Below are 56,396 nucleotides of genomic sequence, written 5' to 3'. Positions count from 1 at the left end.
GACGCTCGAGACCTTCCTGAAGGCATTCTTCGAGCGCGACGACATCGTGCTGCGGCTGCGCCCGAGCTACTTCCCCTTCACCGAGCCGTCGGCGGAGGTCGATGTCGGTTACTCCATGGTCAACGGCAAGCGCGTGATCGGCGGGTCGGGCGGCGGCAATGGCGGCGGCTGGATGGAAGTGCTCGGCAGCGGGATGGTCCACCGCAAGGTGATCGCGGCGGGTGGCTACGACCCCGACGAATGGCAGGGCTTCGCGTTCGGCTGCGGGATCGATCGCCTCGCGATGCTCAAATACGGGATGGACGATCTGCGCGCATTCTTCGACGGCGATGTGCGCTGGCTCAAGCATTACGGCTTTTCGGGGCTCGACGTACCCACGCTCAGCGGGGGAGTGGGCGCATGAAGTTCACGCTCGGCTGGCTCAAGGAGCATCTCGACACCTCGGCCGACCTCGACGCGGTGACCGAGGCGCTGACGCGCATCGGCCTCGAGGTCGAAGGCGTCGAGAATCCGGGCGAGCGGCTCGCCGGGTTCAAGGTCGCGCGTGTGCTGACCGCCGAACGCCATCCGCAGGCCGATAAGCTGCAGGTGCTGACCGTCGATGCCGGCGACGGCCAGCCGTTGCAGGTCGTGTGCGGTGCGCCCAATGCGCGTGCTGGGATGATCGGTGTGCTTGGCACACCCGGTGCGATCGTTCCGGCCAACGGCATGGAACTCAAGGTTTCGGCGATCCGCGGGGTCGAATCGAACGGGATGATGTGCTCGACGCGCGAGCTGGAACTGGGCGAGGACCATGATGGCATCGTCGAGCTTCCCGCCGATGCGGTCATCGGCACGCCGTTCGCCGACTATGCCGGGCTGAATGACCCGGTGATCGACGTCGCGATCACCCCCAATCGCCAGGATTGCATGGGCGTGCGCGGTATCGCGCGCGATCTCGCGGCGGCGGGGCTGGGCAGCCTCAAACCGCTGGCGCAGGTCTATCGCAGCGACACGATCGCGCCCATCGCGGGCGAAGGCCCCGGGCCCGCCGTGCGCACCGACGATCCCGCGGGCTGCCCCGCGTTCTACGCGCAGGAAGTGCGCGGCGTGACCAACAAGGCCGCGCCGGAGTGGATGCAGCGGATGCTCACCGCGATCGGGCAAAAGCCGATCTCGGCGCTGGTCGACATTACCAATTTCATCTCGGTCGATCTCGGCCGGCCGCTGCACGTCTACGACAAGGCCAAGCTCACGGGCGGGCTGGCGGCGCGCAAGGCGAAGGACGGCGAGCAAGTGCTCGCGCTGAACGGCAAGACCTACATGCTCGACAGCTCGATGACGGTGATCGCCGACGACGTGGCGGTCCACGATATCGGCGGCGTGATGGGCGGCGAGCATTCGGGCGTGTCTGATTCGACCGCCGACGTGATCATCGAATGCGCCTATTTCGACCCCGACCATATCGCGCGCACCGGCCAGAAGCTGCAACTGACCAGCGACGCGCGCCAGCGGTTCGAGCGCGGGGTCGACCCGGCGTTCCTCGACGACGGGCTGGCGATCGCGACGAAACTGGTGCTCGACCATTGCGGTGGCACCGCGAGCGGCGTGACGCGCGCCGGCAGCCCGCCGCTCGCGCCGCGCGCCGTTCGGTACGATACGAAGCTCGCCGAAACGCTTGGAGGCCTTGCGGTTGCCGAGGATCGCCAGCGCGACATCCTGACCCGGCTCGGGTTCGCGGTCGGCCCAGGGTCAAGCCCGGGGCAGGCTTGGACCGTCACGATTCCGACCTGGCGCCGCGACATCGACGGCCCCGCCGATCTGGTCGAGGAAGTCATCCGCATCGAGGGGATCGACAACGTCCCCGCCGTGCCGCTGCCGCGCATTCCCGGCGTCGCCAAGCCGACCGCGACGCCCGAGCAGAAGCTCGAGCGCAAGCTCCGCCGCGTGGCGGCTGCGCGTGGGCTGGACGAGGCGGTGACGTGGAGCTTCATCAGCGACACGCAGGCGCGAGCGTTCGGCGGCGGCGCGTGGAGCCTCGCCAACCCGATCAGCGAAGACCTCAAGGTCATGCGCCCTTCGCTGCTGCCCGGCCTGCTCGCGGCGACGGCGCGCAATGCCAATCGCGGCGCGACCGGCGTTCGGCTGTTCGAACTGGGCCGCCGCTACCTCGCCGATGGCGCCAAATCCAAAGAGCGCCCGACACTCGGCGTGGTGCTGGCAGGCGACAAGCGACAGCGCAGCTGGCAGGCGGGCAAGGCCGTGCCCTACGACGCGTTCGATGCGAAAGCCGAAGCGCTCGCGTTGCTCGCGGCGGCGGGCGCACCCCTCGATAATCTGCAAGTCATGGGCGCGGCGGGCGAGACATGGCACCCCGGCCAGTCGGGCACGCTGCGGCTCGGCCCAAAGACCGTGCTCGCGGCGTTCGGCATGCTCCACCCGCTGACCGCGAAGGCGTTCGACCTCGACAGCCCCGTGGCAGCGGTCGAACTCTATCTCGACGCGATCCCCGGAAAACGTAGCAGCGGCTTCATGCGCCCCGCCTTTGCACCGCCCGCATTGCAGGCGGTCAAGCGCGACTTCGCCTTTACCGTCCCCGCCGATTTGACCGCCGACGCGCTGACCCGCGCGGTCAGGGGCGCCGACAAAGCCGCGATCGCCGCCGCGCGCGTGTTCGACGTGTTCGAGCGCGACGGCGTGCGATCAATGGCGGTCGAGGTTACGCTGCAACCCCGCGACAAGAGCTTCAACGATGCCGAGTTGAAGGCGATAGCCGACCAAGTCGTCTTCGCCATGGCGAAGCTGGGCGCGACGCTGAGGACATAGCGAGCGACACCGTACGGGAGGAAGAGATGGCGCTGACGGGTGCGACGGTACTGCTCCAGGTATTCGACATGAACGCCGCCATCGCCTTTTATCGCGATCAATTGAGCTTCGCATTGGTCGATTCCTCGCCGCCGGTGGAAGCGACGGAAGGGCATTATTCGCATTGGTGCTGGCTGCGCCGTGACGCCGCCGACCTGATGCTCAACACCGCCTATGATGCCGATGAGCGCCCGGCGACGCGCGACGCCGGACGCTGGACCGGGCATCGCGACACCTGTGTCTATTTCGGGTGCGATGATACCGATGCTCTATGGGTGGAATTGAGCGCCAAGGGCATTGCCTGCGCTCGCCCGCATGACACACCTTACGGCATGCGCCAGCTCTATATTACCGATCTCGACGGTTATGGCCTGTGCTTTCAGCATCCGGTGCGCCGTTGATTGCGATCGGCGGCGAGCGGCTGACCGCCGCGATCAACCCGCTCGGCGCGGAACTCACCTCGCTTAAGGACGCCGATGGCCGCGAGCTGATGACCGATGCCGATCCGGCATTCTGGACCGGGCACGCGCCAATCCTGTTTCCGATCGTCGGACGGCTCAACGGCGATGTTTTGCGGCTCGACGGGCGCGAATACGCGATGAAACAGCACGGTTTCGCGCGACGGCAAATGTTCGAGGTCGTCGCGCAGGATGCCGCGAGCGCGACGTTCCGGCTGATCGCCAACGACGAAACGCGCGCGAGCTATCCGTTCGATTTCGTGCTCGATATCGGGTTCGCAATTACCGGCGCGACGCTTGAGATTGCGGTGACGATCGCCAACCGCGGCGTCGCGCCGATGCCGGCGAGTTTCGGCTTCCACCCCGCTTTTGCCTGCCCGCTGCCCTATGGCGAGCCGCGTGCGGATCATCGCATCGCATTTGCCGACGACGAGCCGGGGCCGATCAAGCGGCTCGCCGACGGCTTGATCGCCGGCGACCGACCGTCACCGCTCGACGGGCGCACATTGCATCTCACCGACGCCTTGTTCTCGGACGACGCGCTGATTTGGGATTCGCTGCGTTCGCGCAGCGTCAGCTACAGCGCGCCGAGTGGCCCGAGCCTGCGGATCGCTTTCCCCGACACGCCATACCTCGGCGTCTGGACCAAGCCGGGCGCGCGGTTCGTCTGCATCGAGCCGTGGCACGGCCATGCCGACCCCGTCGGCTTCACCGGCGACTTCCGCGACAAGCCTGGGATATTCACCGTCGCGCCCGGCAGCCAACGGCAGTGTGCAATGGCGATCACGCTCCAGCGCTGACCCTTGCCTCGCGGCAGCGGCGCGCCATATTCTCGCCCAAGGGGATTTTCCGATGATGCTTGGTGCATTGCTAGGATTGTGGCTGGCCCTTTGGGTTGCCTCGGACACACCGATCGGGCGGACGCTGCAGCACTGGATGGTCGAGCGTCCCGCCGCGCGCCTGTCGCGGATTTCGCGCGGGCAAGTCCTCCTGATTCTCACATTGACCGGCGTCGCGGTGGCGCTGATCTGGCTGCTCGAAAACGACGGGCGGATGTTGATCGCGATGGGCTTGCCCGATGTGCTGAGTCTGGCGGTGGCGATCGACGCGGCGTCGCTGCTCGATCTCGCGCTGGTTGCGGTAATCGCTGTCTCGACGATCCGCGTCCGGGCGGTCGTGAACTGGCTCCGTCCCCGCGCCACGCGCCGCCCCCGCGCGCGGAGCATTCGCGTCCGGCGCGCCCGCCCGCCTGCTAATGACGACGAGGAGCGACCGGCGCTGGCCGCCTAGGGTCTGTACTCACTTGCAACGCGGATCGTGATCGCGCTCCTTGCTTCTTGCCTGACACCAAAATCGGCTCCGTCACGCCCGTGTTACAAGTGAATACAGACCCTCAACGCTTGCAATGTTGGGTTTCGCCTGACAGGCGACCCTCGCCGCAACGTCGCATGTGCGATATGGGCGACTTTAGTGAATTTGCAGAACCCATGACCCCATCCGACCGCCGCACCTTCGCGATCATTTCCCACCCCGACGCCGGCAAGACCACGCTGACCGAGAAGCTGCTGTACTTCGGCGGCGCGATCCATCTCGCCGGCGAGGTCAAGGCGCGGGGGCAGAACCGGCGCGCGCGATCGGACTGGATGAAGATCGAACAGCAGCGCGGCATCTCCGTCACCTCATCGGTGATGACGTTCGAGCGCGACGGAATCACCTTCAACCTGCTCGACACGCCGGGGCACGAGGACTTTTCCGAAGACACCTACCGCACGCTGACCGCGGTCGATTCGGCGGTGATGGTGATCGACGCCGCGCGCGGGATCGAGGCGCAGACGCGCAAGCTGTTCGAAGTGTGCCGGCTACGCTCGGTGCCGATCATCACCTTCGTCAACAAGGTCGACCGCGAAGGCCGCAGCGCGTTCGATTTGCTCGACGAAATCGCCGACGTGCTCGCGCTCGACGTGTGTCCGATGAGTTGGCCGGTCGGGATGGGCGGGCAGTTTCAGGGCGTGCTCAACCTGGTCGACAACACGATCGCCCGCCCCGAGGGCGACAGCCGGACGTTCCAGGGCAAGGTCGAGGCGGACCCCGAGCTCCCCGGCGAGATCGCCGACGAAATCGAGTTGGCGCAAGGCGGCTATGCCTCGTTCGATACCAAGGCCTACCGCAACGGCGACCTGACCCCGGTCTATTTCGGGTCGGCGCTCAAGGATTTCGGGGTGGCCGAACTGATCGCAGCGCTCGCCGACTACGCCCCGCCGCCGCGCGCGCAGCCCGCCGAGCCGGCGCCGGTATCGCCCGACAACCCCGAAGTCACCGGCTTCATCTTCAAGGTCCAGGCCAACATGGATCCCAACCATCGCGACCGCATCGCGTTCATGCGGCTGTGCTCGGGCACCTTCAAGCGCGGGATGAAGCTCATCCCGAGCGGGTCGGGCAAGCCGCTCGCCATCCACTCTCCGATCCTGTTCTTCGCGCAGAACCGCGAAGTGGCCGACGAGGCGTTCCCGGGCGATATCATCGGCATCCCCAATCATGGCACCCTGCGCGTCGGCGACACGCTGAGCGAGCGCGCCGACGTGCGCTTCACCGGGCTGCCCAATTTCGCCCCCGAAATCCTGCGGCGGGTTGCCTTGAAAGACCCGACCAAGACCAAGCAGCTTCGCAAGGCACTCGACGACATGGCCGAAGAAGGCGTGACGCAGGTCTTCTATCCCGAAATCGGCGCCAACTGGATCGTCGGCGTGGTCGGGCAGTTGCAGCTCGAAGTGCTGATCAGCCGCCTCGAAGCCGAATATAAGGTCGCCGCGGGCCTGGAGATGGCCCCGTTCGAAACCGCGCGCTGGATCTCCGCCGACGACGCGGCCGACCTCAAGGCGTTCTCCGACCTCAACCGATCGGCGATGGCCAAGGACCGCGACGGCAACCCGGTCTATATGGCGAAGACCGCGTGGGATGTCGGCTACGTCGCCGACCGCTATCCCAAGGTGCGCTTCGCCGCGACACGCGAGCGTTAGGAACCTGTTAGTCGGTCGCCTCGACCCAGCCGCGCTTGAGCGGCTTGATCGCCAGGAATGCGAGCACGGCCGCGACCAGGTACAGGCACACCCCCACCATCGCCGCGATCCCCAGCGACTGATCGCCATATTGCGCTTTCAACGCCACCGACAGCGTGCCCATCAGCAACGGCCCCAGCCCCAGCCCCAGCAGATTGTTGACGAACAGGAACGTCCCCGACGTTCCCGCGCGCATCTCCGACGGTGCGAGGTGCTGAACCGCGGTGATGATCGGCCCCAGCCACAGCGTATTGAGCGCGTTGGGGATCAGCAGGATGAACCAGGCGAGCACCGGGTCGCCGGTGCGGAAGCCGATAATGAACATCGGTGCGGTGATCAGCCAGGCGATGGCGGGCACGCGCGGGTACCAGGCGCGGTCGGTCTTCCCCAGCCGGTCGGACACGACGCCCCCCAGGAAGATACCGACCGATCCGCCGATCAGCAGCAGCCCCCCCATGAACCAGCCGACGTTCGTCAGCTGCGCTGGCGCGGTCCAGCCGAACTGGACGGCAATGATCTTGGGCGCCCACAAGGCGAGGCCGTACCCTGCCATCGAGCTGCACCCCGCGCTGATCGACAGCAGCCAATAAGCCGGCTTCTTCATCAGCAGCGGCACGACGAGGAAAGGCGACGGCGCCCCCTTGATCGCGACGGTGGGGGGATAGCGGTCGCGGACCAGCCACAGGAACACCGGCGCGACCAGAATGCCGGCCACCCCCATGACGATGAACGCCGCCTGCCAGTTGATGTACTTGGCGATATACGCGCCGAGGAGCACGCCCGCCCCCAGCCCGATCGGGATGCCCATCGAATAGATGCCGACGGCCCGCGCGCGCCGCTCGACCGGGAAATAGTCGGCGATCAGCGCGTAGGAGGGCGCGGCACCCCCCGCCTCGCCGACCCCGACACCCAGGCGATAGAGGAACAGCTGCCAGAACCCCGTTGCGGTGCCGCACAGCGCGGTGAACCCGCTCCACACCACCAGCGAGGCGGCAATTACCCGCGTCTTGCCCCAGCGATCGGCGGCTAGCGCCAGCGGGACGCCGAGCACCGAATAGAGGATCGCGAATGCCGTGCCCCCGATCGCGCCGAACTGCGCGTCGTTGAGATTGAGGCTAGCCTGGATCGGCTTGGCCAGAATGCCGAGAATCTGGCGGTCGAGGAAATTGAAGGTGTAGACGAGCAACAGCATCGCCAGCACCAGTCCGCGATAGCCCGGCCGCTCGGTACGCATCCTCGTCCCCTCAAAAAAAGAGGCCGGGCACGCGGTGCGTACCCGGCTCTCTTCCCCCTTATCAGTCGATCAGAATTTGAGCGAGAAGGTTCCGAACACCTGGCGCGGGTTGCCGTAGAACGCGGTGGCGATGCCTTCCTTGCCCAGGGTCGGGGTCACGCCGCCTGCGGGGGTATAGATGATCGCCCCGGTCGCCGCGTTCGCCGCCAGATACTGGTACCCGCCGATCTTGTAATGCACGTCGGTGATGTTCTTGGCGTGCACACCGATCGAGTAGCGGCCGTTCGACCCGAAGCTGTAGGTCAGATTGGCATCCCACAACGTATAGGCCGGCTGGTCGAGGAACGGGCTCGCCACCTCGAACTGGTGCGTCGTCGAGCGGTACGACACCGTGGTCGAGGCATTCACGCTGCCAGGTCCCACCGGCAAGTTGCCGGCGAGCGTTCCGGACAACGTCCATTTCGGGGTATTCTGGAACTGGCGGAACGCCGACACGTCGGTCCCGGTCGGGCCGATATAGCGCTTGTACTTGGGCTCGATATATCCCAGCGCGCCGGAGAAACTGACGTTCGATCCGGCACCCGCGAAACCGCGGGCCAGGACCGCGGTCGTCTCGAGCTCGATACCCTTGATGTCCGCCTTGGCGGCATTGGTGGTGATGCCGCAGAAGCTGGCGACGCCACCGATGATGCAGGCGACCGATCCGGGAATCTGCACGTTCGAGTAATCGGCATAGAAGCCGTCGAGCGCCCAGGTCAGCCGCTTGTCGAGTGCCGAACCCTTCCAGCCGATCTCATAGCTCTTCACCACCTCGGGCTTGAACGCGAGATAGTTGTAGATGTCCTGATAGGTACGGCCCGCCGCAGCATTGCTGATCGGCGCCGACGTGCCCGACCCGCGCGGATCGAACCCGCCGCCCTTGAAGCCTTCCGAATAGGATATGTAGAACAAATGGTCGGCAGTCGGCTTGAACGCCAACGACGCGCGCGGGGTGAAGCGCTTGAAGTTCGCCTCGCCGCGGAAGTTGGTCGATGGTGCGCCGAACGCAATGGGGTTGCCGCCGAAATCTGGCGACGCGCCAAAGTTCGGGCCGCCCAGATAATTCTGCTTGAAGATGAATGACTTGCGCTGATCCCACGTGTAGCGACCGCCGAGCGACAGGCTGAGCTGCGGGATGAAATCATAGGTGAAGTCGGCGAACACCGATGACGTTTCGGTGCGCACGTCACCCTTGGTATTGCCGTTCAGATTGGCGAGCGTCGTGTTGAGCAAGACGTCGAACGTCGTCGATGCCTTGGCGCCCAGATAATAGAAACCGACCAGGCCGTTCAGCTTGGGGCTCGAATAGAGCAGCTGGAATTCCTGGCTGGTCTGCTCGTTGCGATAGACCGCCGGCACGTCGACATCGACCGACGGTGTCGAATCGAAGTCGATCGGGGCAAAACTGCGATCCTTGCGCCATGCGCTGATGCTGCGCAGCGTGAACCCGCCGCCCAGCTTGGCGGTTACCGCCATCGACAGGCCGCCGGCCTGGATGTCCTGCTTGGGGAAATTGAGGCCGGCATTGGTGTCATAGACGTTCGACAACACCGGCGATCCGGTTAGCAGGCCCGCGAACATCCGATGCCCGCTGCGCGGCGCCGACTTGTCGTGGGTGTAATCGCCGGTGATGCGGACGAACAGCCCGCTGTCGGGCGTCTCGAACTCGATCGTGCCGCGCCCGGCCCAGATATTCTTGTTGTAATTGTCGATGCCCAAGGTGCGGTTGCGGCCGAACCCGTCGCGCGTCAGCCGCGCGCCCGACACGCCGACGCGGACCATCGATCCGATCGGCGTCGACAGGCTGACGATGCCGTCGGCTTGATTGTACGAACCATAAGCGCCGCGAACCGACGCCGAGAAATCGTCGGACAACCGCTTGGTCACATACTTGATCGCACCGCCGATCGTGTTGCGGCCATAGAGCGTGCCCTGCGGCCCGCGCAGTACTTCGATCCGCTCGACGTCATAGATATCGAGCACCGCGGCTTGCGGGCGATTGAGATAGACGTCGTCGAGATAGATGCCGATGCCCGCTTCGAACCCTGGAACGGGATCCTGCTGGCCGACGCCGCGGATGAAGGCGGCGAGCGTCGAGTTGGTCCCGCGCGCGTCCTTGATCGTAGTGTTCGGGCTGATCGCCTGAAGGTCGGTCAAATCGACCGCGCCGATTTTTTCCAGCTTGTCGCCGGTGATTGCGGTGACCGCGATCGGCACGTTGAGTAAGGTTTCCTCGCGGCGGCGCGCGGTAATGATGATGTCGCCCGACCCGCTATCGTCCTGCGCCTCGGTCGGCGCCGCTGCAGCGGGGGCGTCCTGTGCATAGGCCGGTGCGGCGAACAACGCGGTCAGTGCCGCGCCGGTATAGAGCGCCGCCTGAAGCTTGCGCGTGCGAGTGCCGATCATTGTAATCTCCCTCCCGAAACCGTTTATCGTCGCGCGGGCCAACGACCCGGTTGAACGCTTGTCGAAGCGGCGTATACTGAAACCTGAACCGGGTTTCAACTTCGGACTGTGGGGGAGGCGAAAAAGATGGTGCAGCGTGGCGCGAAGGCAACGCTTGTCGATGTAATCGGCGAAGCTGACGCGCGCGGCCTCGACGCCACCGCCAGCGCGGGCAAGGCGCCGCGCACCGATCGCGGCCGGCGCACATTGCGCGCGATCTTGGACGCTGCCGCCGAAGAGTTCGGCGAAAAGGGCTTTCATGAAGGGTCGATCAGCGGAATCACCCGCCGGGCGGGGGTCGCGCTCGGCACGTTCTACACGTATTTCGATTCGAAGGACGCAATCTTCCGCGCGCTGGTGCGCGACATGTCCGAACAGGTCCGCGACCGCGTCGCACCCGCATTACGCAACGCGCCCGACCAGATCGCCGCCGAGCGCGCCGGTCTGTCGAGCTTTCTCGACTTCGTGCGCGGCCACAAGGAAATCTACCGCATCATCGACGAGGCCGAGTTCGTCGATCCGGCGAGCTTTCGCGACCATTATGCCACCACCGCCGAGCGTATCGAACAACGCCTGAAGGCGGCCGCCGGGCGTGGCGAAGTGCGCGCCGACGTGTCCGACGTCCACGCATGGGCGATCATGGGGATGAACGTGTTCCTGGGGCTGCGCTACGGCGTGTGGGACGAGGATCGCACCCCCGACGCAGTGGCCGATACGGTGGCCGACATGCTCCGCGACGGGCTGGTCCCGCGTTAGGCCTGGGCGAGTGCTCGCGCCAGCAAGTCGCGGATCGTCCGGAGGTTCGACGATTCGACCGGCGCGCCCGCCACAGGAACAGGTGCGGCCGATTCCGGCACACCCCGCGCTTCGGTCATCAACAGCTTCTGGACACCGCGAACGGTGTAACCCTGTTGATTGAGCAGGTCGTTGATCCGCCGCACCAGGGCGACGTCTTCGGGCCGGTAATAGCGCCGCTTGCCGGCGCGTTGCAGCGGCCGTAGCTGCGGAAACCGCGTTTCCCAATAGCGCAGGATGTGCTGCGGCAGCCCGGTATCCTGCGATACCTCGCCGATCGTACGGAATGCGCCAGCCGCCTTGTCGCCGGCCGCCATGGTATCAATCAGCCCGCGCTGACGATGCGGTCGCGCATCATCTGGCTGGCGCGGAAGGTCAGCACGCGGCGCGGCGCGATCGGCACTTCGACCCCGGTCTTGGGATTGCGTCCGATGCGCTGGCCCTTGTCGCGCAGGACGAACGTCCCGAACCCGGAAATCTTGACGTTTTCGCCGCGCGACAGCGCTTCGCACATATAATGCAGGATTTCCTCGACCAGCTTGGCCGAATCGGCGCGCGACAGCCCGACTTCGCGCTGCAAGGCGTCGGCCAGATCAGCCCGTGTCAACGTACCCATATTCGTCATCTATGCCCCTCCCCAGGTGCCAGAAAATCACCGTAACACAATGATGCCAATCAGGAAAAGCGATAGTTACGTAAACGTTACTGTCTTGTTTCGATCGCAATCAGGTCCGCACCACCGCGGCACCCCAAGTGAAGCCGCCGCCCATCGCTTCGAGCACGACGATCTGTCCCGGTTTGATCCGCCCGTCGCGCGTCGCGACGTCGAGCGCGAGCGGCACCGACGCCGCCGAGGTGTTGGCGTGCTGATCGACGGTGACGACGACCTTTTCGGCGGGCAGCCCGAGCTTGCGCGCGGTCGCGTCGAGGATGCGGGCATTGGCCTGGTGCGGGACCACCCAGTCGACGTCGGCCGCGGTCATGCCCACCGCGCCAAGCGATTCGTTGAGCACGCTGGCCAGGTTGGTGACGGCGTGGCGGAACACCTCGCGCCCCTTCATCCGCACCTTGCCGACCGTGCCGGTGGTCGAGGGGCCGCCATCGACATAGAGCAATTCGTTGTGCCGCCCGTCGGCGTGGAGCTTTGTCGTCAGGATGCCGGGGCCGTCATCGGATACCTCCTGCCCCTCGAGCACCACCGCGCCCGCGCCGTCGCCGAACAGGACGCACGTCGCGCGGTCCTCCCAGTCGAGGATGCGGCTGAACGTCTCCGATCCGATCACCAGCGCGCGATTCGCCGAACCGGTGCGGATCAGGCTGTCGGCGACCTGGATCGCGTAGAGGAAGCCCGAGCAGACCGCGCCGACATCGAACGCGACGCAATCGTTTATCCCCAGCATCGCCTGAATCTTGGTTGCAGTGGCGGGAAAGGTCTGGTCGGGGGTCGCGGTCGCCAGCACGATCAGGTCGATGTCTGCCGCGCGCTTGCCCGCTGCACCCAGCGCCGCACGTGCTGCATCGGCGCCCAGCGTTCCCGTCGTTTCGTCGGGACTGGCGATGTGGCGGAAACGGATACCGGTGCGCTCGACAATCCATTCGTCGCTGGTATCGACGGTCTCGGCCAACTCGGCGTTAGACACGCGCCGCGCGGGCAGCGCCGATCCGGTGCCGATCAGCACCGCGCGCCTCATGCCGCGACCTCGGCCGGCGTCGCTTGCGCGAAATGCTGGAGGTCCTCGGCGATCTTGATCGCGAGGTCGTCGCGCACGCTCTTCACCGCCACCGCGATCGCGGTCGCAACCCCGTTCTCATTGGCGCCGCCATGGCTCTTCACGACCAGCCCGTTGAGCCCGAGAAACACCGCGCCGTTATGGTTGTTGGGGTCGAGCCGGTCGCGCAACAGCTCGGTCGCCGGGCGCGAGATCAGGAAGCCGATCTTGGAACGCACCGAACTGGAGAAGGCGATCCGCAGCAAGTCTGCGACGAACCGCGCGGTGCCCTCAGCCGTCTTGAGCGCAACGTTGCCCGAAAAGCCGTCGCACACGATCACGTCGACGTCGCCGCGCGACAATTTGTCGCCTTCGATGAACCCGGTGAAGGTCAACGGCAGATGCGTCGCCGCGCGCAAAGCCTGCGCCGCTTCGCGGATGATCCCGGTGCCCTTCATGTCCTCGGTGCCGATGTTGAGCAACGCGACGCGCGGGCTTTCGAGGTCGAGCATGGTGCGCGCATAGGCGGCGCCCATGATCGCGAACTCTTCGAGATTGCGCGCATCGCATTCGGTATTCGCGCCGAGGTCGAGCACCACCGTGTCGTGCGAGCCGAGGCTGGGCATCAGCCCGGCGAGTGCTGGGCGGTCGATCCCCTTCATCGTGCGCAGCGATACTTTGGCCATCGCCATCAGCGCCCCGGTATTGCCCGACGACACTGCGGCGGCCGCCCGGCCCTGCTTCACCAGGTCGATCGCGACCCCCATCGAGGTGGTCTTGGCGCGGCGGATCGCCTGGCTGGGCTTCTCGTCGCCCCGGATCACATCGGGGGCGTGGACGATTTCGGAATTGGCAGTGAGGTTGGGGTGCTTCTTGAGCCCCTCCGCGATCGCTTTTTCGTCGCCGACCAGGAAGAAGTGCGTGCCGTCGTACCGGCGTCGCGCTTCCGCGACTCCCGCTAGCATCACCGCCAGCCCCTCGTCACCGCCCATGGCGTCGACGGCGATCCAGGAGCCGGTGGTCACGCTTTATTCCCCTGGGACGTCGATTAGCCTTCGACCGAAACGATCTCGCGGCCGTTATAGTGCCCGCACGACCCGCACAGATTGTGCGGGCGCTTCAGTTCGCCGCAATTCGGGCATTCCTGATACGATTCGACCGAAAGCGAATCGTGCGAGCGGCGCATGCCACGGCGTGAGGGCGAGGTTTTGCGTTTAGGGACGGCCATTGCGGCGATAACCTTCTAATACTGAAAATCGAATTGATCAGGACGATTAGGCCCGGAAAGGCACCTGCGCAACCGAACGGGTCGGATACGCGGCGCAATTCGGCGGGATTGATCGCGAAGAGCGCGCCTATAGCGATTTGGCGCGGCGTTGCAACCCGGCGCGCCCGGTGCCACGGTCGCCCGCGCAACAGGGGAACGACATGATCTTGCCGATAACGCTCGTGATGGCCGCCGCCGCCGGCCTGATCAACATCTGGCTGGCGATCCGCGTGACGCAGGTCCGCTCGAAGGCCAACGTCTGGCTGGGCGACGGCGGGAGCGAACCGCTCGTTGCACGCACACGGGCGCACCTCAATTTCGTCGAATATGCCCCGTTCGTGCTGATCCTGATCGCGCTGATCGAAGCGGCGCGCGGACCGAGCCTGTGGCTGTGGCTGATCGGCGTGGCGTTCATCCTGGCGCGGCTGTGCCACGGGCTCGGCATGGACCCGACGAGTCCACGCATCCTGCGCCGGATCGGTGCGATGACGACCTTGGCCGTACTGCTCGCACTGTCGGTCTGGGCGCTGGCGATCGGCTATCAGGGCGCCGCCGCGCCGCCGGCGCCGAACGGCCAGACGATCTTCGCCGTACCGAGGGCCTAGGGTCCTCTGCGCGTCAGGCGAGCACCGAATCGGCGACGAACGGATTGCTTGCGCGCTCCTGCGCGAAGGTGCTCGGCTGACCGTGGCCGGGGAGGAAGACGGTGTCGTTGCCCATCGGCCACAGCCGCGTGACGATCGAGTTGATCAATTGCTGATGGTCGCCGCGCGGGAAATCGGTGCGGCCGATCGACCCCTGGAACAGCACGTCGCCGACGATCGCCAGCTTCGATTCGGCGTTGTGGAACACGACATGGCCCGGGGTGTGCCCCGGCGTGTGGTGCACCGCAAAGCTGACCTCGCCCACCGTCACGTCGTCGCCCTGGTCGAGCCAGCGCGCGGGGACGAACGATCGGCCCGGGATGCCGTACTTGAATCCATCCTCACCGAGCCGCTCGATCAGCCAATCGTCGTCGGGATGCGGCCCCTCGATCGGCACGCCGAGATCCTCGGCGAGCTGCGCGGCGCCGGCGGCATGGTCGAAATGGCCATGGGTGATCAGGATCTTTTCGATCGCGACATCATGTTTTTCCATCGCCGATTTGAGCAACGGCAAGTCGCCGCCGGGATCGACGAACGCGCCGCGCATCGTCTTCGTGCACCAGACGAGGGTGCAATTCTGCTGGAGCGGGGTGACGGGGATGATCGCCGCGCGCAGCGGCTGGGAGGGATCGGCCATGGTCGCGAGGTAAAGCGCGGTAGAGGTCGCGGCAAGCTTGGGCTTGCCCTTGGGGCATCCTCGGTTGCATCCCGGCAATCGTGATCCGCCGCGACCGCCCCTTCGTGCTGCTCGACGACGCCCGCGAAACCGGCGCGGCGCCTGCGCGGCTGTACCAGGCGCCGGCTGGAATCGTCGAGGCGCGCGCCATCGTCGAGGTGAAGCCCGCGCTCGACCGGCTGCGCGCGGCGCGGCATCGCGGGCTGCATGCCGCGGGGTTCATCGCGTATGAAGCGGCGGCGGCGTTCGAGCCGGTGATCGGCAAGCTCATCGCGGGCGACGCGCCGTTGCTGTGGTTCGGCCTGTTCGAAGGTTATGAAGAGATCGCGCCCGGCGACGTGCCGGACCTGCTGCCCGACCCGGCCTCGGCCTGGGTCGGCACGCCCAGGCCCGATGTCGATCGCGCGGGCTATGCCGAGCGATTCGATCGCGTCCACGCTCTGATCGAGGCGGGCGATATCTATCAGGCCAATCTCAGCTACCGCGCACGCGTGCCCGTCGCGGGCGATCCGCTGGCGATCTACGCGAAGCTCAGGGCAAATGCTCAGGCGGGCTATGGCGCGGTGGTGTCGACCGGGATCGACTGGCTGCTGTCGCTGTCGCCCGAACTGTTCTTTGCACTCGACGGCGTGAAGCTGACGGCCAAGCCGATGAAGGGCACCGCGCGGCGCGGGAGCACCCCCGACGAGGACCGCGCGCTCGCCGCAACCCTCGCTGAGGATCCCAAGCAGCGCGCCGAGAATCTGATGATCGTCGATCTGCTGAGGAACGACCTGTCGCGCGTCGCCATCCCGGCCAGCGTCGCGGTGCCCGATCTGTTCGCGGTCGAGACCTATCCGACGATCCACACGATGACCTCGACCGTCACCGCGACGCTCGCACCCGACCAAGATTCGATCGACGTGCTCGCGGCGCTGTTTCCGTGCGGGTCGATCACCGGCGCGCCCAAGATCCGCGCGATCGAGGCGCTGGCCGAGATCGAGGCGACGAGCGCGCCGCGCGGGGCCTATACCGGCGCGATCGGGCGGCTCGATGCGAGCGGCGGAGCGATGTTCAATGTCGCGATCCGTACGCTGGCGATTGCCGGCGACGACGATCACGCGACGCTGGGCGCGGGTGGCGGGATCGTCGCCGACTCGCGCGAGGCGGAGGAATGGGACGAAGCACTCGCCAAAATGGCGTTCGTGACGGCGGGCGCGCCGACCATCGACCTGATCGAAACGATGGCGTTCGATCCGGTCGAGGGAATCGCGTTGCTCGAACGCCATCTGGCGCGACTGAAGACCAGCGCGAATCTGCTCGGCTTCGCCTTCGACCGCCACGCCGCACGCAACGAGCTCCAGGCGGCGACCTTCCGGTTGCGCGAGCCGAAGCGCATCCGGCTGTTGCTCGCGCGGTCGGGCGCAGTGGCGATCGAGGTCGCATCGCTGCCCGCCTTCCCCACCGATCCGATCATGGTGAAGATTGCCCAGATACCGGTCGGTCGCGCCGACTTCCGCCTTCGCCACAAGACGACCGACCGCGCATTCTACGACGAGGCGCGCGACGGCGCGTTCGAGGTTTTGTTCGAACGCGACGGTCAATTGACCGAAGGCAGCTTCACGTCGCTGTTCGTCGAGCGCGATGGCGTGCTGCTGACTCCGCCCCTCAGGCTCGGGCTGCTTCCGGGCGTGTTGCGTGGCGAGCTGCTCGACGGCGGTCGCGCGGTCGAGGCGGTGCTGACCCGCGCCGATCTTGCGGACGGCTTTTTGCTCGGAAATGCGTTCCGCGGCCTCATGCCTGCATTTGTTGCGGTTGCGAACGCCGACGCGCCGTCGCTATAGCGCCCCGACACAGGGGACCGTTCATGCAGCCTTCCGCCGCGCTCAACCGCATCAAGCCGTCGCCGACGCTGGCGATCACGAGCCGCGTCGCCGAGTTGAAGCGCGAGGGCGTGGACGTGATCGGCCTCGGCGCGGGCGAGCCCGATTTCGACACGCCCGAGTTCATCAAGGAAGCCGGGATCAAGGCGATCCGCGACGGCCAGACCAAATATACCAATGTCGATGGCACGCCCGAGCTCAAGGAAGCGATCCGACTCAAGTTCAAGCGCGACAATGCGCTCGATTACGGCGTCGATCAGATTTCGGTGAATTCGGGCGGCAAGCACACCTTGTTCAACGCGATGGTCGCGACGCTCGATCCCGGCGACGAAGTCGTGATCCCGGCACCCTATTGGGTCAGCTATCCGGATGTCGTGCTGTTCGCAGGCGGGACGCCGGTGTTCGCCGCGGCGGGGGCGAATCAGAATTACAAGCTTAGACCCGAACAGCTCGAAGCGGCGATCACCCCGCGCACCAAATGGCTGATCCTCAACTCACCGTCCAACCCGACCGGCGCCGCCTATAGCGAAGCCGAGCTCAAGGCGCTGGGCGCGGTACTCGAACGCCACCCGCACGTCTGGATCTTCGCCGACGACATGTACGAGCATATCGTGTTCGACGATTTCCAGTTCCGCACGATCGCGCAGGTCTGCCCGTCGCTGTACGACCGCACGCTGACCGCCAATGGCTGTTCGAAAGCCTATGCGATGACCGGCTGGCGGATCGGGTTCGCCGGCGGCGCGCCGTGGCTGATCAAGGCGATGTCGAAGCTGCAATCGCAATCGACCAGCAACCCGTGCTCAATCGCGCAGGCGGCATCGGTCGCCGCGCTGACCGGCGACCAGGCGTTTCTCAAGGACAATGCCGCGCTGTTCCAGTCGCGCCGCGATCTGGTCGTATCGATGCTCAACCAGGCGAGCGGCATCACCTGCCCGCGGCCCGAGGGTGCGTTCTATGTCTATCCCGAATTCTCCGCTTTGATCGGCAAGACCACGCCCAACGGGCGGCTGATTTCGACCGACGAGGATTTCGTCGGCTATTTGCTCGATGACGCGCGCGTCGCCGCGGTGCAGGGCGAGGCGTTCGGGCTCTCGCCGGCGATGCGGATCAGCTACGCGACCAGCGACGATCTGCTGCGCGAAGCGTGCGAGCGAATCCAGACTGCCTGCGCGGCGCTGCGTTAATTGCATCCAGGGATGCGGCCGCAGCGTATCTGATCGCAGCCCAACGTCGAAACCTTCGATGAACGGTCAGGCCAGTTTTTGTTCAGCCCCGGAAACCTATTGTTCACGGATTGGTGGTTGAAGCGGCGCCGCATCGTGCCGATTTCGCCCCCACACAAAGGGACAAGAGTCATGAAGACCATTCTCAAATCCGCGATGCTGTGGCGCTTCCTCGGCGGGTTCGCGCTCGGCGGGCTCGGCGTATTGGCGCTGCATCCGGCAACCGCGCAGACCGCGCCGCACACGCAAGCGACGGTCGCAAACGTTTCGCGCTAAGCCGCATCCTTGGCCGCTCCGCCGCCGTTCCTATATGCAGAACGACACGGAGACACCCAAAATGATCAAGCCATTCCTGATAGTAGCGCTGGCTGGTGCCGCGATGCTTGCGGCTACCCACGCGACCAGCGCCGGCGCCGAGCGCGCGGTCATCATCCCCGCCCCGGCGCGTGACGTCGTTCCCGCCGCGCAACCGCGCGTCGCGGTGTTCGCCGGCGGCTGCTTCTGGGGGATGGAGGCGGTGTTCGAGCGCGTGAAGGGCGTCACCGGCGTCACCGCTGGCTATGCCGGCGGCACTGCGGAATCCGCAACCTATGATCAGGTATCGACGGAGAGCACAGGCCATGCCGAGGCGGTGCGGATCACCTACGACCCGCGCGTCGTCAGCTACGGCACGCTGCTGCGCGTCTATTTCTCGATCGCCACCGACCCGACCTCTCTCAACCAGCAAGGCCCCGATTCAGGCCCAAGTTATCGCACCGCGATCTTCCCGCAGAATGCCGCCCAGCGCGGCGTCGCAGCTGCCTATATCGCGCAGCTCAATGCGGCCAAGGTGTTCAAGCGCCCGATCGTGACGAAGCTGGAAACCGGCCGCTTCTTCGCCGCCGAGGAATATCACCAGCGCTTCTACGACAGGAATCCCAACCACCCGTACATCGTGAATTGGGACAAACCCAAGGTCGCGGCATTCCGCGCAGCCTTCCCGCAACTGGCAAAATAATCAGGCGGCGAGCGGGAAGCGCAATAACCGGTCCGCGATCGGCACCAGCGCCTCGCCGCTGCGTCCCACCGCGCGAACGATCTCCGGGTGTCCCACATCGAGGCCGCCGGTGAGCGCACCGAAAGCCGGCAGGATAAGCTTGATGTCGGTGGCGATGAAACACCGCCGCGACACGAGCCGTCCGCGCACGCGCACGCGGAGCTTGGGGTGGAAATGCCCCGACAGTTCGGGACGCGGATCGCGGGGGTCGGCCTCATGCCGCAACACCAGCCCATCGACTACCGCCTCATCGATCACCGTTCCGCCGCACGGATTGCCGATCGCCGAATCGTGATTGCCGACGATCCACGTCCAGCGATGCACTGCGGTCAGCGCGCACAATCGGGCTTGTTCCGCCGCGGGCAGCCGTTCGCAGCCGCGCGCGTCGTGGAAGCTGTCGCCCAGGCACCAGATTTCGACCGGGTCGGTCGCCGCGACCACCGCTTCGATCGCAGCCAGGGTCGCGGCGCTGTCATACGGCGGCAGCATCTGGCCGAAGCTCGCGAACCAGCTGGCTTTCTCGAAATGTAGATCGGCGACGATCAGCGCGCGCCGCGCCGGCCAATACAGCGCCCCCGCAGGCAGCGCGGCGAGTTGATGATCGGCGAACGAAAAGAGAACCATGCCTCGCAATGCCGCAATCGCGCCGCTGGATCAATCGCTTGCGAAGGCACCGCGAAAGGCGCTTGCATGGCGCGCCAACAAGCGTAAAGCGCGCCGTCCTTCTCGGCAGGCCAACGATTCCATGTCATCCGGTGCCAAAGCGTCCAAGGGCGCGATGCCCCCCAAAATATTGCTGGGCTTGACGATCGGCGCGATCGGCGTCGTGTTCGGCGATATCGGGACGAGCCCGCTCTATGCGTTTCGCGAGGCGCTCGGCCAGGCCGCCGCCGACGGGCTCGAGGCCGACGAGATATTGGGCGTGCTCAGCCTCGCCTTGTGGTCGCTGTTCCTCGTCGTCACGGTCAAATACGTGCTGTTCCTGATGCGCGCGAACAATCGCGGCGAGGGCGGCGTGCTGGCGCTGGCAGCGCTGGCGCGGCGCGCGCTCGGTTGGCGATCGCGCACCGCGATCGTGCTCGGCGCGGCCGGCGCGGCACTGTTCTACGGCGACGCGATGATCACCCCGGCGCTGTCGGTGCTATCCGCGGTCGAGGGGTTACGCACGCTGCCCGGCGCTTCGAATGCGATCGGCGAGGGCGTGATCATGGGGATCACGATCGGCATCCTGATCGGTCTGTTCCTGATCCAGTCGCGTGGCACCGCGCGCGTGTCGGCGCTGTTCGGCCCGGTCTGCATCCTGTGGTTCGTCGTGATCGGCGCGCTCGGGCTGTGGCACATCATGGACGAGCCCGGCATCCTGTGGGCGTTCAACCCGTGGGAGGCGGTCAAATTCCTCGCCACCCACGGCGTGCTCGGGCTGTTCGTGCTCGGTGCGGTGTTCCTGACGGTGACGGGGGTCGAGGCGCTGACCGCCGATATGGGGCATTTCGGTTTGAAGCCGATCCGGCTCGGCTGGTTCGCGTTGGTGTGGCCGGCGCTGGCGCTCAACTATCTCGGCCAAGGGGCCTATGCGCTCAACAAATTGGAGGCGGTCAACGCCGCCGGCCAGCATTTCGCCAATGCCGACTGGTTCTTCCTGATGGCGCCCGAGAATGTGCGGCCGCTGCTGATCGTCCTCGCGATGCTGGCGACGATCATCGCCAGCCAGGCGGTGATCACCGGCGCCTATTCGCTGACCCAGCAGGCGGTCCAGCTCGGGCTGTTGCCGCGCCTGCGGGTCCGCAACACCTCGGCCGATTATGCCGGACAAATCTATCTGCCCTCGATCAACTGGCTGCTGCTGGTCGGCGTGCTGGTGCTGGTGATCCAGTTCCGCACCTCGTCGGCGATGGCGGCGGCATACGGCATCGCGGTGACCGGCACGATGGTAGTCACCACCTGCCTCGCCTACATCGTCGTGCGCCACCGCTGGCGCTGGTCGCGACCTTGGGCACTGGCGGTGATCCTGCCGTTCCTGACGCTCGACCTGATCTTCTTCGGCGCCAACATCTTGCGCGTGGTCGAGGGCGGTTGGGTGCCGCTGGTGATCGCGGCGTGCATCGGCTTCACGATCTTCACCTGGGTGCGCGGCAAGAGCATCGTGCGCACGTTCGAGCAACGCCAGAGCATCCCGCTAGCCGATCTCGCCGCCGCGCTGAATCGCCGCCCGCCCGAACGGGTCGAGGGGACCGCGATCTTCCTGACCGGTAGCCCGGCGGCGGCGCCGGGCGCGCTGCTCCACAATCTGAAGCACAACAAGGTGCTCCACGTGACCAATTTGATCGCGTCGGTCAAGACCAGCGACCAGCCGCAGGTGTCGGCGAACGACCGCTGCGAGATCAAGCGGCTCGACGACAATTTCAGCGTCGTCGTACTGCGCTATGGCTTTATGGAAAGCCCGGACGTGCCGCACGATCTGGCGGTCGCGGCCAAGGCCGGGCTGCTCGACCTCGATCCGATGAAGGCAAGCTATTTCATCGGCCGCAACACGCTGAAACCCGATGCCGAGGTCGGCATGCCGTTATGGCAGGACCGCATCTTCATGTTCCTGCAAAGGAACGCCAGCGACCCCACCGACTTCCTGCGCATCCCGCCGGGCAAGGTGCTCGAACTGGGCGAGCAGGTTACGGTTTAGGCTCACCGCGGCGAAATAGCCGCGCTATTTCGCGTCTATGCGGTGAGCCTGGCTGGCGACGCACCGCGTCGGCCGACGGCGCGAATTCACTTCGCGCCGCTGCTCCCGACCTATCCCGCGTACGCCTTCACCAGATCGAACAGATAATCTCGCCCGGCATAGAGCGACTCCACGCGGATCCGCTCGTTCAGCCCGTGAACCCCGCTGAAATCGCTGTCGATGAAGATGCCCGGCGCACCGTAGACCGGAATACCGATCGCCTCCAGGAAGATGCCGTCGGTCGCGCCGGTCGACATCGACGGCAAGAGCGGCACGCCGGGGAAATATTTGGCCGCAAGCGTCGTCATCGGACCGGTAATCTTGGGGTCGAGCCGGGGCGGAATGCCGATCGGGCGGATCGGCATGTTGGCGGTCACGGTGACCTTCGGCCCGGCCAGTTCCTTCAATTTGGCGAGCGTTTCGTCGACGCTCTCGCCCGGGAAAATCCGGCAATTGATATTGGCGGTCGCCTTTTGCGGCAGCGCGTTTTCGGCATGGCCCGCTTTCAGCAAGGTCGCGACGCACGTTGTACGCAAGGTCGAATGCATCGCCTTATCCATGCTGACGATCTTGTCGGCCGCAGCGTCGTTGGGATTGGCGAGCAGCGTGGTGATCGACTCGCTTACCGGCCTGGGCGTGGTCGGCGCTTTCGCCACCATCCCGAAGAACGCGCGCGTCGTGTCGGTGAACTTGATCGGGAATTCGTAGGTTCGCACGCGATTGATCGCATCGGCCAGCTCGTAGATCGCGTTGTCGGGCACCGGCTGAGAGCTGTGCCCGCCGGGATTGGTGGTGGTGAAGGTGAAGTTCTGCGCCGCCTTCTCGCCCACCTGGATCGCCAGCAATTCGCGCTCGCCCTTGGCGTTGTAGCGCCCGCCGCCACCCTCGTTGAGCGCGAACTCGGCAGCGATCAGATCGGGCTTGTTCTTGGCCAGCCACTCTGCGCCGTTGAACGCGTAGGTGGTTTCCTCGCCGCACGTCAGCGCCAGCTTGATCGTGCGCTTGGGCTTGTAGCCCGATTGCTTGAAGCGGATCATCGCGTCGGCCCAGATCGCCGCCATCGCCTTGTCGTCGACGGTGCCGCGGCCGTAATAATAGCCGCCTTCCTCGATCAGCTTGAATGGATCGCGCACCCAATCCTCGCGCTTCGCGGCGACGACGTCGATATGGCCGAGCAGCAGCATCGGCTTGGCTTTGGCATCGCTCCCCTTGAGCACCGCGACCAGCCCGCCGTCATTGGGATGATCGGGGACCGAAAAGGGCGTAAGTTCCTGATCGGTATAGCCCGCCGCCTTCATCCGCGCCGCGATCTGCGCCGCCGCCTGCGTGCAATTGCCGACATCGACCGCGGTGTTGGTCTCGACCAGTTCCTTGTACAGCGCGAAGAAGGCTTGCTGGTCGGGGCGACGTTCGTCCGCCGCGCTCGCGCCCGCCGATTGCCCGATCAACGCCGCCGCGACGATCCATCCTATGCCACGCATGCCAACCCCCCAAAGACGCTATCGATCGTGACGGGAATAGAGCGGCAAATCGCAGGGCTGGCAACCGGCGGCGCTATTGAAACCGGAACTGCGACTGGACGATCACCGATTTGGGCAGGGTCAGGCGAATCTCGCGGTTGGCGAAGTCGATCTGCACGCGGCGGAATAGCTTCAGCGTGTCCATCCCCAGCATCAGCGCGGGGGTATTGGTCAGCCCGAACCGCTTGAACGGCAACGCATCGGCGAAACCGATCGGCACGCCCGTGAAACTGACCCCGGCGATGCTGAGCGAGTCGATGATGCGGTAATCCGCCTGCAGCATCTGTCCGGTTACCGACATCAGTGAAATCATGCCCAGCGACTTTTCGGTGCGGACTCGCTTCAGCAACGCGAGATTGCCGATTGTCACCGGCGAGCCGGTGTCGATCACGACCGAAATCCGCCGCCCGCGATAACTGGCGTCGGTGACGATCAGCTGGCCGTAGAGATTCTTGGCACGGATCACGATATCGTCCGGGCCGACCGCGGCGCCGCGCTTCCTCGCCGGGCGGACCTCCATCAAATTGCGGTCGAAATCGATCGCGACGGCATGACCCTTGAGCGCGTCGATCCCGAGCATCCCCGGCGCGCCGAGATTGGCGGCGGAGACCGCCGGAGCTTCGAGCGTATCGGGCCTGACCATGCTGACCTGGAGCGCCGGCAACAGGAACGTGCCAAGCTCGCCCTGCCCGGTCATCGTGGTCACGCGGACGCGGCGCCCGGCGGCGAGGTTGAGCGAACCCGCCAGTTCGCGCGACACCACCGTGCGCTCGGACCCGGTGTCGATGATGAAGCGATAGGGGCCGCTCGCGCCGATCGACACCGGAACGGTCATACGGCTGTCGTCGACCCCTAGGCCGACGGTTTCGGGCGCGGCGGCGGCGGAATCGACCGGCGCGGTCGGCGGCAGCTTGGCGTTCTGGGCGAACAGCGGCACCGTGATCGCGGCGATCGCCAGCCCGCAAAACAGCACCCGCTTCACAGTCTTTTGCAATTCGCGAGGGTGCGGCACGTATCGCGGAAATCGATTTTAGTCGCGCGCGGCAACGTGAAGGCGATTTCCCGATTGACAAAATCCATCTCGAGCCGGCGGAACATGCGGAGCGAGCTCATCCCCAGGATCAGTGCCGGCTTGTCGGCGAGCCCCAATCTGGCGAACGGCGGCGCATCGGCGAACGACAGCCCGAAACTGTCGAACCGGATATCGCCGATCCGGACATCGTTGATCATGACGTAATCGGTGTCGAACGACCGGCCCGTAACCGAAAAAGTCGTGACCGGCCCGATCATGCGGGGTTTGCGCCGGGCGAGCGCCAGCATCGCCTTGTTGCCGACGCTGATCCACGACCCGGTATCGATCACGACCTCGATCGGATGCCCTTCGAACGACGCCTTGGTGACGATCAGCTGGCCGAGCCTGGCTTCGGCGCTGACCAGAATCTCACCCTGGGGATGCCGCTTGGCCGGGGCCAGCGTCATCCGGTTGTTGTCGAAGTCGATGATGATGCGGCGGCCCTGCAAGGCATCGATGCCCAGCATCCCCGACGCGCCCAGATTGGCCTCGGCAAGCGCCGGCGCCTCGATCGCGGCGGTGCTGAGCGAGCCTGCGGTGAGCGACGGGACCTTGACGGTGTTGACCGTGCTCGACCCGGCGAAATCGAACAATCGCGCGCGCGACCCGGCATCGAGCCCAAGCGTGTCGGCAAGCTCGCGCGACACCGCGGATCGTTCCGCGCCGGTGTCGACGATGAAGGCGTACGGCCCCTTGCCGTCAACCGATACCGGCACCGTCATACGGTTGGCGAGGGTGCCGAAGCCGAGCGTTTCGGCGGGCGCCGACGCGGGTTGCGCTGCGGACGCGGGCAAGCCGGCATCCTTTTGTGGCTGACCGCCCCAAGCGAGGAGCGGCATCGCCATTGCGCTTGCCGCGACCGCTACACAGAATCCCAACCTGCGCATGATCGCAAGTGTACGCTCGTTCGGAATGCGTACCAAGCGGATAATACAGTTCGTGCTGTTCCGGCCATGCCGGAACAGGCGCGGTACCGCCATCCGCGTGAGCGGACCAAAGACTCCTCAATCCAGCCGCATCGCCTCGCGCGCCAGAACCTCGGCTTCGGCAAGCAACTGATCGTCCGCCGTCCCCGTCGCGACGCGCTCGCGGCCGATCAGCGTCAGTACCGGAACGGCGAGCGGGGAGATGCGATCGAGATCGACATGGAGCATCGTGTCGCCGGCGCGGTCGAGCAAATCGGCAAGACGGCCAACGTCGGTCATCCGCGCCCGAGCATCGGCCCAAGCGGCCTGGAGCAGCAAATGGCCGGGCTCGTACTTGCGCAGCACGTCGTAGATCAAGTCGGTCGAGAAGGTGACTTGCTTGCCCGTCTTGCGCTTACCGGGATGCTGGCGCTCGACCAGTCCGCCGATCACCGCGACTTCGCGAAACGCGCGCTTGAGCAAATGCGAGCTTTGCACCCAGTCGACAAATTCGTTTTCGAGAATGTCGGACGAGAACAACGACGCCGGATCGGTGACCTTTTCGAGCCCGTAACAAGCGATCGCATAGTCGTTCGCGACGAAGCCAAGCGGTTTGAGGCCCAGCGTCTCCATTCGCCGAGTCACCAGCATGCCGAGCGACTGGTGCGCGTTCCATCCTTCGAAACTGTACGCGACCATGTAGTGCCTTCCCTCGCGCGGGAAGGTTTCGACCAGCAATTGCCCGGGCTCGGGCAAGGTCGAACGACAGCCCTGCACTTCGAGCCATTCGCGCACGTCGTCGGGGAAGCGCCGCCATTCGGACGGGTTCGCCAGGAACCCACGCACGCGGTCGGCGAGGTTGGTCGACAGCGGCATTCGCGCGCCGCCATAGGTTGGGATACGTGCCGGCCTCGTGCTGGCGCGGACCACCAGATCCTCGAGGTCCATGCGCAACACTTCGCAGCTAATCCCGGCGAAAAAGAAGGTGTCGCCGATCGACAGCGTCGCGCCGAACCCTTCCTCGACCTTGCCGAGCAGCCGTCCGTTCTTGAACCGCACGTTGAGCATCGTCGCCTCGACGATGATCCCGGCGTTGAGGCGGTGTTGCGTGACGAACCGCGGGTGGCTGACCCGCCACGTCCCATCGGCCTCCTGCGTCAGTCGCTTGAACCGGTCGTACGCCTTCAGCGCATAGCCGCCGTCGCGGATGAAGCTCAGCACGCGCTCGAACGTCTCGGCGTCGAGCGCAGAATAGGGCAGCGACCCTTGCAACTCGCCGAGCAATTCCTCTGCCTTGAACGGCGCGGCGCACGCGCACGCCATGATGTGCTGCGCGAGTACGTCAAGGCTGCCGGGGCGGAACGGGTCGGCGTCGAGCGCGCCTTCTTCGACCGCGTCGAGCGCCGCACGCGCTTCCAGATATTCGAAACGGTTGCCGGGGACGACGATCGCCTCTGACGATTCGTCGAGCCGGTGGTTGGCGCGGCCGATCCGCTGGAGGAGCCGCGACGATCCCTTGGGCGCGCCCATCTGGATCACGCAATCGACGTCGCCCCAATCGACGCCCAAATCGAGGCTGGCGGTCGCGACCAGCCCGCGCAACTTGCCGTCGGCCATCGCGCCTTCGACCTTGCGCCGCGCCTCGCGGCTGAGCGACCCGTGATGGATGCCGATCGGCAGCGACATCGCATTGGCTTTCCACAGATCCTGGAAGATCAATTCGGCCAGACTGCGCGTGTTGCAGAACACGATCGTGGTGCGGCAAGTCTCGATCTCCGCCATCACCTGTTCGGCGGCGTAGCGTCCCGAATGGCCCGACCACGGCACGCGGCCTTCGGGCAGCAGGATCGAGATGTTCGGCTCGGCGCCCGGTTCGCCGAGCACCAGCCGCACCTGGTCGATATCGCCATCGGGGGCGAGCCAGGCGCGGTAGTCATCGGGATCGGCGACCGTCGCCGACAGCGCCACCCGGCGCATCGCTGGCGCGATCGCCTGAAGCCGCGACAGGCAGAGGTTGAGCAAGTCGCCGCGCTTGCCGTTGGCGAAGGCGTGGACCTCGTCGACGACGACGCGCTTCAGGCCTGCGAACATCAAGAAACTGTCGGGATAGCTGAGCAGCAGCGACAGGGATTCGGGCGTGGTCAGCAGGATGTTGGGCGGCTTGATCCTTTGCCGCGCCTTGCGGTCGGAGGGCGTGTCGCCGGTGCGCGTCTCGATGCGGATATCGAGGTCCATCTCGTCGACCGGCGTCAGCAGGTTGCGCTGCACGTCCACCGCGAGCGCCTTGAGCGGCGAGACGTAAAGGGTGTGCAGGCCGTCCTGCGGTACCTCGATCAATTCGGTCAGCGTCGGCAGAAAGCCGGCGAGCGTCTTGCCCGCGCCGGTCGCCGCGACGAGCAGCGCGTGACGCCCGGCGCGCGCGGCATCGAGCATCTCGAGCTGATGCCGCCGCGGCGCCCAGCCGCGCGACGCGAACCAGTCGGTCAGGGGTTGGGGCAATACCTCCCTCAATCCGTCATGCTGAACTTGTTTCAGCATCCAACGCGCCTCAACCGACGCCGTCGCCCGTTGCACGATGGCCCCTGAAACAAGTTCAGGGAGACGGTAGCTTGGGGGCGAGCACATCGTATCAACAGGATGGAACTCAAGCGCATCCCATCCATATAGGATGCATGGCCAAGCTCGGCGACTGGATCGATCCCAAGCCCCACGGCATTTACGTGAAGCCCGCCGACGCGTGGATCGACCCGTCCGTGCCGAGCCCGCGCGCGCTCGTCACGCACGGCCATGCCGACCACGCGCGCGGCGGGCATGCGGCGGTATGGGCGACGCCCGAGACGCTGGCGATCATGGACACGCGCTATGGCCCGCAGGCCGGGCATCCGGTCGACTACGGCCAGATCCTCGACATGGGCGGGGTCGAAGTGTCGTTCGTTCCCGCGGGGCACGTTCTGGGCTCCGCCCAGATCGTGCTCAAATATCGCGGCGAGACGATCGTCGTGTCGGGCGACTACAAGCGCCGCCCCGACCCGACCTGCGCGCGGTTCGTGCCGGTCAAATGCGACATCTTCGTCACCGAGGCGACCTTCGGCCTGCCCGTGTTCCGCCACCCCGACACGCACGACGAAATGGACAAGTTGCTCGCTGCGTTGCGGGCCAATCCCGACCGCTGCGTGCTGGTCGGCGCGTACGCGCTGGGCAAGGCGCAGCGTGTGATCCGCGAGCTGCGCGACATGGGGTTCGACGATCCGATCTACATCCACGGCGCTCTGCAACGGCTGTGCGATCTGTATGTCGAACTCGGCGTCGATCTGGGTGAATTGCGGCTGGCGACCGGCGTGCCCAAGGCGGAGTTGCAGGGCCGCCTCGTCATATCGCCGCCCTCGGCGCTCAACGACCGCTGGTCTCGCCGCCTGCCCGATCCGATCACCGCGATGGCCAGCGGCTGGATGCGCGTTCGCCAGCGCGCACGACAGAAGCTGGTCGAGCTGCCGCTGATCCTGAGCGACCACGCCGATTGGGACGAACTGACCGACACGCTGCTTGAGATCGCGCCCAAGGAAGTATGGGTAACGCACGGCCGCGAGGAAGCATTGATCCACTGGTGCATGACTCGCCAAATCAAGGCCCGCGCGCTCGCCTTGGTCGGGTATGAGGATGAAGATGACTGATCGATTCGCTGCGCCGGGCGTTTGATCCGCGAAGGAGAAGGATGATGGCCGAAGCCGACGCCAAGGTACTGACCCCCGCGACCGACCTCGCCGCCAAGGCGCACCGTCTTTATCCCGGCGAGAGCGCGGCCTATGCTAAGGCGCGTACAGCGCTGATTGCCGAAGAAGTCGAGCTTCGCCGCATGCTCGAACGCGTCGCCGCACACCGCCGCGCTTTGCCCGAAGCGCCCGTGGTGACGAAGGACTATACGTTCGAGGGGCCAAGCGGCACCGTCCACCTCGCCGACCTGTTCGAGGGACACGACACGCTCGTCACCTATTGCTGGATGTACGGCCCCGAGCGAGAACGGCCGCGCCCGATGTGCACGCAGTTCATCGGTCCGCTGGCCGCCAACGCCGCCGACATCCGCCAGCGCGTCGGCCTCGCGGTGATCGCGCGATCTCCGGTGGTGCGGATGCAGGCGTTCGCCGAGGAACGTGGCTGGCGAAACTTGCCGCTCTACAGCGACTCGCCGGAAGCGTTCGGGCGCGATCACAATGCCTGGCACGACGATGGCGACTGGCCGTCCTACGACGTGTTCACCAAGGACAGGAACGGCACGATCCGCCATTTCTGGGGCAGCGAATTGGGCGGCACGCAGGATCCGGGGCAGGACCCGCGCGGCGCGCCCGAAATGTCGCCATTGTGGAACGTGCTCGACACCACGCCCGCGGGCCGTGGCACCGATTGGTATCCGAAGATCGATTACGACTAACCCAAGGGCGGCAGCTCGGTCGCCTCGTACGCGGTGATCTTCTCGCTCGCGCATGAATGCTCGCGGAACGCGGCGAGCAGGTCGGCAATGCCCGGCGTCGTGAAATGGGCCTGAAGCGCCGCCACGTCGCGCCACTCCTCGAAGAAGACGAGCTTCATCGGCTCCTCGCTGTCGATCCGTACCGCGTGGCTGATGCAGCCGTTCTCGGTGCGCGAGCGGTGGACATGCGCAAGGCTGGCTTCGAGCAACGCATCGAAGCTGCCGGGTTTGGCGGTGACGCTGCCGGTGACGATGATCATCCCGCTCTCCTTTTCGGATAGCTAGAATGCTGGCGGTCACCGGGTCAATCAGGCGGCGGCGAGTTCATCTTCGGGGAGGAGCAGCCATGCTTCGGCCGTCGCGGCGTCCTCGAAGCAGCGCGCGGTCCGCACTTCGAGCGCGCGCATCAACTGGCTGCGCGCCAGCGTGCGGCTGATCACAAAGGCTAGCCGTCGAGAGCGATAGGCGGGGTCGGCGAGCAACGACTGGAATGCCGTGACGATATCCTGCGCCTGCACTTGCATGCCGGATATGTCGTTGAGCGTCAGGTGACGGTTACGCCGGCAAGTCAGCTTGGCGTGCTCGACGGCGCGCGCGGCGCGGAACGCTGCGATATCGGCGGGGGTGAAGAATCCCGACATTTTGATCCGGATCAGGTCGCGGGCCGGATCGGCGGTGATGGTGAATTGTGCGGGCATGGCACGAGTCGTAGGGCAAGAGTTCTTATGAAATCCTAAGAGCTTAGCTCACCCCCTCCAACGCCTTCTGCCGCCGCCGCTGCACCGAACTGCCGATCCCCATCGCCTCGCGGTATTTCGCCACCGTCCGCCGCGCGATGCCGAACCCCTTGGCGTTGAGCATATCGACCAGCGTGTCGTCGGACAGGATCGCCTTGGGGTCTTCGGCGACGATCAGCGCGCGGATCGCCGATTTGACCGCTTCGGCCGACACCGCGTCGCCGCCGTCGGACGACTGAATCGAGCTGGTGAAGAAATATTTGAGCTCGAACAGCCCGCGCGCGCAGCTGAGATATTTGTTCGACGTCACGCGGCTGACGGTCGATTCGTGCATCTCGATCGCATCGGCGACCTGGCGCAGCGTCATCGGCCGCAAATGCGCGACGCCGTGCAGGAAGAACGCTTCCTGCTGCTTTACGATCTCCGACGCGACCTTGATGATCGTGCGCTGGCGCTGGTCGAGCGCCTTGACCAGCCAGTTCGCGCTGGCGAGCATATCGCTCAGCCAGGCCTTCGACGCCTTGTCCTGCGGCCCCGACGACAGCTCGACATAATAGCTTCGGTTGACCAGCAAGCGCGGGAGCGTGGCGGCGTTGATCTCGATTGCCCAGCCCTGCTTGCGCTGCGCGATGAACAGATCGGGGGTGACCGCCTGCATCGCCTCGCCGCCGAACTTGCAGCCGGGCTTGGGATCGTAATTCCTGAGCTCGCGGATCATGTCCGCGAGATCCTCGTCGTCGACGTCGCACATTCGCCGGAGCCGCGCCATGTCGCCGCGCGCGACGAGGTCGAGATTGTCGATCAGCCGCGCCATGCACGGATCGTAACGGTCGGCTTCCTTCGCCTGGAGCGCGAGGCATTCGGCGAGATCGCGCGCGCCGACGCCGGTCGGGTCGAAGGTCTGGATCGTCTTGAGCACGGCCTCGACTTCGTCGCGCGGCGCGTTCAGCCGAGTGGCTACATCGAGCAACGGCGCGGTAAGATATCCGGCCTCGTCGATCAGGTCGATCAAATGCTGGGCGATGAACAGGTCACGCCCGCCCAGTGCCTCGCCCGCCTGATGCAGGAGATGATCGGCAAGGCTGAGCGACGTGTCGGCAAACGCGTCGAGGTCGGGGCCATCCTCGCCCATCCCGCCGCTCATGCCGCCGCCGTTCATCCCGAGCGACCCGTCCATCCCGGCCTGGTCGGCGGCGCTGTCGTGGTGGAAGCTTTCGGCCGCGAAATCGACGTCGAGCGCGGCCTCCCCCCCGCTGTCGCCCATCACCAGCGCGTCGGCGCTGGCGGGCTCGTCGCTCGCCGCGACCGGCGCCTCGCGTTCCTGCGTCGGGCCATCATCTTCCTGCCCGACGCTTTCGAGCAACGGATTGCGCTCGATTTCCTCGGCGATGAAAGTCTCGACCTCGAGGTTCGACAGCGCGAGCAGGCGGATCGCCTGCTGCAGCTGCGGCGTCATGACCAGCGATTGCGACTGCCGAAGATCGAGGCGAGGCGCGAGGGACATGATTACAAGGTGAAGCTTTCGCCGAGGTACAGGCGGCGGACATTCTCGTCGGCGACGAGCTCCTGCGGCGTGCCGGCAAACAGCACGCGGCCGTCATAGATGATGTAACCGCGGTCGACGATGTCGAGCGTCTCTCGCACGTTGTGATCGGTGATTAGCACGCCGATGCCGCGCTTCTTGAGTTCGACGATCAGGTCGCGAATGTCGCTGATCGACAAAGGATCGATCCCCGCGAACGGCTCGTCGAGGAGCATGATCGACGGGTTCGCCGCCAGCGCGCGGGCGATTTCGGCGCGGCGCCGCTCGCCGCCCGACAGCGCCATCGCGGGCGCGTCGCGCAACCGCGTCAGCCCGAATTCGTCGAGCAACTGGTCGAGCCGCTTGGCGCGCGCCGCCTTGTCGGGCTCGGCAAGCTCGAGCACCGCGAGGATGTTCTTTTCGACCGACAGCCCGCGAAAGATCGAGGTTTCCTGCGGCAGATACCCGAGCCCGAGGATCGCGCGGCGATACATCGGCAGCCCGGTGATATCGTCGCCGTCGAGCATGATGCGGCCCGAATCGGGCTTCACCAGCCCCATCACCGAATAGAAACAAGTGGTTTTGCCCGCGCCGTTGGGGCCGAGCAGCCCGATCACTTCGCCCGGACCGACCGACACCGACACGTCGCTCAGCACGACGCGCTTGTCGTATGACTTGGCGATCGACACCACCGACAGCCCCTGCATTTTGGGGGTTTCGGCGATCGGTTCGATCGCATCGAGGGTCGTCGTCTGGTCCATACCGGCTCCGTCAGTGCCCGCTTCTTGGTTACCGAATGGTTACCGGCAACCCAATTGGCAAGCTTCGTGCATGGCGCACGGCGAATCCATGCCCGCGACGCGCGTCAAATGGAAGCGCCACGCGACGATTCCGCCGAAAAATCGGGCGTTTTGTTTGACGTGCTCTCGCACGTGGACGGCACCAGCCCGCTCCCCCACCCGGCCTCCCATAGAATATCCTGATTGGGAGGCCGGGTGGGGGAGCGGGCTGGTGCCGCAGCGATTGGGCGGAGGCCCAATCGCCCTCACAAAAACTAATTGCGCTTCGGAACCGAGAAACGACCGGTGACTCGTCCGCCGGTTGTGGTCGAAGGTGCGCCCGCCGGGCTCGACACGCTGCCCGACCCGTCGATCACTGCCTTGCCGGTGTCGAGGTTGATCGTCAGCCGGCTGCCGCTGACGGTGTTGGCGCCTTGATTGAGCGTCACGCCGCCGAGCATGATGATGGTGCGGCGGTTGACGTCGTACACGCCATACTGGCCGCGCGCCTTCTGGTCGGGCCGGGTCACCGTGACGCCGCCCGACGCGTCGATCCGCGAGACCTTCGCCGATCCGCCAGCGACCTTGCCGGTATAGGCGATGGTGACGCGCGCCGCGGTAAGGACCATTTCCGCCTGGGTGATGCGGACATTGCCCGACAGGATCGACCGGTTGGCCTGATCCTGCAACTCGGCATGATCGGCGGCAAAGTCGATCGGCGCCGACGAATCGTGCCGCGAGTCCGCGATCGCCGCGCCGGCGGCGGCGAAAGCGACAAGCGCGATGAGGGGGGTGACGATACGCATCAGCCTATCTCGCGCGTTGCGGCGCGATCCGCAAGCGGGCGCGGCCGTCGAGCGTGACGACGCGGTTGTCGAGATCGGCGCTCATCGTGTCGGCGGTGAACGTGCCCTGCGGCACCGTACCCGACACGCCCCCACTGCCCTTCATGGTCTTCTTCTTGAGATCGACCGTCGCCGCCTGCGACTTAAGGCTGTAACCGTTGGGCCCGTCGAACGTGATCGGCCCGGCCACATCGACTTGCTGATTGACCGGATTGAACTTCCCGCTCGGCGCCGCGAGCGTCGCGAGGCCGTTGGGCAAGGTCAGCTTGGCCATCAGCCGCTGCATATCGACGATCGGCTCGGCAGCGCTTTTCTGGAGCGCAGATTGCGCGGTGAGAACGAAGGGCTGGCCCTTGTCGTCCTGCCCGCGATAGCTCGCTGCCTCGACTTTCAGGCGTTCTTTCGAGACTTCGACCTTGTTCTTGTCGAGCACGAAGCTGACGTCGCCGCCCGAGGTCAGCGGCAGGAACACCATCAGCGCGGCGACGACGCCGACCGCCGAGGGCAAAACCACGCGCAGAACGGCAACGAGATGATCGTGCGCGCTGCCCGGCGCCGCCCAATGCTGGCGCTCGGACCGCATCGTGGCGGCAATTTTAGACATGCGAGTCCTTGTCGGTCACGGCACCAGCCCGCCTTCGAGGCGTGAGCCTTCAAACATGCGCGAAGATGTCGATGTCGGGCCAGCCGGCCAAGTCGAGCTCCGCCCGCCACGGCAGGAAGTCGAAGCACGCCTTGGCCAATTCGGTGCGTCCTTCCCGGGCGAGGCGGCGGTCGAGTTCTTCGCGCATCTTGTGGAGATAGCGCACGTCCGATGCGGCATAATCCTTCTGCGCGTCGCTCAACTCTGGCCCGCCCCAATCGGACGATTGCTGCTGCTTCGAGATATCCTGGCCGAGCAATTCGCGCACCAGTTCCTTGAGCCCGTGGCGATCGGTATAGGTGCGCACCAGCCGCGACGCGGTCTTGGTGCAATAGGCCGGGGCCGCGGTGACGCCGAGATAATGCCGGATCGCCGCCAGATCGAACCGCGCGAAATGGTAGAGCTTGTCGCGGCCCGGATCGGCGAGCAGCGCCTTCAGGTTGGGCGCGGCATAATCGCTGCCAGGCGAAAAGCGCACCAGATGCTCGTCGGGCCCGCCGTCGGACAATTGCACCAGGCACAGCCGGTCGCGCGGCGTGATCAGCCCCATCGTCTCGGTATCGACGGCGATCGACGCACCGGGCGCGAACAGGCCGGCGGGAATGTCTTCTTCGTGCAGGTGAACGGTCATCGCGCGGCCCTAGCCTCTTGGCGATGAACGCTCAATGGCCAGAACCGCCACCAGCACCGCGTTCGCGTGCACGCCGGCTCCAGATGTTGAGCGTCTCGACCGCCGCCGAAAACGCCATCGCGGTATAGACATAGCCCTTGGGCACATGGACCCCGAACCCGTCGGCGATGAGCACCAGCCCGATCATCAGCAGGAAACCGAGCGCGAGCATCACCACGGTGGGATTGCGGTTGATGAAATTGGCCAGCGGCGTGGCGGCGAGCAGCATCACCCCCACTGCAACCACCACCGCAGTGATCATGATCGGCAATTCGTCGGTCATGCCGACCGCGGTCAGGATCGAATCGATCGAGAAGACCAGGTCGAGCAACACGATCTGCGAAATCGCCACGCCGAAACTCAGCGTCTTTCGGCTGTTGGTCTTGTCGAACGCCGAATCCGATTCGGCCGGATCGACGCTGTGGTGGATTTCGGTCGTCGCCTTGTAGAGCAGGAACATTCCGCCCGCGATCAGGATCAGGTCGCGCACCGAGAATGCGGTTTCGAAACTGGGATTGCCGTGCGAATCGGGCGCGCCGACCAGCCCCAGATCGAACACCGGCTTCACCATCCCGACGATCAGGAAGATCGAGAACAGCAAGGCGATTCGCATAATCAGCGCGAGGCCGAGGCCGATTCGTCGCGTCCGCGCGCGTTGCGCCTCGGGTAATTTGTTCGACAGGATCGCGACGAACACGAGATTGTCGATCCCGAGCACGACCTCCATCACGATCAGCGTCAACAGCGCCGCCCAGGCGGCGGGGTCGGACAGGAGAGAAAGGATCGGCATAGCCAGGGTTCGTACTCGACGCTGTGCCGTCTCGGCAACGCCCACGCGCATATCGCGATGACAAGGGCAGGAACGGAGACGAATTTGTTCGCGGCACTCCGCATTTTCGGCTAAGGCAGACTGGCGGCGCTGTTGTTTGCGCCCGAAGGGCTGCGTCCGTCGTCCGGCGTGTTGGTCCTTGAATGGGATATGGACGGACCGGAAAGACGAACAGGGCATGAGTTTCGATAAAGGTGGCCGCGGTAACCGTGGTGGGCGCGGCCGCGACAAGCGCGACAATTTCGGCGGTGACGAATTCGGCGGCGGCGGCGGTGATTTCGGTGGTGGCGGCGATCGCTTCGGCGGCGGCGGTGGTTTCGGCGGCGGTAGCAGCTATGGCGGCGGCGGTGGCGGTGGCTATCGCGGCGGTGGTGGCGGCGGCTTCAGCGGCGGCGGCGGCGGCGGTGGATTCCGCGGCGGCGGCGGTGGTGGCGGCTTCCGCGGCGGCAGCGGTGGCGCGGGCGGCGGCATGCCGCCCCAGGTCGTCGGCGAAGGCACCGGCGTGGTCAAATTCTTCAACGGGCAAAAGGGCTTCGGCTTCGTCGTTCGCGACGATGGCGGCGAGGATGTGTTCGTGCACATCAGTGCGGTCGAGCAGGCCGGTCTGACCGGTCTGGCCGAGGGTCAGCCGCTGGGCTTCACGCTGGTCGATCGCGGCGGGCGCATTTCGGCGACCGACCTCAAGATCGAGGGCGAGCCGCTCCCCGTGACCGACCGTCCTCCGCCGCGCGATCGTGACGATGCGCCGCGCGGTGGCGCAGGCGGCGGTGCCGGCGGCGGCGGGCGTGAGCTGACCGGGGAGAAGGCGACCGGCACGGTCAAGTTCTTCAACGCGATGAAGGGCTTCGGCTTCATTCAGCGCGACGATGGCCAGCCCGATGCGTTCGTCCATATCTCGGCCGTCGAGCGCGCCGGGATGACAAACCTCAACGAGGGCGACCGGCTCGAGTTCGAGCTCGAAGTCGACAATCGCCGCGGCAAGTACGCAGCGGTCAACCTCACCTCGATCTGACTTTTCCCCGAGCGGGGAAAACGAAGGCCCGGTGCGAGCGATCGCGCCGGGCTTTTTCGTATCCCAAACCCTTCCCCCGCCAGGGGGAGGATTTGTCCGATGTCGTGATTCTATATCATTCGCTTGCCGTTCAGGTTCGCGGCCCTAGGCTGGTCGCCAAGGCCATAAGGGGAGTGTGCCCGTGATCGCGCGTTATGTCCGCTCGGCTGTCGCCGCCGCCCTGCTGATCGCCACCGGCGCCGCCGAATCGGCGCGGCCCGACCCCAATGCGCGAATGTTCGACGGGCGCGCCGGCCCCCTCCTGCAGCGCTTCACCTCCGAAGCCGCGTTCCGCCGCTATCTGAAGAGCCTGGTCGCCGATCGGCGCGCCTATTCGGCCTACGAATCGATGCCGGTCTCGGCGCCGCCGCCGCCCGTCATGGCACCCGCCCCGCCGCCGCCCTCGGCGGCCAACGCCGCGCCGACGACCGTCACATCCGCCGCCGACATCGCCGTCACTGGCAGCCGCGTCGCCAACCCCAACATCACCAACAATCAGAATGTCGGCGTCGACGAGGGCGGGATCGTCAAGCAGATCGGCAATTACCTGGTCGTGCTGCAGGACGGCCGGGTGTTCAGCGTCGATCTGGGCGCGGGCGAGGGCGCCCCGCTGCGGCTCGCCGACCGCATCGACGTCTATCGCAGCCCCGCCAAGGCGGCGAGCTGGTACGACGAAATGCTTGTGCTCGGCGACCGCATCCTGGTCACCGCGTACAATTACAATGAGGGAGCGAGCGAGATCACCGTGCTGCGGATGGCGCGCGACGGGCGGCTGAGCCGCGAGGGGCGCTACCTGATCAGTTCGAACGATTATTATTCGACCGACAATTACGCGACTCGGCTGATCGGCGACACGCTGGTGATCTATACGCCGGTCGATCTGTCGGACGGCGACAACGGCTTCAAATACCCGCGCGTCCGCCGCGCCGATGGCGACGGCGAGCCGGACCGCGGCAAGGCGCTGCTAAGCGGCACCGACATCTACGCACCGCCGGGCAAGATCGACGATCCGGTACTCCACGCGATCTCGTTCTGCCCCTTACGTGCCGGGCTGCAATGCCGCACCACCGCGTTCGTCGGGCCGGAGATGCGCGAATTCTATCTGTCGCCGACCGACGCGTTCCTGTGGATCGGCGCACCGAGCGGCAATCCCTGGGGAATCGATTACGGCAACATGCGGCGCAAAGCCTGTCCGTCGGGGCAGGAATGGCGCGGGCGCGAGGCCGATGCCGCGTTGCTCTACAAGGTGCCGGTGAGCGGTGCGGCGATCGGTGCGGTCGCGGTCGAGGGTGTTCCGTCGGACCAGTTCGCGTTCGACGCGGCGGGCGGGCATCTGCGCGCGCTGCTCGGCCGCGTGTCGGGCGATTGCGCGCCCTACGACGCCGCAAAGCCGCTGGCGCTGCTCGACATCCCGCTCTCGGCCTTCTCTTCGCGCGTCCGCCACATCGCGCCCGCGGTCTATGCCCCGCTGCCGCCGATCGAGGGCGGGCAGCTCGAGAACCGCTTCGTCGGCGACTGGCTGGTCTATGGCGGGCGCACCGGATGGGATTCGAGCGCGCCCGACGATGCCAGGCCGCCCGCCGGTTCCAGCCTCTATGCCGTCCCGCTCGCCCGGCCCTGGGCGACGAGCAAACTCGCCATCCCGCACAATGCGATCCGGATCGAGCGCACCGGCAACGACGCGATCGTCACCGGGTATCGCGACGCAAGGGGGCTTTCGATCAGCTATGTCAGCTTGAACGGACGGCCGCGTATCGCGTCGACCACATTGCTTCAGAACCGCTTCGAAAGCGAAGGCCGCAGCCACGCGTTCAACGCCTGGGTGCGCGGCGACGGCAGCGGCATGCTCGGGCTGCCGACGACGGTGCGCGAATGGCGCAGCGGGCGCGGCTGGTCCGACAGCAATGCGTCGCAATTGTCGTTCATCGGGTTCACTCCGGCCAAGGCGCTCGATCCGGCGGGCGAACTGACCCCGGGCGACGGAAAGCCGTCGGACGGCTATCGATGCGCGGTGTCGTGCATCGACTGGTACGGCAATTCGCGGCCGATCTTCACCGGCGGACGGATCCTGGCGCTGATGGGCACCGATCTGGTCGAGGGGCGGATCGACAAGGGGCGCATCCGCGAGGTCGGGCGAGTCGATTTGACCGCTCGTCCACGGCGCTAACCTGCCAGAATTAGCGCGGCGCCGGCGAGGATGCCGAGCACTGCGACGCCGCGTCCTTGAGTCACGCGCTCTTTGAGAAAGACGATCGCGATCACCAGCGCGGTCACCATCCCCGTTTCGCGCAACGCCGCGAGCGGCGCGGTCGGGCCGATCGACAGCGCATAGAGCGCAAGGCCGTACGTCACGATCGACAGCGCCCCGGCGATCGCGCCGGGCCGCCACTGCGCGCGCGCCGCGCCGAACAGCGCGCCCTTCGATAGAATCGCGAACATCGTCACGGTGAACGCCCCCATCACGACGAACAGCCAGACGATATAGCTGAACGGCGTCGGCGCCGCGCGCACCCCCGCCGCGTCGATCACCGTATAGGCCGCGATCGACAGGCCGGTCGCGAGCGACCAGCCGAGCGCGGCGCGCCCGAGGTGCCGACCCATCACCAATGCGAACATCGACCCGCCGATCAGCGCAATCCCGGCAATGTCGGCGGTCGAGACATGCTCGCCGAGGATGCCGATCGTCACCGCGGCGGTGACCAGCGGCGCGGTGCCGCGCAGCACCGGATACGACGCCGACAAGTCGCTGACCTGATAGGCGCGGATCAGCGCGTAGAGATAGAAACCGTGCGTCACCGCGGTCGCCGCGAGCCACCACCACGCACCGTGCGGCAACGGCACCAACAGCAGCGCTGGCAGCAGCAGGATCGCGGAAGACCCGTCGGTCACCGCGCGCGACGCCATCTTGTCACGACCGCCCTTGACGATCGCATTGACCACCGCATGGATCGAGCCCGAAGCGATCATCAACAGCGGAGCGAGGGCGGCAGGGGTCATCGATCCGTCGATTGCCCAGACGGCGGCAAACGTCTAGTCGCCGTGTCGTGCGAGACCCCTCCCCCGATCCTGCCGAAGCCCGCGCGCGTCTGTGTGCCGCGCTCGAACGCGTCGGGGCCGAGGACCGCGGCGCCTTCCAGGAAGTCTACAGGCTCACGTCGGCGAAGCTTTTCGGCATTTGCCTGCGTATCTGCGGCGAGCGGTCGGCCGCGGAGGATGTGTTGCACGAGGTGTATCTGACGATCTGGAAACGGGCGGGGGCGTTCGAGCCGGGGCGCGCCAGCCCGATTTCGTGGCTCGCGACGATCGCGCGCAACCGCGCGATCGATTGGGTGCGCGCGCGTGGCGCTCGCCCGACGCGACCGATCGAGGAGGCAGCCGACATGGCCGACGAGACACCCGACCAGCTAGTCATCGCACAACGCGACGAAACCTCGCGCCGGCTCCACGATTGCCTCGACGCGCTCCACGGGCGCCAGCGCGACGCGATCCGCACCGCGTTCTTCGACGGGATGACCTATGCCGAACTGGCTGACGCCAAGGGCGTGCCGCTGGGCACGATGAAGAGCTGGGTGCGCCGGGGCTTGCAGCAGCTTAAAGGATGCATCGGTGACTACTGAGCCATCCGACCTCGGGCCCGATCCCGACATGACCGCCGCCGAGCTGGCGCTGGGGTTGCTCGAGGGCGACGAGCGCGCCGCCGCGTTGCGCCGTATGCTCGCGGACCCAGCGTTCGCACGCGAGGTCGAAGGCTGGCGCGAGCGGCTAGGGGGCTTGTTCGACGACTATCGCGAGGTCGTGGCGCCCGATGCGGTCGCCGCGCGGCTCGCCGCCCCCGCTGCGCCGGCGCAATCGCGCAACCGCTGGCCGATCCTCGCGCTCGCCACCGCGCTGGCCGCGACGATCGCCTTGTTCTTCGTGATGCGCCCCGGTCCCGCGCCGCTGCCGATCCCGCAGATCGGCCAGCCGCACACGATGATGGTCGCGTCGTTGATGATGACCGACAAATCGGCCTCGGTCCCCGCCGTGATCGACATGACGACGGGCGAAATGAGCATTCCGCACGCCGACATGGCCCCGGCCGGCAAGAGCGCGCAGCTGTGGATGATCGGCGGCGACGGCGTGCCAAAACCGATGGGGCTGCTTGCGGCCAGCGGGACGTCGCGCATGACGCTCGCGTCGGATCAGCGCCGTCAACTCACCGATGGCATGACGCTTGCGGTATCGGTCGAGCCCGTCGGCGGATCGCCCACCGGCAAGCCCACCGGCCCCGTCGTCGCCAGCGGTAAAATTTCGCTGGCCTAAGGCTTCGTCCCTTGTTCATCCTCCCCCTGGCGGGGAAGGATGTTTGAGCGCCACAACACTTCGAACCTGCATCCGTACGTCCGCCGCGCCCGTATCTCCGCCGCAACGCCAATCAGGCGCGTGCGAAGGAGCTAGGGAAATGAAGGCAGTTCGTAATATCATGATCGCGGCCACGCTCGCGGTCGGCGCGACCGGCGGCTATGCCGCGATGAAGAATCCGATGGTCGGCGGCGCCGCAATGTATTCGACCAAGACCATCGTCGAGAATGCGGTCAATTCGAAGGATCACACGACGCTCGTCGCGGCGGTCAAGGCCGCCGGGCTCGTCGATACCCTGTCGGGCGCGGGGCCGTTCACTGTGTTCGCGCCGACCAATGCCGCGTTCATGAAGCTGCCCGCCGGCACCGTCGACACGCTGCTCAAGCCGGAGAACAAGGATCAACTGGTCGCCGTGCTGACCTATCACGTCGTGCCCGGCCGGATCACCGCCGCGATGATCGGCGCCAAGGCGAAGGCCAATGGCGGCACCGCGACCTACACCACGGTCCAGGGCGGTACGCTGACCTTCAAGAAGGCCGGGATGGGCTGGGTCGTGATCGACGCCAAGGGCGACCGCGCCAGGATTACCATCGCCAACGTGATGCAGTCGAACGGCGTGATCCACGTCATCGACACCGTGCTGCTGCCCTAGTGGTAGCGGGGGGCCGGCCCTCCTCCTGTGGCCGGTCCCCTAATTACGTAATCAGCCGCTTCAGCGCCTCGATCGTATCGGCTTCGGCCGCCGGCTTGTCGGTGCGGATGCGATGAATCCGCGGGAAGCGCATCGCGACGCCGGATTTGTGGCGTTTCGATTCGTGGATCGAATCGAATGCGACTTCCAGCACCAGCGTCTTCTCGACCTCGCGCACCGGGCCGAATCGGTTGAGCGTATGGTTGCGCACGAAGCCGTCGAGCATCTTCAGCTCCTCGTCGGTGATCCCCGAATAGGCCTTGCCTACCGGCAGCAATTCGCCCTCGGGGGTCCAGCAGCCGAAGGTATAGTCGGAATAATAGGATGAGCGGCGCCCGCTGCCGCGCTGCGCGTACATCATCACGCAATCGGCGGTCAGCGGGTCGCGCTTCCATTTGTACCACAGTCCGGTGCGGCGGCCGGCGACGTAATCGGAGTCGCGGCGCTTGAGCATCACACCCTCGATCGCCGCGTCGCGGGCGCCGGCGCGGATTCCCTCGAGCGCGTCGAAATCCGCGGCGTCGATCAACGCGCTGAGGTCGAAGCGGTCGGGATCGAGCCCGGGGACGAACGCCTCGAGCCGCGCGCGGCGCTCGGTCCAGGACAGCGGGCGCAAATCCTCCACGCCGTCGAACAGGATATCGTAGAGCCGGACGAACGCGGGATAATCGGCGAGCATTTTGCCCGACACGATCTTGCGCCCAAGCCGTTGCTGCAGCGCGTTGAAGCTCGCCGCGGCCCCTCCTGATTCTTGGCCGCCCTGAAATTCGCCCTTCACCATCAGCTCGCCGTCGAGCACGCCCGGCGTCGTGAACGCGCTCGCCACGTCGGGAAAGCTGCCGGTGATGTCGTCGCCCGCGCGGCTGTAGAGCCGGGTCTCGCCCGCGACATGCACCAGCTGCACGCGGATGCCGTCCCATTTCCACTCGGCGGCATAATCCTTCAAATCGACGCGCAACTCCTCGAGCGGATGCGCGAGCATGAACGGGCGGAACACCGGCACGTCGGCGGCGGTCGGCTGGACCCCACGCCCTTCGACCCAGTCGAACAGCTCGGCATACGGCGGCGCAAGCGCGTGCCACACTTCCTCGACCGCATCGACCTCGACCCCGAACGCGTTGGCGAGCGCGGTCTTGGCGAGCCGCGCGGAGACGCCGATGCGCAACGCGCCGGTCGCCATCTTGAGCAGCGCAAACCTCTCCTCGGCATCCATCCGGTCGAGCATTTGCGCGAGTGCGGCGGGCGCATCGGAGCGCGACAGGCTGTTGAGCGTATCAACCACGTTCGACACCGACAACGGCTCGCCCGTGCCATCGTCGGCGCCGGGCCACAACAGCGCCACCGTCTCCGCGGTGTCGCCGACATAATCGCGGCTCATCCGGAACAGCACCGGATCGACCCGCTCCTCGATCAGCCCCCGGATAACGGCGGGTTTCACCGCGGGCAGGTCGAGGTCGCCGGTCAACGCCGCGATCGCCCAGCCGCGATCGGGATCGGGCGTCGCCTTGAGGTAATCGCCGATCAGCCTGAGCTTGGCGTTGCGCGACCGCGTGTAGATCAGCGAATCGAGAAGCTGCGCGAAAGCGTGCATGACCGCGTCAACTTGGACGCGTCGGGGGAGTTCCGCCAGCCGCCGCGCCGCGCTACCGTCGGCACATGCGCAAACTACTGCTCGCCCTGCTTGCCCTCGTCCTGTTAGCGGGTGGCCTGTATATTTTCGCACGCGCGGAAGCGCGGCGCGATCCGGTGGTGCGGACCGCGACTCTATCGCTTCCGGGCTGGCCGGCGGGGGCGAAGCCGGTGCGCGCGGTGCTGATCAGCGACATCCATATTGGCTCGGCTGCGATGGACGCCGCGCGGCTCGACCGGATCGTTGGCCAGATCGACGCGCTCAAACCCGATATCGTCTTCATCGCCGGCGACATGATCAACGGCTCGCGGCCGAATAGCGCAGCGTCGATCGGCGCGGCGATGATCGCGCCTTTGTCACGGCTGAAGGCGCCGCTCGGCGTCATCGCGATGCTCGGCAACCACGACAATTGGACCGGCCCGGCGGCGGTACGCGAGGAGTTCCGCCGCGCGGGCATTACCGTGCTTGAGAATCAGGCGATCGTGCGCGGGCCGCTGGCGATCGGCGTGGTGGGCGACCGCTTTTCCTCGCGCGCCAATCTTCCGGCGACATTGGCCGCGCTGCAACCGCTCGTCGGCGGCCGCGTGTTCCTGACGCATTCGCCGAGCATCGTGCCGCTGCTCCCCGACGGCAGCGTGCTGCTCGCCGGGCATACGCATTGCGGGCAAGTGGGGATCTTCGGCTGGTCGCCCGGGCGGCAGCCGTATGACAGGCGCTATCGCTGCGGCATCATTCGCGACGGCACGCGGACGGTCGTTGTCACCGCGGGTCTGGGCACCAGCGGTCCGCCGGTTCGGCTCGGCGTGCCGCCCGATCTGTGGCTGCTTACGCTCGGACCCTAGATCAAGCGCAACGCGGAGAATGCCAGCCACGCGCCCGCGATCAGCAACACCCCGCCGATCGTCCAGTCGATCGCCCGGCGCGGACGCTGACCCCATAAAGTCTCGCCCGCGACCGCCGCGGCGGTCAGTATGACGAACCCGCCGATGAATCCGCCGACGCCCGCCAATGCCGGCACCCCGCCCGCCGCCACCGCGAAGGTCGCGAACATCGTGCGGTCGCCGAGCCCCGTGGCGATCAGCTTACTGGTGATGGCGACGAAAGGGTGGTGGGCAGTGCCCGGCTTGACGGGCTTGCGCGGCCACACAGCGCCGCCGCTCGCCATCAGCAACGAAAAGGCGAACATCAGCCGCGCGGCGTTGGGCGTCAGGTAATGCGCTACGAGCATGCCGGCGATCGCCGCGACGGTCTGGGTAATGATGAGCGCGATCAACGCGCCGAACAGGATGAGGCCGGTCCGTTTCGACCGTTCGGCGACGATCGCGGTCAAATCGGCGGAATTGTCGCTCGCCCGAATCAGCAGCGCCGCGACCAGCGCCGCCATCAACGAGTCCATTAGTTTATCCGGCCAGCCGTATCGCGCCGGCGGCGAGGAAGACGTGGCCGCTCGCCGCGTCGCTCCGCCCGCAGCCGACCGCTTCGCCGAGCATTGCGATCCAGCCCGACACGATCACCCCGCGCTCGCCGCGCGCCAGCGCGCTTTCGAGCGCCCGCGCCACCGCGACGACGGGCAATACCCCGGCAGCCTCGGCCGCGGCGCGGATCGCATCGACTTCGGTGGCGAGATCGCGCGGCCGCACGTGGGCCGCCATGATATCGAGCCGCGCAACGCGCGCGGCGAGGTCGCAGTCATGAGCGTGCATCATAGCCCCAGCCCCCATTTCGCTGGCGCGATGGTGCGCCCTGAATGGTGAACAGTTGGTTAAGCCTGGTTTGTGACATCCTTGCGTGTGTAAGGCGGCACCGGCCCGCTCCCCCACCCGACCAGCCAGTCAGTATTACGATGGGCGGTCGGGTGGGGGAGCGGGCCGGTGCCGCGATCAAGCGCCCGCGCTTGACAAACAACACGGCCTTCGGCATTGGCCCGCCCCTGACAAGCGGCGGCATGCTCCGCCGCTTTTGCATTTCAATTTACAGGAATTGGGTCATGGCAAAGCCGACCACCGTCAAGATCAAGCTCGTCAGCTCGGCCGACACCGGCTTCTTCTACGTCACGAAGAAGAACCCGCGCACGCAGACCGAGAAGCTGTCGTTCCGCAAATACGATCCCGTCGTGCGCAAGCATGTCGAGTTCAAGGAAACCAAAATCAAGTAAGCCGCGAGGCTTATTTATCCCCGCGAAGGCGGGTAGCCAGGGCCGCGGGCGCAAGCTCGGCGGCCTTTTCCTTACCTCCATATCGTCAGAGCAGCGCGTTCACCTCATCGACGAAACGCGCCACCGAAATCGGCTTCGACACGTAAGCGTCGGCCCCCGCCGCCCTGATCCGGTCCTCGTCCTCGCGCCCCGCATAGGCGGTCACCGCCATGATCGGCGTCCTTCCCAGCGCCAGGTCGCCCTTGATCTGCTCGATCAGCTCCAGCCCGCTGACATGCGGCAGCTGGATATCCATCACGATCAAATCGGGCGCGAACGCGCGCGCCTTTTCCACCGCCTCGCGCCCGTCGCGCACCGGCTCGGTGGCGAAGTCGTGCGCGCGCAACAGGTCGCAGAACAGCTTCAGGTTGAGCTCGTTGTCCTCGACAACCAGCACGCGCTTTGCCACGGGGAGTTCGTTCTCCATCATCCCTAGATAGCAATGGCCGCGCCAGACACCAGCCACGATCCCGCAATGCTCGCGCTCCAGGCCCTGATATGGACCCTGGCCGAGCCGGCGCGCGCGTCGCGGCTGCTCGACGTGACCGGGCTGACCCCGGCCGACCTCAAGGCGTCGGCGGGCGATCCGGCGACCTTATCGGCGCTGCTCGGCTTTCTAGAGGCGCACGAGCCCGATCTGGTCGCGTGCGCCGCGGAGATCGGGGTCAAGCCCGAGGCGCTGGTCGCCGCGCACCGGAGCCTTGAGGCATGACGCGCCCGCTGCTGATCTGCGATTGCGACGAAGTGCTGCTACACATGGTGCGGCACTTCGGCACCTGGCTGCGCGAGCGCCACGACATCGCCTTCGCGCACGAATCGGGCAGCTTCGTCGCAATGACGCATGCCGACGGCAGTGCGGTCGAGCACGAACGGATCTGGGGCATGCTCGACGAATTCTTCCCCGCCGAGATGGAACGCCAGACCTTGGTGCCCGGCGCGGCCGAGGCGCTTGCCGCGCTTGGCGAGGCGGCCGACATCGTCATTCTCACCAATCTGGGCGATCATTGCCGCGATCATCGCATCGCGCAACTCGCCGCGCACGGCATCCGCCACCGCGTCGAGACCAATCGCGGCGGCAAGGGCGGACCTGTCGCGGCCCTGGTCGCCGACTATGGCAATCCGGTCACGGTGTTCGTCGACGATTTGCCCGTGCATCACGAATCGGTTGCCAAGCATGCGCCCGCAGTGCACCGGCTCCACCTCGTCGCCGAACCGGCAATGGCGCCCAACCTGCCGCCCGCGCCGTTCGCGCACGCCAGAATAGACGATTGGGAAGGGGCGCAAGCCTGGATCAGCCAGCGCTTCGCCGATAACCTGCCCGCGACAACAAAGGGAATAGCCGCATGACCGACCGTATCGACCGCCGGCTCGAGGAAATGGGCCTGAGCCTGCCGACCGCCGCCGCGCCGGTCGCATCGTACGTCCCGACGGTCGATGCCGGCGGGATGCTGCACATTTCGGGGCAATTGCCGTTCAAGGACGGCAAGGTCGTGACCGGCCGGCTGGGCGACGATGTCGACAAGGTCGCCGGACAGGAGGCCGCCGAATTGTGCGGGCTGATGCTGGTCGCGCAGATCAAGGCGGCGCTGGGCGGCGACCTTGCCCGTGTCGAGCGGATCGTCAAGCTCGGCGTGTTCGTCAACTCGACTCCCGACTTCACCGACCAGCCGGAGGTCGCCAACGGCGCGTCGAACCTGATGGAAGCCTTGTTCGGCGACGCCGGCAAGCACGCGAGGAGCGCGGTTGGCGTCGCGGCATTGCCGCGCGGGGCGGCGGTCGAAGTGGATGCTATTGTAAAGCTAGGCGCTTAATCTTCCAAAACCGTCATGCCGGACTTGTTCCGGCATCCACCGGCCCGCATATTCAACCCATGCAGTGTTCGCGGCACGGTGGACCACGGAACAAGTCCGGGGTGACGGAAGGGTGTGGCCGGTGAGCCGCGACCCCGTCACCGCGCGAATCGCCGATGGCGTTTCTGCGATCCTCGCCGCCGATTGGGACGCCTGCGCGGGCGATGCCAATCCGTTCGTCGGCCACGCTTTCCTGTCGATCCTCGAACAATCGGGCAGCGTCGGGCCGGGCACAGGATGGCAGCCGTTGCCGGTAATCGTCGATGGCGCCGACGGGCGCCCCGGCGCGGTCGCCCCGGCCTATGCCAAGAGCCACAGCCAGGGCGAATATGTCTTCGACCATGCCTGGGCCGATGCATGGGAGCGCGGGGGCGGGAATTACTACCCCAAGCTTCAAATCGCCGCACCGTTTACCCCGGCCCCCGGACCGCGCTTGCTGCTGCGCGACGACAGTCACGCGCCCGTGCTGATCGGCGCGCTGGAGGCGGTGACCGACCAGAACGGCCTGTCGTCGGCGCACGCCACCTTCGTCGCGCCAGAGCAAGTGCCGCTGTTCGAGGCGGCGGGCTGGCTGATCCGCACCGGCACGCAATTCCATTGGCACAATGACGGTTATGCGCGCTTCGACGACTTCCTCGCGGCGCTGTCGAGCCGCAAGCGCAAGGCGATCCGCCACGAGCGGGCGAAAGCGGTCGAAGGCCTGACGATCCGGCATCTGACCGGGAGCGAGCTGACCGAGGCGCAGTGGGACGCGTTCTGGGTGTTCTATCAGGATACCGGCAGCCGGAAATGGGGGCATCCCTATCTGACGCGCGAGTTCTTTTCGCTACTCGGCGGGGCGATGGCCGACCGGACGTTGCTGATCCTCGCCGAACGTGACGGGCGCCCGATTGCTGGGGCGCTCAACCTGATCGGCGCCGACACCTTATACGGCCGCTATTGGGGCTGCACCGAGGAGGTGCCGTTCCTCCATTTCGAGCTATGCTACTATCAGGCGATCGACGCCGCGATCGCGCGCGCGCTGTCGACGGTCGAAGCCGGCGCGCAGGGCGAGCACAAGCTGGCGCGCGGCTATGTCCCGGTGCCGACATTCTCCGCGCACTACATTCCCGACCGCAATTTCCGCCGCGCCATCGCAGATTTCCTCGCCCGCGAAGCACTCGGCGTCGAAAGCGATCAGGACTATCTGACCGCGCTGACCCCGTTCAAACGCGGTCAGTAGAACGGCTTGTCGCCGCGCGGCGGCAGTGGGAAATCGCCCCTTTTCGTCACCGGCGCGACGTCTACATGGTTGACCTTGAACAACACGCTGGTTCCGTCGCGCCAGATCGGCGTCAGGTCCTGCGCATATTTGAGGTCGTAGGGCGGCGGGCTGATCAGCCAGACATAGTCGAACGCGGCGCGCGGAAATTTGGCCAGGCTGCGGTCGATCGGGCGCCAATATTCGCGCGGGCATTGCGTCAGGGTCGTGATCTGCGACGGGTCGTGCGCGAACGGATTGGCGGGGGTGTATTTGGTCGTCAGCAATTGCGCGCCGGCCATCGACCATTGATCGTTGGTATAGGCCATGCGCCGTTCGAGCGCGAGCGCGGGCATGTGTTCGAGCCGCGTCATCTTCCAGTCGGACACGCAATTCTGCCCGACGAAGCTGATCAGCCGTGCGCCGATCGGCACATGGTCGAGCGCCTTCAATTCGCGGTCGTAGCGCTGATCGAACAGCACGTAGCTGATCGTCGTGCCCGTCGTGCGCACGAGCACGAACGCAAGCCCCAATGCGGCGAACCGCGCCATCGTCCGGCGTCGCCGCGTCGCGAGCACATGCTGGAGTTGGTCCTCGCCAACCCCCGGATGCTTGAGCGCGAGTTCGCTGGTATCGCCGGGCAGCGGCCGCGGGCGCACCGAAATCAGCGCGATCGCGACCATGAACGGCGCGAGGCGCATATCGGCATAGGCCGACCCGAACACGATCCGCGGCAGGAACACGAACATCGCGATCAGGAACAGCGTCGATAGACCGAGATTGCGCGAATATTCGATGTTGCGGTCGCGGAAGGTCTTGTAGAGGATCAGCGCGATCAGCGCGGTCGATCCGATGTCGAAAGCGAGCCAGCGGTCGCGCAAAATCATCGTCATCCAGGCAAATTTGGCGCGCCAGTTGAAGAAATCGGCGGTTTCGCCGGTGACGTGCTGGCCGCTGCGCCACGCGATCATCATCAACATCGGCAACGCCAGCGGCAGACACTGCAGCGCCCCGCGCACCCATGCCGCCGCCCAGCGCTTGATACCGTCGGCGGTGACCGGGTTGAAGCGGTGCTCGCTGGTCTGCTTGGCGCGGTCGTGCTCGCGGACCATCTCCGCCGAAAACGCGAGCACGCCGAGCACGCCCCAGCCGAACGTGTGACAGACCCATAACGCGCACGACAGCGGCACGAACAGGATCGCGCGCTGACGGATCTTGCCGAGCCGCCCCATCCGCAGCCACAGCGCGAACATCGGCAGCGCGAGCGCCATCGACAGCATGAAATTGACGAACCCGAACTGCAGCGGGAAGCAGTAAGCGAGCGGCAGCGCGAAGAGCGCGGTCGCGGGAATTTTGCCGTGAACCTCGCGCGCGATCCACAGCAAACCGATCACGATCAGCGCCGGGATCGTCATGACAATCAACTTGACGGTGAGCTCCAGCCCCAGGAACGGCGCAAAGATCTGGACGAGGATGTCGATCCCCAGATTGCCGATCAGCTGCCACTGGAAGTTGTACCAGTCAGTCAGCCACGGATAGGTGTGGAGGTCGAGCTGGACGCGGTAGCGCCCCATATGCCCGGGCAGATCGACCAATGGCGGGATGTCGGGCCACAGCAACGGCACCATCGCGAGCAACGCCATCGCCACGACGAACCGGCGTGTCTGCCACCATTCGAGGTCACCGCGCGGGTTTGCCATCATTGGCGTCCTTAGCGGGCCGGGCGCGGCGGCGACAAGGCCACGCGGTACAGCGCCGAGCGGTCGTTCGACCAGATCAGCGTAAGGTCGGGCGCTTTCGCGCTGCCGGGCGGAAAGCCGACGGTCCAGACATAGCCGAACGTGCCGCGGTCGAACCCCGCAATCGCGCTGTCGAAATCGGTCTGCGCATAGGGTTCGCCCTTGGGATAGACGAGTTGCGACGGGTCGCGGTCGAACGGCGCGGCGCTCGGGTGCCGCGGCGCGATCAATTGCTGGCCGCCGATCGCCCATTGCTCGTTGGTAAAGGCGCGAGCCCGCGCCACCGCGATCCCGGCGATATGGCCGAGCCGCGGATTGTCCCAGTCGGCGGTCGACGGCTCGTTCACCAGCGACAGGACGCTCGCGCCTTGCGGGATGTGCGCGACGGCAGCGAGGTCGGTCGCCTGTCCTTGCGCGAACAAGGCGAAGGCGATCGTCGAGGTGGCAATCCGCAAGCCGAAAAACGCCGCACTCAGCAGCGCCAGCCGCCGCGCGATGTCGCCGTCGGCGCGGATCGTGAGCAGCGCCAGCGCGACCGCATAGGGCAGCATCCGCATGTCGACATAGGCGCCGCCGGCGAAGAGGCGTGGCGTCACTAGGAACGCGATCAGCCCGAGCAACGCCGGCACCCCGAGCAAGGGATCGAACCGCATCCGCGGCGAACGGATCGCGGTCCACAGCACCAGCGCCAGCGCGATGACGCACGCGACGTCGTATATCTTCCACCGCTCGCGCAGCAGCGACGCGACCCATTGCGCCTTGGCGGCGAGGTCGAACCAGTCGCCGGTATCGCCCGCCATTGGCACCCCGCCGGCCATCGCCAGCAGCTGCGGCCATGCCATCGGCGCGCAAGCGAGCAGCGCGAACGCGATCCGCTGCCAGCCGACCTCACCGCGCCGGCCGCGGATCACCCACTCGGCCGCGAGCACGAACAGCCCGAGCATCGCCCAGCCGAAGCTATGGCAAAGCCACACCAGCCCGGCGATCGGCACGAATGCGGCGATCCGCACCCAATCGGGCCGCGTCCGCGCGAGCCGGATCCACAGCGCCAGCCCCGCCATCGCAAGCGCGGCAGCGAGGGTGAAATTGACGAAGCCGAGCTGGAACGGCAGCGCATAGGCCAGCGGCAGCGCGAAGCCCGCGCTTGCCGGCACGCGCCCATGTGCCTCGCGGCCCAACCACAGCATCGCCGCGACCGCCAACGCCGGGATCAGCGCGACGATCAGATGCGTCGCGGCCTCGACATCGAGCAGCGGATGCAGCGCGAGCACCAAGCCTTCGACCCCGAGATTGCCGATCGCCGCCCGGTGCACCGCATAATGCTGCGCCAGCGGGCCGACCCCGGCTTCGGCGAGGATACGGTAGCCGCCGATATGCCCCGGCACATCGGTCAGCGGCGGGATTGCGGGGTAGAGAAGCGGCACCAGCGCGAGCGCGACGGCGGCCAGCGCCACCCATCGCCGCTGCCACCAGTGCGGTTGATCCCCCTGCATCGGGCGATGGCTAGGGCTTCGGTGGACGACCCGCAACCGTCGCGAAAATCCGCCCGCCCGATGGAACGTGCGCGACCTCCCGCAGCCAAGCCGGCGCTTGCCCCGCGTCGAGCCGCTTGGCGAAAGGCGCGGCGATTCCAGGAAAGCCATCGCAGGCCACCGCATAGGTCACGCGCCACTCCTGCGCGACGCCGCGCGCCGCGTCGGGCGACCCGCGATAGAAAGCATACATCGCCAGATCGCCCGCGCCGTCGCGGTGATAGGCGCCGGCGATGAGCTGCTGCCCGGTCGCGGGAATCGCCGCGCCGCCGGTGTCGATCGGCGCCATCACGCGGCCCGCCGGCAAGGCACCGAGCGCGGCGATCAGATCGGGTGCGGTACAGCTTGCTCCGGAGGCTTCGGGCGTGGTGGGCACGATCGCTTCGGCGGCGAGCGGATAGAGCATCCCGGCCGACGCCAGCCAAGCAGCCGCCAACGGCAACGCGCCCGCGCGCCGCGCCGCGACGATCAGCGCCGCCAGCGCGGGCGCGGCGAAGATCGCGCCGGCATAGGCGCCGCGCACCTGCATCACCGCCACCGCCAGCGCGGCCAGTTGCAACGCGAGCAGCACGATCCAGCCGCGCGACCGCGTCCGCCAGGCTTGCCACGCTCCCGCGGCGATTCCCGCCAGCGTCAGCCCGGCATACCCGATCGCCACCGCTAGTGGCGCGGCGAACAGCGGCTGCGCTTCGCCCACGCGCGTCAGCCACAGCGACTGGAGCAGCGGATCGACCGCGCCGTACGGCGACAAGCATTGCGGCGTGCTCAGCGCCAGCGTCGCGCCGAGCGCCAACGAGGCCGACACCCCCAGTGCCAGCCTAACCCGCGCCGACGAATCCCAACCCGCCAGCGCCAGTCCGATCGGCGCGAACGATGCGACCATCAGCGCGCGCGCCGAAATCGCGGTGAAGCCGTCGCACGCGGCATAGTCCCACGCGTTGGTGCGGAACACGATACTCGCCGCCAGCGTCGCAGCGCACAGCGCGATGCCGAACCCCATCAGCCGGTCGCGCGCCGGCCGCCCGCCGATCACCCAATCGATCGCGATCACCAGCCCGATCACCCCGAGCAGCGGCGTGGTTTCCATGCCCACGACGACGCTCAGGCTGGTTGCGACCCCAGCGATCAGCCCCGCCATCATCGATCCCGGCCGCACCAGCATCAAGGTGGCGACGAGCGCAAGCACGAGCTGAAGATTGTGGTGATCGATCCGCCCCGGCACGAACAGGGTGCTGGCGGGATAGGCGATCGCCGCGACCAGCATCGCCGGGCGCGCGATAGCGGCGCCGCCCACCGTCCGCGCGATCCGCCCGGTCAGCGCGATCGCCGCGGCGAGCAGCATCGCCGGCCACGCGATCACGGCAACGATTTCCGCCGAATGCCGCCCGATCGCGCCTTCGAGCATCCGGATGATCGCGGCGGGCACCAGATCGGCGAGCCGCGACCAGTGCATCGCGACGCCATCGGCGCCCAAACGATATTGCGTGAGGTCGGCGAACGCTTGCCCGCCGAGCCAGTCGCGGATCTGCTGCAGCCGCATCATGTCGTCGGCATCGGGCAGCCGCAGCGCGGACAGATTGCCCCAGTCACGCGCCGCCCACGCCGCGGTCAGCGTCGCCGCCACCAGCGCCGCCACCAGCGCGTCGATCCACGCCGAGCGATCGGTCCGTTCCATCGCACACGTTTACCGCGCGGCGAGTTAAAGCGGGGTTAGACCAATTGGTCGGCGGCGATCCGCTACAATGGCGGGCAATCTTCTTTATCGAGCTTGGGAAGCTCAGCTCGCTCCTTCTCCCAACGCGTCCGCACGCCGTCGATATATTCGCAGGCGAATTTCCTTGTCGTACCCGCGGTCGGGGACGCCGCCGCCGAGCAGATGGCGCCGTATTTGAGATAGAATCCCGTGCCGTCCACCTTCTGTCCAAGGCGCGCCAAGCGCCAGTCGTTTACGCCGCGAATGATAGCCTGCTGATCGCCACTCCCTACTGATGCGATGGTTGCCGAGAACATCGCCTTGGTGCTCTGAAGTTTGTGTTGGGTGAAGATTGAGAACACCGCTTCACGAAAGCCGCAGCTCATGTGATCGAGATCGATCGCAAAGTCGGTCCGAAAAAGGTCGCGCATCGGATTCCAGACCAACAGCACATGATAACCCTCCTGTGCCTGCTGCATCAGACGGCTATTAAGCGATAATTTGGTCCACGCGTCATTGAATAGCGGGCTGTTCTGCTTCGCGCCGGCAAGGCCGCCGGCCGCGCCGAGCGCCAGGCCAACCGGCCGGTAAGCGCGATTGAGGCATGTTGTCGCAACGATCGGGCAATTGAACGACGCGAGAAAGGATTCCATCCCGCCCGCTTCCGACGCCAACTGATATTTGCCGTACGTCCACCCGCCAGCGCCGCTATCGTTGGATATGGTGGCATAGTGCCCGCCACCTTCCTCCCGTGCGGTCCAAACGCCCAAGCCATATGGGGTCCCCGGCAGTCGCAGCAACACGCACTTCGCGGCCTGTTCCGGCAACAAGTCGCGCGGCCCCAGGGCTCGTATCGCCGGCGTACATTGCGCCTCCAACCGATCCGCCATCGCCTGGTAAATCTTGTTGTCGTTCAGGGCCGCATCGATGGCGCCCTTTCCGTCCAACCCGGCCAGCAGCGCGAGCACCGCCGGATCAGCGCGATCAAGCGTCAACCGTTCCAGTGGAGCGGGATAACCACCGAGCGCTTGGCCGACGATTTCCGCCACGCACAAGCGTCGGTCGAGCGAATATGCTCCCGGGGATTTCGCCATGCCGTGAAGCCAGGCGTCCAGCTGCTCATAGGATTGCTGCTGCGAATTCTCGCATGGAGCGGGATGCGCGGACGCGGACGCGGCGCCGAACAGTATTGTTGCCAAAATGGATAGCAATAGCCGCACGATTACTCCCCTTTTGAGAATCGCAGTGAACTAAAACTATGCCATTGCGTGTTGGAGGGAAAGAACTCTTTGACCGAGTTCAGCGGTCGCGCCGACCCAGCAACCGCAACCGCAGCGCATTGAGCTTGATGAACCCCGCCGCGTCGCGCTGGTCGTACGCGCCCTGGTCGTCCTCGAACGTCACGACCTTCTCGCTGTACAGCGAGTTCGGCGACTTGCGCCCGACCACATACACCCCGCCCTTGTAGAGCTTGAGCCGGACGGTGCCCGCGACCTTTTCCTGGCTATGGTCGATCGCGGCCTGGAGCATCTCGCGCTCGGGCGAGAACCAGAAGCCGTTGTAGATCAGGCTGGCGTAGCGCGGCATGATCTCGTCCTTGAGATGCATCGCGCCGCGGTCGAGCGTGATCGATTCGATGCCGCGGTGCGCGGCGAGTAGGATCGTCCCGCCCGGCGTCTCGTAGACCCCGCGCGACTTCATGCCGACGAAGCGGTTCTCGACCAGATCGAGCCGGCCGATGCCATTGTCGTGACCGAGCTGGTTGAGCCGGGTGAGCAGCGACGCCGGCGATAGCCGCTCGCCGTCGATCGCGACCGGGTCGCCCCGCTCGAACTCGATGCTGACCACGGTCGGCTTGTCCGGCGCGTCCTCGGGCGAGAGCGTGCGCTGATGAACATATTCTGGCGCCTCGACCGAAGGATCCTCGAGGACCTTCCCTTCCGAAGAGGAATGGAGAATGTTGGCGTCGAACGAGAATGGTGCGTCGCCCCTCTTGTGCTTGGCGATCGGGATCTGGTGCTGCTCGGCGAAGGCAATCAGCTGCTCGCGGCTGGCGAAATCCCACTCGCGCCACGGCGCGATCACCTTGATGTCCGGCTCCAGCGCATAATAGCCAAGCTCGAAGCGCACCTGATCATTGCCCTTGCCGGTGGCGCCGTGGCTCACCGCGTCCGCGCCGACCAGCTTGGCGATCTCGATCTGGCGCTTGGCAATCAGCGGCCGCGCGATCGAGGTGCCGAGCAGATACAGCCCCTCGTACAGCGCGTTGGCGCGCATCATCGGGAAGACGTAGTTGCCGACGAACTCCTCGCGCAGGTCGTCGATGAAGATATGCTCGGGCCGCACCCCCATCAGCTCCGCCTTGGCGCGCGCCGGCGCCAGCTCCTCGCCTTGGCCGAGGTCGGCGGTGAAGGTCACCACCTCGCACCCATAGGTCTGCTGGA

General features: G+C 66.2%; 57 protein-coding genes (1 of these 57 running past the window's edge). 26 read left to right on the top strand and 31 right to left on the bottom strand.

The features are described from left to right. The 6 genes from pheS to JWM94_RS14590 form a co-directional block, all read left to right on the top strand. A protein-coding gene (gene pheS / locus JWM94_RS14615) for a phenylalanine--tRNA ligase subunit alpha (RefSeq protein WP_299428626.1) crosses the window boundary here: on the top strand, positions 1-403 show its 3' end. The gene continues 758 nt to the left of window position 1, outside the view; the window shows 403 of its 1,161 coding nt (coding positions 759-1,161); its start codon lies beyond the left edge, outside the window; the stop codon is at positions 401-403. Next, on the top strand, positions 400-2,805 hold the full coding sequence (gene pheT, locus JWM94_RS14610; RefSeq protein ID WP_299428623.1) for a phenylalanine--tRNA ligase subunit beta: 2,406 nt from the start codon (positions 400-402) through the stop codon (positions 2,803-2,805). Before pheS ends, pheT begins: the two co-directional genes overlap by 4 nt. 26 nt (positions 2,806-2,831) lie before the next feature. Further along, positions 2,832-3,245: a VOC family protein gene (locus tag JWM94_RS14605; RefSeq protein WP_299428620.1), complete on the top strand. Its 414-nt coding sequence runs from the start codon at positions 2,832-2,834 to the stop codon at positions 3,243-3,245. Further along, positions 3,218-4,102 carry an aldose 1-epimerase family protein gene (locus JWM94_RS14600; RefSeq protein WP_299428617.1) on the top strand — a complete coding sequence of 295 codons (885 nt, stop codon included), beginning with the start codon at positions 3,218-3,220 and terminating at the stop codon, positions 4,100-4,102. The genes JWM94_RS14605 and JWM94_RS14600 overlap by 28 nt, the downstream gene beginning before the upstream one ends. Positions 4,103-4,154: 52 nt before the next feature. Then, complete coding sequence (locus JWM94_RS14595) at positions 4,155-4,592, top strand: hypothetical protein (RefSeq protein WP_299428614.1); 438 nt, start codon at positions 4,155-4,157, stop codon at positions 4,590-4,592. Positions 4,593-4,789: 197 nt separating this feature from the next. Beyond that, positions 4,790-6,319, top strand: coding sequence for a peptide chain release factor 3 (locus JWM94_RS14590; protein WP_299428611.1), 1,530 nt, complete (start codon positions 4,790-4,792; stop codon positions 6,317-6,319). Between the two features lie 7 nt (positions 6,320-6,326). Here the strand turns inward: JWM94_RS14590 and JWM94_RS14585 are convergent, their stop codons facing one another. Both JWM94_RS14585 and JWM94_RS14580 read right to left on the bottom strand, forming a co-directional pair. Continuing rightward, positions 6,327-7,592 (bottom strand): MFS transporter, encoded by a 1,266-nt coding sequence (locus JWM94_RS14585; protein ID WP_299428608.1) that lies wholly within the window; start codon positions 7,590-7,592, stop codon positions 6,327-6,329. Between the two features lie 69 nt (positions 7,593-7,661). After that, complete coding sequence (locus JWM94_RS14580; protein WP_299428605.1) at positions 7,662-10,037, bottom strand: TonB-dependent receptor; 2,376 nt, start codon at positions 10,035-10,037, stop codon at positions 7,662-7,664. A 126-nt stretch (positions 10,038-10,163) separates the two neighbouring features. Here JWM94_RS14580 and JWM94_RS14575 point away from each other — a divergent pair, with 126 nt between their 5' ends. Next, positions 10,164-10,832 (top strand): TetR/AcrR family transcriptional regulator, encoded by a 669-nt coding sequence (locus JWM94_RS14575; protein ID WP_299428602.1) that lies wholly within the window; start codon positions 10,164-10,166, stop codon positions 10,830-10,832. Here the strand turns inward: JWM94_RS14575 and JWM94_RS14570 are convergent. The 5 genes from JWM94_RS14570 to rpmF all read right to left on the bottom strand — a co-directional run bounded on the left by JWM94_RS14570 (position 10,829) and on the right by rpmF (position 13,808). Beyond that, the gene (locus JWM94_RS14570) at positions 10,829-11,188 is read right to left on the bottom strand and encodes a MerR family transcriptional regulator (protein WP_299428599.1); all 360 of its coding nucleotides are present in this window, start codon (positions 11,186-11,188) and stop codon (positions 10,829-10,831) included. The genes JWM94_RS14575 and JWM94_RS14570 overlap by 4 nt on opposite strands. 8 nt (positions 11,189-11,196) lie before the next feature. After that, complete coding sequence (locus JWM94_RS14565) at positions 11,197-11,496, bottom strand: integration host factor subunit alpha (protein ID WP_299428596.1); 300 nt, start codon at positions 11,494-11,496, stop codon at positions 11,197-11,199. A 100-nt stretch (positions 11,497-11,596) separates the two neighbouring features. Further along, positions 11,597-12,562 carry a beta-ketoacyl-ACP synthase III gene (locus JWM94_RS14560; protein WP_299428592.1) on the bottom strand — a complete coding sequence of 322 codons (966 nt, stop codon included), beginning with the start codon at positions 12,560-12,562 and terminating at the stop codon, positions 11,597-11,599. Next, positions 12,559-13,605: a phosphate acyltransferase PlsX gene (gene plsX / locus JWM94_RS14555; protein WP_299428588.1), complete on the bottom strand. Its 1,047-nt coding sequence runs from the start codon at positions 13,603-13,605 to the stop codon at positions 12,559-12,561. Before plsX ends, JWM94_RS14560 begins: the two co-directional genes overlap by 4 nt. A 23-nt stretch (positions 13,606-13,628) precedes the next feature. Continuing rightward, a complete protein-coding gene (gene rpmF / locus JWM94_RS14550; protein WP_299428585.1) occupies positions 13,629-13,808 on the bottom strand; it encodes a 50S ribosomal protein L32 in 180 nt (59 codons plus the stop codon). Between the two features lie 200 nt (positions 13,809-14,008). Here rpmF and JWM94_RS14545 point away from each other — a divergent pair, with 200 nt between their 5' ends. Further along, the gene (locus JWM94_RS14545; protein ID WP_299428582.1) at positions 14,009-14,452 is read left to right on the top strand and encodes an MAPEG family protein; all 444 of its coding nucleotides are present in this window, start codon (positions 14,009-14,011) and stop codon (positions 14,450-14,452) included. Positions 14,453-14,465: 13 nt separating this feature from the next. Here the strand turns inward: JWM94_RS14545 and JWM94_RS14540 are convergent, their stop codons facing one another. Further along, positions 14,466-15,128, bottom strand: a complete 663-nt coding sequence (locus JWM94_RS14540) for an MBL fold metallo-hydrolase (protein ID WP_299428579.1) — start codon at positions 15,126-15,128, stop codon at positions 14,466-14,468. A gap of 80 nt (positions 15,129-15,208) precedes the next feature. Between JWM94_RS14540 and pabB the strand changes: the two genes are divergently transcribed. The 4 genes from pabB to msrA all read left to right on the top strand — a co-directional run bounded on the left by pabB (position 15,209) and on the right by msrA (position 19,249). Next, entirely contained in the window at positions 15,209-16,990 is a 1,782-nt protein-coding gene (pabB, locus tag JWM94_RS14535; RefSeq protein ID WP_299428576.1) for an aminodeoxychorismate synthase component I, read from the top strand. 23 nt (positions 16,991-17,013) lie between these two features. Next, on the top strand, positions 17,014-18,213 hold the full coding sequence (locus JWM94_RS14530; protein ID WP_299428573.1) for a pyridoxal phosphate-dependent aminotransferase: 1,200 nt from the start codon (positions 17,014-17,016) through the stop codon (positions 18,211-18,213). 171 nt (positions 18,214-18,384) lie between these two features. Continuing rightward, positions 18,385-18,528 carry a hypothetical protein gene (locus tag JWM94_RS14525; protein WP_299428570.1) on the top strand — a complete coding sequence of 48 codons (144 nt, stop codon included), beginning with the start codon at positions 18,385-18,387 and terminating at the stop codon, positions 18,526-18,528. A gap of 61 nt (positions 18,529-18,589) precedes the next feature. After that, positions 18,590-19,249, top strand: coding sequence for a peptide-methionine (S)-S-oxide reductase MsrA (gene msrA / locus JWM94_RS14520; RefSeq protein WP_299428567.1), 660 nt, complete (start codon positions 18,590-18,592; stop codon positions 19,247-19,249). Here the strand turns inward: msrA and pdeM are convergent, their stop codons facing one another. Beyond that, positions 19,250-19,912, bottom strand: coding sequence for a ligase-associated DNA damage response endonuclease PdeM (gene pdeM / locus JWM94_RS14515; protein WP_299428564.1), 663 nt, complete (start codon positions 19,910-19,912; stop codon positions 19,250-19,252). Between the two features lie 154 nt (positions 19,913-20,066). On the opposite strand from pdeM, the gene JWM94_RS14510 reads away from it, so the two are divergent. Further along, on the top strand, positions 20,067-21,965 hold the full coding sequence (locus JWM94_RS14510; RefSeq protein WP_299428561.1) for a potassium transporter Kup: 1,899 nt from the start codon (positions 20,067-20,069) through the stop codon (positions 21,963-21,965). Positions 21,966-22,075: 110 nt separating this feature from the next. Here the strand turns inward: JWM94_RS14510 and JWM94_RS14505 are convergent, their stop codons facing one another. From JWM94_RS14505 to JWM94_RS14490, 4 genes are all read right to left on the bottom strand, one after another. Then, positions 22,076-23,485 (bottom strand): M20/M25/M40 family metallo-hydrolase, encoded by a 1,410-nt coding sequence (locus tag JWM94_RS14505; protein WP_299428558.1) that lies wholly within the window; start codon positions 23,483-23,485, stop codon positions 22,076-22,078. Positions 23,486-23,558: 73 nt separating this feature from the next. Then, entirely contained in the window at positions 23,559-24,506 is a 948-nt protein-coding gene (locus JWM94_RS14500) for an aspartyl protease family protein (protein WP_299428555.1), read from the bottom strand. Continuing rightward, complete coding sequence (locus JWM94_RS14495) at positions 24,503-25,441, bottom strand: retroviral-like aspartic protease family protein (RefSeq protein WP_299428521.1); 939 nt, start codon at positions 25,439-25,441, stop codon at positions 24,503-24,505. The genes JWM94_RS14500 and JWM94_RS14495 overlap by 4 nt, the downstream gene beginning before the upstream one ends. A 159-nt stretch (positions 25,442-25,600) precedes the next feature. Beyond that, a complete protein-coding gene (locus tag JWM94_RS14490; RefSeq protein WP_299428518.1) occupies positions 25,601-28,039 on the bottom strand; it encodes a ligase-associated DNA damage response DEXH box helicase in 2,439 nt (812 codons plus the stop codon). 134 nt (positions 28,040-28,173) lie between these two features. On the opposite strand from JWM94_RS14490, the gene JWM94_RS14485 reads away from it, so the two are divergent. Then, a complete protein-coding gene (locus JWM94_RS14485) occupies positions 28,174-29,172 on the top strand; it encodes a ligase-associated DNA damage response exonuclease (protein ID WP_299428515.1) in 999 nt (332 codons plus the stop codon). A gap of 44 nt (positions 29,173-29,216) precedes the next feature. After that, on the top strand, positions 29,217-29,927 hold the full coding sequence (locus tag JWM94_RS14480) for a DUF899 family protein (RefSeq protein ID WP_299428512.1): 711 nt from the start codon (positions 29,217-29,219) through the stop codon (positions 29,925-29,927). On the opposite strand, the gene JWM94_RS14475 is transcribed toward JWM94_RS14480, so the two are convergent. From JWM94_RS14475 to JWM94_RS14440, 8 genes are all read right to left on the bottom strand, one after another. After that, positions 29,924-30,226 (bottom strand): putative quinol monooxygenase, encoded by a 303-nt coding sequence (locus tag JWM94_RS14475; RefSeq protein ID WP_299428508.1) that lies wholly within the window; start codon positions 30,224-30,226, stop codon positions 29,924-29,926. The two genes, JWM94_RS14480 and JWM94_RS14475, sit on opposite strands and share 4 nt — an antisense overlap. Before the next feature lie 48 nt (positions 30,227-30,274). After that, complete coding sequence (locus JWM94_RS14470) at positions 30,275-30,664, bottom strand: hypothetical protein (protein ID WP_299428505.1); 390 nt, start codon at positions 30,662-30,664, stop codon at positions 30,275-30,277. Between the two features lie 43 nt (positions 30,665-30,707). Beyond that, positions 30,708-32,207 carry an RNA polymerase factor sigma-54 gene (gene rpoN / locus JWM94_RS14465; protein ID WP_299428502.1) on the bottom strand — a complete coding sequence of 500 codons (1,500 nt, stop codon included), beginning with the start codon at positions 32,205-32,207 and terminating at the stop codon, positions 30,708-30,710. A 2-nt stretch (positions 32,208-32,209) separates the two neighbouring features. Next, positions 32,210-32,986, bottom strand: a complete 777-nt coding sequence (gene lptB / locus JWM94_RS14460; RefSeq protein ID WP_299428499.1) for an LPS export ABC transporter ATP-binding protein — start codon at positions 32,984-32,986, stop codon at positions 32,210-32,212. A gap of 293 nt (positions 32,987-33,279) precedes the next feature. Next, on the bottom strand, positions 33,280-33,810 hold the full coding sequence (locus JWM94_RS14455) for an LptA/OstA family protein (protein WP_299428496.1): 531 nt from the start codon (positions 33,808-33,810) through the stop codon (positions 33,280-33,282). Positions 33,811-33,814: 4 nt separating this feature from the next. Then, the gene (gene lptC / locus JWM94_RS14450; protein ID WP_299428493.1) at positions 33,815-34,453 is read right to left on the bottom strand and encodes an LPS export ABC transporter periplasmic protein LptC; all 639 of its coding nucleotides are present in this window, start codon (positions 34,451-34,453) and stop codon (positions 33,815-33,817) included. 49 nt (positions 34,454-34,502) lie between these two features. Beyond that, a complete protein-coding gene (locus JWM94_RS14445) occupies positions 34,503-35,123 on the bottom strand; it encodes a ribonuclease D (protein WP_299428490.1) in 621 nt (206 codons plus the stop codon). A gap of 31 nt (positions 35,124-35,154) precedes the next feature. Further along, a complete protein-coding gene (locus JWM94_RS14440; RefSeq protein WP_299428487.1) occupies positions 35,155-35,952 on the bottom strand; it encodes a TerC family protein in 798 nt (265 codons plus the stop codon). Positions 35,953-36,169: 217 nt separating this feature from the next. Here JWM94_RS14440 and JWM94_RS14435 point away from each other — a divergent pair, with 217 nt between their 5' ends. Next, positions 36,170-37,003, top strand: a complete 834-nt coding sequence (locus JWM94_RS14435) for a cold-shock protein (RefSeq protein WP_299428484.1) — start codon at positions 36,170-36,172, stop codon at positions 37,001-37,003. Positions 37,004-37,184: 181 nt separating this feature from the next. Next, the gene (locus JWM94_RS14430; protein WP_299428481.1) at positions 37,185-39,209 is read left to right on the top strand and encodes a beta-propeller domain-containing protein; all 2,025 of its coding nucleotides are present in this window, start codon (positions 37,185-37,187) and stop codon (positions 39,207-39,209) included. Here the strand turns inward: JWM94_RS14430 and JWM94_RS14425 are convergent. Then, the gene (locus tag JWM94_RS14425; RefSeq protein ID WP_299428478.1) at positions 39,206-40,039 is read right to left on the bottom strand and encodes a DMT family transporter; all 834 of its coding nucleotides are present in this window, start codon (positions 40,037-40,039) and stop codon (positions 39,206-39,208) included. The two genes, JWM94_RS14430 and JWM94_RS14425, sit on opposite strands and share 4 nt — an antisense overlap. A gap of 47 nt (positions 40,040-40,086) precedes the next feature. Between JWM94_RS14425 and JWM94_RS14420 the strand changes: the two genes are divergently transcribed. From JWM94_RS14420 to JWM94_RS14410, 3 genes are all read left to right on the top strand, one after another. Further along, entirely contained in the window at positions 40,087-40,659 is a 573-nt protein-coding gene (locus JWM94_RS14420; protein ID WP_299428475.1) for a sigma-70 family RNA polymerase sigma factor, read from the top strand. Further along, positions 40,649-41,344, top strand: a complete 696-nt coding sequence (locus JWM94_RS14415) for an anti-sigma factor (RefSeq protein ID WP_299428472.1) — start codon at positions 40,649-40,651, stop codon at positions 41,342-41,344. The genes JWM94_RS14420 and JWM94_RS14415 overlap by 11 nt, the downstream gene beginning before the upstream one ends. A 160-nt stretch (positions 41,345-41,504) precedes the next feature. Further along, positions 41,505-42,035, top strand: a complete 531-nt coding sequence (locus tag JWM94_RS14410) for a fasciclin domain-containing protein (RefSeq protein WP_299428676.1) — start codon at positions 41,505-41,507, stop codon at positions 42,033-42,035. Positions 42,036-42,078: 43 nt separating this feature from the next. On the opposite strand, the gene JWM94_RS14405 is transcribed toward JWM94_RS14410, so the two are convergent. After that, positions 42,079-43,665, bottom strand: coding sequence for a cisplatin damage response ATP-dependent DNA ligase (locus JWM94_RS14405; RefSeq protein ID WP_299428469.1), 1,587 nt, complete (start codon positions 43,663-43,665; stop codon positions 42,079-42,081). Positions 43,666-43,730: 65 nt separating this feature from the next. Between JWM94_RS14405 and JWM94_RS14400 the strand changes: the two genes are divergently transcribed. Continuing rightward, positions 43,731-44,546, top strand: coding sequence for a metallophosphoesterase (locus JWM94_RS14400; RefSeq protein WP_299428466.1), 816 nt, complete (start codon positions 43,731-43,733; stop codon positions 44,544-44,546). On the opposite strand, the gene JWM94_RS14395 is transcribed toward JWM94_RS14400, so the two are convergent. Beyond that, positions 44,543-45,088 carry a hypothetical protein gene (locus tag JWM94_RS14395; protein WP_299428463.1) on the bottom strand — a complete coding sequence of 182 codons (546 nt, stop codon included), beginning with the start codon at positions 45,086-45,088 and terminating at the stop codon, positions 44,543-44,545. The genes JWM94_RS14400 and JWM94_RS14395 overlap by 4 nt on opposite strands. A 16-nt stretch (positions 45,089-45,104) precedes the next feature. Continuing rightward, on the bottom strand, positions 45,105-45,410 hold the full coding sequence (locus JWM94_RS14390) for a hypothetical protein (protein ID WP_299428460.1): 306 nt from the start codon (positions 45,408-45,410) through the stop codon (positions 45,105-45,107). 281 nt (positions 45,411-45,691) lie between these two features. Here JWM94_RS14390 and rpmG point away from each other — a divergent pair, with 281 nt between their 5' ends. Then, on the top strand, positions 45,692-45,859 hold the full coding sequence (gene rpmG / locus JWM94_RS14385; protein WP_299428457.1) for a 50S ribosomal protein L33: 168 nt from the start codon (positions 45,692-45,694) through the stop codon (positions 45,857-45,859). A gap of 85 nt (positions 45,860-45,944) precedes the next feature. Here the strand turns inward: rpmG and JWM94_RS14380 are convergent, their stop codons facing one another. Continuing rightward, positions 45,945-46,307 carry a response regulator gene (locus JWM94_RS14380; protein ID WP_299428454.1) on the bottom strand — a complete coding sequence of 121 codons (363 nt, stop codon included), beginning with the start codon at positions 46,305-46,307 and terminating at the stop codon, positions 45,945-45,947. 33 nt (positions 46,308-46,340) lie between these two features. Here JWM94_RS14380 and JWM94_RS14375 point away from each other — a divergent pair, with 33 nt between their 5' ends. The 4 genes from JWM94_RS14375 (at position 46,341) to JWM94_RS14360 (ending at position 48,970) form a co-directional block, all read left to right on the top strand. Next, positions 46,341-46,610: a DUF3572 family protein gene (locus tag JWM94_RS14375; protein WP_299428451.1), complete on the top strand. Its 270-nt coding sequence runs from the start codon at positions 46,341-46,343 to the stop codon at positions 46,608-46,610. Continuing rightward, positions 46,607-47,245, top strand: a complete 639-nt coding sequence (locus JWM94_RS14370; RefSeq protein ID WP_299428446.1) for an HAD family hydrolase — start codon at positions 46,607-46,609, stop codon at positions 47,243-47,245. The genes JWM94_RS14375 and JWM94_RS14370 overlap by 4 nt, the downstream gene beginning before the upstream one ends. Next, positions 47,242-47,709 (top strand): RidA family protein, encoded by a 468-nt coding sequence (locus tag JWM94_RS14365; RefSeq protein WP_299428443.1) that lies wholly within the window; start codon positions 47,242-47,244, stop codon positions 47,707-47,709. The genes JWM94_RS14370 and JWM94_RS14365 overlap by 4 nt, the downstream gene beginning before the upstream one ends. Before the next feature lie 121 nt (positions 47,710-47,830). Next, on the top strand, positions 47,831-48,970 hold the full coding sequence (locus JWM94_RS14360) for a GNAT family N-acetyltransferase (RefSeq protein ID WP_299428440.1): 1,140 nt from the start codon (positions 47,831-47,833) through the stop codon (positions 48,968-48,970). Here JWM94_RS14360 and JWM94_RS14355 read toward each other — a convergent pair. The 5 genes from JWM94_RS14355 to JWM94_RS14335 form a co-directional block, all read right to left on the bottom strand. Then, positions 48,964-50,688 carry a hypothetical protein gene (locus JWM94_RS14355; RefSeq protein ID WP_299428437.1) on the bottom strand — a complete coding sequence of 575 codons (1,725 nt, stop codon included), beginning with the start codon at positions 50,686-50,688 and terminating at the stop codon, positions 48,964-48,966. The genes JWM94_RS14360 and JWM94_RS14355 overlap by 7 nt on opposite strands. 11 nt (positions 50,689-50,699) lie before the next feature. After that, the gene (locus JWM94_RS14350; protein ID WP_299428434.1) at positions 50,700-52,181 is read right to left on the bottom strand and encodes a hypothetical protein; all 1,482 of its coding nucleotides are present in this window, start codon (positions 52,179-52,181) and stop codon (positions 50,700-50,702) included. A gap of 49 nt (positions 52,182-52,230) precedes the next feature. Continuing rightward, positions 52,231-53,934: a hypothetical protein gene (locus tag JWM94_RS14345; RefSeq protein WP_299428431.1), complete on the bottom strand. Its 1,704-nt coding sequence runs from the start codon at positions 53,932-53,934 to the stop codon at positions 52,231-52,233. Positions 53,935-53,996: 62 nt separating this feature from the next. Beyond that, a complete protein-coding gene (locus tag JWM94_RS14340; RefSeq protein WP_299428428.1) occupies positions 53,997-55,172 on the bottom strand; it encodes a hypothetical protein in 1,176 nt (391 codons plus the stop codon). A gap of 79 nt (positions 55,173-55,251) precedes the next feature. Beyond that, the coding region (locus JWM94_RS14335) for an argininosuccinate synthase (protein ID WP_299428425.1) at positions 55,252-56,396 on the bottom strand (1,145 nt) is incomplete at its 5' end.

The organism is Sphingomonas bacterium (assembly GCF_028289855.1).
Classification (GTDB): domain Bacteria; phylum Pseudomonadota; class Alphaproteobacteria; order Sphingomonadales; family Sphingomonadaceae; genus Sphingomonas.
This window is presented reverse-complemented; position numbering and strand designations above follow the sequence as displayed.

Coding starts and splice junctions, on each gene's coding strand:
- pheT (WP_299428623.1), top strand. CDS start 400: ATGAAGTTCACGCTCGGCTGGCTCAAGGAGCATCTCGACACCTCGGCC.
- JWM94_RS14605 (WP_299428620.1), top strand. CDS start 2,832: ATGGCGCTGACGGGTGCGACGGTACTGCTCCAGGTATTCGACATGAAC.
- JWM94_RS14595 (WP_299428614.1), top strand. CDS start 4,155: ATGATGCTTGGTGCATTGCTAGGATTGTGGCTGGCCCTTTGGGTTGCC.
- JWM94_RS14590 (WP_299428611.1), top strand. CDS start 4,790: ATGACCCCATCCGACCGCCGCACCTTCGCGATCATTTCCCACCCCGAC.
- JWM94_RS14585 (WP_299428608.1), bottom strand. CDS start 7,592: ATGCGTACCGAGCGGCCGGGCTATCGCGGACTGGTGCTGGCGATGCTG.
- JWM94_RS14580 (WP_299428605.1), bottom strand. CDS start 10,037: ATGATCGGCACTCGCACGCGCAAGCTTCAGGCGGCGCTCTATACCGGC.
- JWM94_RS14575 (WP_299428602.1), top strand. CDS start 10,164: ATGGTGCAGCGTGGCGCGAAGGCAACGCTTGTCGATGTAATCGGCGAA.
- JWM94_RS14570 (WP_299428599.1), bottom strand. CDS start 11,188: ATGGCGGCCGGCGACAAGGCGGCTGGCGCATTCCGTACGATCGGCGAG.
- JWM94_RS14565 (WP_299428596.1), bottom strand. CDS start 11,496: ATGACGAATATGGGTACGTTGACACGGGCTGATCTGGCCGACGCCTTG.
- JWM94_RS14560 (WP_299428592.1), bottom strand. CDS start 12,562: ATGAGGCGCGCGGTGCTGATCGGCACCGGATCGGCGCTGCCCGCGCGG.
- rpmF (WP_299428585.1), bottom strand. CDS start 13,808: ATGGCCGTCCCTAAACGCAAAACCTCGCCCTCACGCCGTGGCATGCGC.
- JWM94_RS14545 (WP_299428582.1), top strand. CDS start 14,009: ATGATCTTGCCGATAACGCTCGTGATGGCCGCCGCCGCCGGCCTGATC.
- JWM94_RS14540 (WP_299428579.1), bottom strand. CDS start 15,128: ATGGCCGATCCCTCCCAGCCGCTGCGCGCGGCGATCATCCCCGTCACC.
- JWM94_RS14530 (WP_299428573.1), top strand. CDS start 17,014: ATGCAGCCTTCCGCCGCGCTCAACCGCATCAAGCCGTCGCCGACGCTG.
- JWM94_RS14525 (WP_299428570.1), top strand. CDS start 18,385: ATGAAGACCATTCTCAAATCCGCGATGCTGTGGCGCTTCCTCGGCGGG.
- msrA (WP_299428567.1), top strand. CDS start 18,590: ATGATCAAGCCATTCCTGATAGTAGCGCTGGCTGGTGCCGCGATGCTT.
- pdeM (WP_299428564.1), bottom strand. CDS start 19,912: ATGGTTCTCTTTTCGTTCGCCGATCATCAACTCGCCGCGCTGCCTGCG.
- JWM94_RS14510 (WP_299428561.1), top strand. CDS start 20,067: ATGCCCCCCAAAATATTGCTGGGCTTGACGATCGGCGCGATCGGCGTC.
- JWM94_RS14505 (WP_299428558.1), bottom strand. CDS start 23,485: ATGCGTGGCATAGGATGGATCGTCGCGGCGGCGTTGATCGGGCAATCG.
- JWM94_RS14495 (WP_299428521.1), bottom strand. CDS start 25,441: ATGGCGATGCCGCTCCTCGCTTGGGGCGGTCAGCCACAAAAGGATGCC.
- JWM94_RS14490 (WP_299428518.1), bottom strand. CDS start 28,039: ATGCTGAAACAAGTTCAGCATGACGGATTGAGGGAGGTATTGCCCCAA.
- JWM94_RS14485 (WP_299428515.1), top strand. CDS start 28,174: ATGGCCAAGCTCGGCGACTGGATCGATCCCAAGCCCCACGGCATTTAC.
- JWM94_RS14480 (WP_299428512.1), top strand. CDS start 29,217: ATGGCCGAAGCCGACGCCAAGGTACTGACCCCCGCGACCGACCTCGCC.
- JWM94_RS14475 (WP_299428508.1), bottom strand. CDS start 30,226: ATGATCATCGTCACCGGCAGCGTCACCGCCAAACCCGGCAGCTTCGAT.
- JWM94_RS14470 (WP_299428505.1), bottom strand. CDS start 30,664: ATGCCCGCACAATTCACCATCACCGCCGATCCGGCCCGCGACCTGATC.
- rpoN (WP_299428502.1), bottom strand. CDS start 32,207: ATGTCCCTCGCGCCTCGCCTCGATCTTCGGCAGTCGCAATCGCTGGTC.
- lptB (WP_299428499.1), bottom strand. CDS start 32,986: ATGGACCAGACGACGACCCTCGATGCGATCGAACCGATCGCCGAAACC.
- JWM94_RS14455 (WP_299428496.1), bottom strand. CDS start 33,810: ATGCGTATCGTCACCCCCCTCATCGCGCTTGTCGCTTTCGCCGCCGCC.
- lptC (WP_299428493.1), bottom strand. CDS start 34,453: ATGTCTAAAATTGCCGCCACGATGCGGTCCGAGCGCCAGCATTGGGCG.
- JWM94_RS14445 (WP_299428490.1), bottom strand. CDS start 35,123: ATGACCGTTCACCTGCACGAAGAAGACATTCCCGCCGGCCTGTTCGCG.
- JWM94_RS14440 (WP_299428487.1), bottom strand. CDS start 35,952: ATGCCGATCCTTTCTCTCCTGTCCGACCCCGCCGCCTGGGCGGCGCTG.
- JWM94_RS14435 (WP_299428484.1), top strand. CDS start 36,170: ATGAGTTTCGATAAAGGTGGCCGCGGTAACCGTGGTGGGCGCGGCCGC.
- JWM94_RS14425 (WP_299428478.1), bottom strand. CDS start 40,039: ATGACCCCTGCCGCCCTCGCTCCGCTGTTGATGATCGCTTCGGGCTCG.
- JWM94_RS14410 (WP_299428676.1), top strand. CDS start 41,505: ATGATCGCGGCCACGCTCGCGGTCGGCGCGACCGGCGGCTATGCCGCG.
- JWM94_RS14405 (WP_299428469.1), bottom strand. CDS start 43,665: ATGCACGCTTTCGCGCAGCTTCTCGATTCGCTGATCTACACGCGGTCG.
- JWM94_RS14400 (WP_299428466.1), top strand. CDS start 43,731: ATGCGCAAACTACTGCTCGCCCTGCTTGCCCTCGTCCTGTTAGCGGGT.
- JWM94_RS14395 (WP_299428463.1), bottom strand. CDS start 45,088: ATGGCGGCGCTGGTCGCGGCGCTGCTGATTCGGGCGAGCGACAATTCC.
- JWM94_RS14390 (WP_299428460.1), bottom strand. CDS start 45,410: ATGATGCACGCTCATGACTGCGACCTCGCCGCGCGCGTTGCGCGGCTC.
- rpmG (WP_299428457.1), top strand. CDS start 45,692: ATGGCAAAGCCGACCACCGTCAAGATCAAGCTCGTCAGCTCGGCCGAC.
- JWM94_RS14375 (WP_299428451.1), top strand. CDS start 46,341: ATGGCCGCGCCAGACACCAGCCACGATCCCGCAATGCTCGCGCTCCAG.
- JWM94_RS14370 (WP_299428446.1), top strand. CDS start 46,607: ATGACGCGCCCGCTGCTGATCTGCGATTGCGACGAAGTGCTGCTACAC.
- JWM94_RS14365 (WP_299428443.1), top strand. CDS start 47,242: ATGACCGACCGTATCGACCGCCGGCTCGAGGAAATGGGCCTGAGCCTG.
- JWM94_RS14355 (WP_299428437.1), bottom strand. CDS start 50,688: ATGGCAAACCCGCGCGGTGACCTCGAATGGTGGCAGACACGCCGGTTC.
- JWM94_RS14345 (WP_299428431.1), bottom strand. CDS start 53,934: ATGGAACGGACCGATCGCTCGGCGTGGATCGACGCGCTGGTGGCGGCG.